Origin of the sequence: Castellaniella sp., assembly GCF_049673105.1 — a bacterium.
Taxonomy (GTDB): Bacteria; Pseudomonadota; Gammaproteobacteria; order Burkholderiales; family Burkholderiaceae_B; genus Castellaniella.
In genome coordinates this window covers 1-55991 of record NZ_JBATXG010000018.1, presented here as the reverse complement: position 1 = coordinate 55991, position 55991 = coordinate 1, and the positions used below count along the sequence as shown (strand labels likewise).

At 62.1% G+C, this 55991-nt stretch carries 57 protein-coding genes (1 of these 57 running past the window's edge); 27 read left to right on the top strand and 30 right to left on the bottom strand.

What is annotated here, in order from left to right; all coding sequences use genetic code 11:
* The 5 genes from cheZ to flhF all read left to right on the top strand — a co-directional run.
* A protein-coding gene (cheZ, locus tag WBF69_RS06790; protein ID WP_424262524.1) for a protein phosphatase CheZ crosses the window boundary here: on the top strand, positions 1–216 show its 3' end. The gene continues 432 nt to the left of window position 1, outside the view; the window shows 216 of its 648 coding nt (coding positions 433–648); its start codon lies beyond the left edge, outside the window; its stop codon occupies positions 214–216.
* 279 nt (positions 217–495) lie between these two features.
* Positions 496–2046: a methyl-accepting chemotaxis protein gene (locus WBF69_RS06785; protein ID WP_424262522.1), complete on the top strand. Its 1551-nt coding sequence runs from the start codon at positions 496–498 to the stop codon at positions 2044–2046.
* 94 nt (positions 2047–2140) lie between these two features.
* Positions 2141–3304, top strand: coding sequence for a flagellar biosynthesis protein FlhB (flhB, locus tag WBF69_RS06780; RefSeq protein WP_424262520.1), 1164 nt, complete (start codon positions 2141–2143; stop codon positions 3302–3304).
* Positions 3301–5415, top strand: a complete 2115-nt coding sequence (gene flhA / locus WBF69_RS06775; RefSeq protein ID WP_424262518.1) for a flagellar biosynthesis protein FlhA — start codon at positions 3301–3303, stop codon at positions 5413–5415. Before flhB ends, flhA begins: the two co-directional genes overlap by 4 nt.
* Positions 5412–7751 carry a flagellar biosynthesis protein FlhF gene (gene flhF, locus WBF69_RS06770; RefSeq protein ID WP_424262516.1) on the top strand — a complete coding sequence of 780 codons (2340 nt, stop codon included), beginning with the start codon at positions 5412–5414 and terminating at the stop codon, positions 7749–7751. Before flhA ends, flhF begins: the two co-directional genes overlap by 4 nt.
* A gap of 54 nt (positions 7752–7805) precedes the next feature.
* On the opposite strand, the gene WBF69_RS06765 is transcribed toward flhF, so the two are convergent.
* From WBF69_RS06765 to flgA, 3 genes are all read right to left on the bottom strand, one after another.
* Positions 7806–8243 carry a flagella synthesis protein FlgN gene (locus WBF69_RS06765; RefSeq protein WP_424262514.1) on the bottom strand — a complete coding sequence of 146 codons (438 nt, stop codon included), beginning with the start codon at positions 8241–8243 and terminating at the stop codon, positions 7806–7808.
* A 43-nt stretch (positions 8244–8286) separates the two neighbouring features.
* Complete coding sequence (gene flgM / locus WBF69_RS06760; RefSeq protein WP_424262512.1) at positions 8287–8571, bottom strand: flagellar biosynthesis anti-sigma factor FlgM; 285 nt, start codon at positions 8569–8571, stop codon at positions 8287–8289.
* Positions 8572–8672: 101 nt separating this feature from the next.
* Positions 8673–9425 (bottom strand): flagellar basal body P-ring formation chaperone FlgA, encoded by a 753-nt coding sequence (gene flgA, locus WBF69_RS06755; RefSeq protein WP_424262510.1) that lies wholly within the window; start codon positions 9423–9425, stop codon positions 8673–8675.
* Positions 9426–9610: 185 nt separating this feature from the next.
* On the opposite strand from flgA, the gene flgB reads away from it, so the two are divergent.
* The 13 genes from flgB (at position 9611) to WBF69_RS06690 (ending at position 22638) form a co-directional block, all read left to right on the top strand.
* A complete protein-coding gene (gene flgB / locus WBF69_RS06750; RefSeq protein ID WP_424262508.1) occupies positions 9611–10027 on the top strand; it encodes a flagellar basal body rod protein FlgB in 417 nt (138 codons plus the stop codon).
* A 27-nt stretch (positions 10028–10054) separates the two neighbouring features.
* Positions 10055–10462: a flagellar basal body rod protein FlgC gene (gene flgC / locus WBF69_RS06745; protein WP_424262506.1), complete on the top strand. Its 408-nt coding sequence runs from the start codon at positions 10055–10057 to the stop codon at positions 10460–10462.
* Between the two features lie 11 nt (positions 10463–10473).
* Entirely contained in the window at positions 10474–11145 is a 672-nt protein-coding gene (locus WBF69_RS06740; RefSeq protein ID WP_424262504.1) for a flagellar hook capping FlgD N-terminal domain-containing protein, read from the top strand.
* Between the two features lie 78 nt (positions 11146–11223).
* Positions 11224–12435, top strand: coding sequence for a flagellar hook protein FlgE (gene flgE / locus WBF69_RS06735; RefSeq protein WP_424262502.1), 1212 nt, complete (start codon positions 11224–11226; stop codon positions 12433–12435).
* Between the two features lie 15 nt (positions 12436–12450).
* Positions 12451–13203, top strand: coding sequence for a flagellar basal-body rod protein FlgF (flgF, locus tag WBF69_RS06730; RefSeq protein WP_424262500.1), 753 nt, complete (start codon positions 12451–12453; stop codon positions 13201–13203).
* Positions 13204–13233: 30 nt separating this feature from the next.
* Positions 13234–14019: a flagellar basal-body rod protein FlgG gene (gene flgG, locus WBF69_RS06725; RefSeq protein WP_424262498.1), complete on the top strand. Its 786-nt coding sequence runs from the start codon at positions 13234–13236 to the stop codon at positions 14017–14019.
* 11 nt (positions 14020–14030) lie between these two features.
* On the top strand, positions 14031–14723 hold the full coding sequence (locus WBF69_RS06720) for a flagellar basal body L-ring protein FlgH (protein WP_424262496.1): 693 nt from the start codon (positions 14031–14033) through the stop codon (positions 14721–14723).
* A gap of 85 nt (positions 14724–14808) precedes the next feature.
* Complete coding sequence (locus WBF69_RS06715; protein WP_424262540.1) at positions 14809–15897, top strand: flagellar basal body P-ring protein FlgI; 1089 nt, start codon at positions 14809–14811, stop codon at positions 15895–15897.
* Positions 15898–15900: 3 nt separating this feature from the next.
* A complete protein-coding gene (flgJ, locus tag WBF69_RS06710; RefSeq protein WP_424262494.1) occupies positions 15901–16869 on the top strand; it encodes a flagellar assembly peptidoglycan hydrolase FlgJ in 969 nt (322 codons plus the stop codon).
* Between the two features lie 119 nt (positions 16870–16988).
* The gene (gene flgK / locus WBF69_RS06705; protein WP_424262492.1) at positions 16989–18695 is read left to right on the top strand and encodes a flagellar hook-associated protein FlgK; all 1707 of its coding nucleotides are present in this window, start codon (positions 16989–16991) and stop codon (positions 18693–18695) included.
* A 28-nt stretch (positions 18696–18723) separates the two neighbouring features.
* Positions 18724–19947: a flagellar hook-associated protein FlgL gene (gene flgL, locus WBF69_RS06700; RefSeq protein WP_424262490.1), complete on the top strand. Its 1224-nt coding sequence runs from the start codon at positions 18724–18726 to the stop codon at positions 19945–19947.
* 145 nt (positions 19948–20092) lie between these two features.
* Positions 20093–21949, top strand: coding sequence for a methyl-accepting chemotaxis protein (locus WBF69_RS06695; RefSeq protein ID WP_424262488.1), 1857 nt, complete (start codon positions 20093–20095; stop codon positions 21947–21949).
* 89 nt (positions 21950–22038) lie between these two features.
* Complete coding sequence (locus WBF69_RS06690; RefSeq protein WP_424262486.1) at positions 22039–22638, top strand: hypothetical protein; 600 nt, start codon at positions 22039–22041, stop codon at positions 22636–22638.
* Between the two features lie 43 nt (positions 22639–22681).
* On the opposite strand, the gene fliR is transcribed toward WBF69_RS06690, so the two are convergent.
* The 13 genes from fliR to fliF all read right to left on the bottom strand — a co-directional run bounded on the left by fliR (position 22682) and on the right by fliF (position 33547).
* Positions 22682–23467, bottom strand: a complete 786-nt coding sequence (fliR, locus tag WBF69_RS06685; RefSeq protein WP_424262484.1) for a flagellar biosynthetic protein FliR — start codon at positions 23465–23467, stop codon at positions 22682–22684.
* 11 nt (positions 23468–23478) lie between these two features.
* Positions 23479–23748 (bottom strand): flagellar biosynthesis protein FliQ, encoded by a 270-nt coding sequence (gene fliQ / locus WBF69_RS06680; RefSeq protein WP_424262482.1) that lies wholly within the window; start codon positions 23746–23748, stop codon positions 23479–23481.
* Positions 23749–23761: 13 nt separating this feature from the next.
* Positions 23762–24556, bottom strand: coding sequence for a flagellar type III secretion system pore protein FliP (gene fliP / locus WBF69_RS06675; protein ID WP_424262480.1), 795 nt, complete (start codon positions 24554–24556; stop codon positions 23762–23764).
* Positions 24556–24873, bottom strand: coding sequence for a flagellar biosynthetic protein FliO (gene fliO / locus WBF69_RS06670; RefSeq protein ID WP_424262478.1), 318 nt, complete (start codon positions 24871–24873; stop codon positions 24556–24558). The genes fliP and fliO overlap by 1 nt, the downstream gene beginning before the upstream one ends.
* Positions 24874–24879: 6 nt before the next feature.
* Positions 24880–25419: a flagellar motor switch protein FliN gene (gene fliN / locus WBF69_RS06665; RefSeq protein WP_424262476.1), complete on the bottom strand. Its 540-nt coding sequence runs from the start codon at positions 25417–25419 to the stop codon at positions 24880–24882.
* Positions 25416–26432, bottom strand: coding sequence for a flagellar motor switch protein FliM (gene fliM, locus WBF69_RS06660; protein ID WP_424262474.1), 1017 nt, complete (start codon positions 26430–26432; stop codon positions 25416–25418). Before fliM ends, fliN begins: the two co-directional genes overlap by 4 nt.
* Positions 26432–26824 carry a flagellar basal body-associated FliL family protein gene (locus tag WBF69_RS06655; protein WP_424262472.1) on the bottom strand — a complete coding sequence of 131 codons (393 nt, stop codon included), beginning with the start codon at positions 26822–26824 and terminating at the stop codon, positions 26432–26434. The genes fliM and WBF69_RS06655 overlap by 1 nt, the downstream gene beginning before the upstream one ends.
* 151 nt (positions 26825–26975) lie before the next feature.
* Positions 26976–28193: a flagellar hook-length control protein FliK gene (locus tag WBF69_RS06650; protein WP_424262470.1), complete on the bottom strand. Its 1218-nt coding sequence runs from the start codon at positions 28191–28193 to the stop codon at positions 26976–26978.
* A 19-nt stretch (positions 28194–28212) separates the two neighbouring features.
* The gene (gene fliJ, locus WBF69_RS06645; protein WP_424262468.1) at positions 28213–28662 is read right to left on the bottom strand and encodes a flagellar export protein FliJ; all 450 of its coding nucleotides are present in this window, start codon (positions 28660–28662) and stop codon (positions 28213–28215) included.
* Positions 28652–30121 (bottom strand): flagellar protein export ATPase FliI, encoded by a 1470-nt coding sequence (gene fliI, locus WBF69_RS06640; protein ID WP_424262466.1) that lies wholly within the window; start codon positions 30119–30121, stop codon positions 28652–28654. The genes fliJ and fliI overlap by 11 nt, the downstream gene beginning before the upstream one ends.
* Positions 30108–30890, bottom strand: a complete 783-nt coding sequence (locus WBF69_RS06635; RefSeq protein WP_424262464.1) for a flagellar assembly protein FliH — start codon at positions 30888–30890, stop codon at positions 30108–30110. The genes fliI and WBF69_RS06635 overlap by 14 nt, the downstream gene beginning before the upstream one ends.
* The gene (fliG, locus tag WBF69_RS06630; RefSeq protein WP_424262462.1) at positions 30883–31884 is read right to left on the bottom strand and encodes a flagellar motor switch protein FliG; all 1002 of its coding nucleotides are present in this window, start codon (positions 31882–31884) and stop codon (positions 30883–30885) included. Before fliG ends, WBF69_RS06635 begins: the two co-directional genes overlap by 8 nt.
* Positions 31871–33547 carry a flagellar basal-body MS-ring/collar protein FliF gene (gene fliF / locus WBF69_RS06625; RefSeq protein WP_424262460.1) on the bottom strand — a complete coding sequence of 559 codons (1677 nt, stop codon included), beginning with the start codon at positions 33545–33547 and terminating at the stop codon, positions 31871–31873. The genes fliG and fliF overlap by 14 nt, the downstream gene beginning before the upstream one ends.
* Positions 33548–33860: 313 nt before the next feature.
* On the opposite strand from fliF, the gene fliE reads away from it, so the two are divergent.
* Positions 33861–34196, top strand: coding sequence for a flagellar hook-basal body complex protein FliE (gene fliE / locus WBF69_RS06620; protein ID WP_424262538.1), 336 nt, complete (start codon positions 33861–33863; stop codon positions 34194–34196).
* On the opposite strand, the gene WBF69_RS06615 is transcribed toward fliE, so the two are convergent.
* The 6 genes from WBF69_RS06615 to WBF69_RS06590 form a co-directional block, all read right to left on the bottom strand.
* Entirely contained in the window at positions 34193–34510 is a 318-nt protein-coding gene (locus WBF69_RS06615) for an EscU/YscU/HrcU family type III secretion system export apparatus switch protein (RefSeq protein WP_424262458.1), read from the bottom strand. The genes fliE and WBF69_RS06615 overlap by 4 nt on opposite strands.
* Entirely contained in the window at positions 34491–35780 is a 1290-nt protein-coding gene (locus WBF69_RS06610) for a flagellar hook-length control protein FliK (RefSeq protein WP_424262456.1), read from the bottom strand. Before WBF69_RS06610 ends, WBF69_RS06615 begins: the two co-directional genes overlap by 20 nt.
* A 3-nt stretch (positions 35781–35783) precedes the next feature.
* Complete coding sequence (locus tag WBF69_RS06605) at positions 35784–36047, bottom strand: flagellar protein FliT (RefSeq protein ID WP_424262454.1); 264 nt, start codon at positions 36045–36047, stop codon at positions 35784–35786.
* Positions 36048–36136: 89 nt separating this feature from the next.
* Positions 36137–36571, bottom strand: coding sequence for a flagellar export chaperone FliS (fliS, locus tag WBF69_RS06600; protein ID WP_424262452.1), 435 nt, complete (start codon positions 36569–36571; stop codon positions 36137–36139).
* Between the two features lie 6 nt (positions 36572–36577).
* Positions 36578–37948: a flagellar filament capping protein FliD gene (gene fliD / locus WBF69_RS06595; protein ID WP_424262450.1), complete on the bottom strand. Its 1371-nt coding sequence runs from the start codon at positions 37946–37948 to the stop codon at positions 36578–36580.
* Positions 37949–38041: 93 nt separating this feature from the next.
* Positions 38042–38449: a flagellar protein FlaG gene (locus WBF69_RS06590; protein WP_424262448.1), complete on the bottom strand. Its 408-nt coding sequence runs from the start codon at positions 38447–38449 to the stop codon at positions 38042–38044.
* A 251-nt stretch (positions 38450–38700) separates the two neighbouring features.
* On the opposite strand from WBF69_RS06590, the gene WBF69_RS06585 reads away from it, so the two are divergent.
* The 7 genes from WBF69_RS06585 (at position 38701) to trmD (ending at position 44980) form a co-directional block, all read left to right on the top strand.
* Positions 38701–39453: an RNA polymerase sigma factor FliA gene (locus tag WBF69_RS06585; protein ID WP_424262446.1), complete on the top strand. Its 753-nt coding sequence runs from the start codon at positions 38701–38703 to the stop codon at positions 39451–39453.
* A 105-nt stretch (positions 39454–39558) separates the two neighbouring features.
* Positions 39559–39987 (top strand): hemerythrin domain-containing protein, encoded by a 429-nt coding sequence (locus WBF69_RS06580; protein WP_424262444.1) that lies wholly within the window; start codon positions 39559–39561, stop codon positions 39985–39987.
* Positions 39988–40160: 173 nt separating this feature from the next.
* Positions 40161–42785: an alanine--tRNA ligase gene (alaS, locus tag WBF69_RS06575; RefSeq protein ID WP_424262442.1), complete on the top strand. Its 2625-nt coding sequence runs from the start codon at positions 40161–40163 to the stop codon at positions 42783–42785.
* Positions 42782–43030, top strand: coding sequence for a sulfurtransferase TusA family protein (locus WBF69_RS06570; RefSeq protein WP_424262440.1), 249 nt, complete (start codon positions 42782–42784; stop codon positions 43028–43030). Before alaS ends, WBF69_RS06570 begins: the two co-directional genes overlap by 4 nt.
* Before the next feature lie 184 nt (positions 43031–43214).
* Entirely contained in the window at positions 43215–43475 is a 261-nt protein-coding gene (gene rpsP, locus WBF69_RS06565; protein WP_424262438.1) for a 30S ribosomal protein S16, read from the top strand.
* 20 nt (positions 43476–43495) lie between these two features.
* Positions 43496–44119 (top strand): ribosome maturation factor RimM, encoded by a 624-nt coding sequence (gene rimM / locus WBF69_RS06560; RefSeq protein ID WP_424262436.1) that lies wholly within the window; start codon positions 43496–43498, stop codon positions 44117–44119.
* 69 nt (positions 44120–44188) lie between these two features.
* Positions 44189–44980, top strand: coding sequence for a tRNA (guanosine(37)-N1)-methyltransferase TrmD (trmD, locus tag WBF69_RS06555; protein ID WP_424262434.1), 792 nt, complete (start codon positions 44189–44191; stop codon positions 44978–44980).
* 54 nt (positions 44981–45034) lie between these two features.
* On the opposite strand, the gene WBF69_RS06550 is transcribed toward trmD, so the two are convergent.
* The 4 genes from WBF69_RS06550 to WBF69_RS06535 all read right to left on the bottom strand — a co-directional run bounded on the left by WBF69_RS06550 (position 45035) and on the right by WBF69_RS06535 (position 51457).
* On the bottom strand, positions 45035–45988 hold the full coding sequence (locus WBF69_RS06550) for a PIG-L family deacetylase (protein ID WP_424262432.1): 954 nt from the start codon (positions 45986–45988) through the stop codon (positions 45035–45037).
* Positions 45989–46109: 121 nt separating this feature from the next.
* Entirely contained in the window at positions 46110–47522 is a 1413-nt protein-coding gene (locus tag WBF69_RS06545) for a methyl-accepting chemotaxis protein (protein WP_424262430.1), read from the bottom strand.
* A gap of 206 nt (positions 47523–47728) precedes the next feature.
* Positions 47729–49789, bottom strand: a complete 2061-nt coding sequence (locus WBF69_RS06540; protein WP_424262428.1) for a methyl-accepting chemotaxis protein — start codon at positions 49787–49789, stop codon at positions 47729–47731.
* Positions 49790–49894: 105 nt separating this feature from the next.
* Positions 49895–51457 (bottom strand): methyl-accepting chemotaxis protein, encoded by a 1563-nt coding sequence (locus WBF69_RS06535; protein WP_424262426.1) that lies wholly within the window; start codon positions 51455–51457, stop codon positions 49895–49897.
* 248 nt (positions 51458–51705) lie between these two features.
* Here WBF69_RS06535 and WBF69_RS06530 point away from each other — a divergent pair, with 248 nt between their 5' ends.
* Entirely contained in the window at positions 51706–52137 is a 432-nt protein-coding gene (locus WBF69_RS06530) for a universal stress protein (RefSeq protein ID WP_424262424.1), read from the top strand.
* On the opposite strand, the gene WBF69_RS06525 is transcribed toward WBF69_RS06530, so the two are convergent.
* From WBF69_RS06525 to WBF69_RS06510, 4 genes are all read right to left on the bottom strand, one after another.
* Entirely contained in the window at positions 52121–53758 is a 1638-nt protein-coding gene (locus WBF69_RS06525; protein ID WP_424262422.1) for a GMC family oxidoreductase, read from the bottom strand. The genes WBF69_RS06530 and WBF69_RS06525 overlap by 17 nt on opposite strands.
* Before the next feature lie 39 nt (positions 53759–53797).
* Positions 53798–54229, bottom strand: a complete 432-nt coding sequence (locus tag WBF69_RS06520) for a hypothetical protein (RefSeq protein ID WP_424262420.1) — start codon at positions 54227–54229, stop codon at positions 53798–53800.
* 131 nt (positions 54230–54360) lie between these two features.
* Complete coding sequence (locus WBF69_RS06515; protein ID WP_424262418.1) at positions 54361–54588, bottom strand: hypothetical protein; 228 nt, start codon at positions 54586–54588, stop codon at positions 54361–54363.
* A 36-nt stretch (positions 54589–54624) separates the two neighbouring features.
* Positions 54625–55746, bottom strand: coding sequence for a sensor domain-containing diguanylate cyclase (locus tag WBF69_RS06510; RefSeq protein ID WP_424262416.1), 1122 nt, complete (start codon positions 55744–55746; stop codon positions 54625–54627).
* Positions 55747–55991: the final 245 nt, after the last annotated feature.

Here is a 55991-nt window from a genome sequence, read left to right as displayed (position 1 = left end):
CAGGATTTGACCGGGCAGGTCATCATGAAAATGCTGGGCGTGATCGGCGCCATCGAAAGCGAATTGGTGCAGGTGCTGATCGACAATGCGCCGCTTGAAAAACGCGAAGAAACCAAGACGCTGCTCAATGGGCCGGTGGTCAATGCCCAGGGCAAGAACGACGTCGTGACCAATCAGGACCAAGTCGACGACCTCTTGTCGAGTTTAGGATTCTGATGGACTCCCAACAGTCCTTGAGGACTGTTGGGAGCCTGCAAAATCGCAGCCGCCTGCAAGCGGCGACGTGGGGAACGATCCACGGCCCCTGGGGGGCCGCCGACGCCCTGGGGTTTTCCCTGGAGAATGTCACACCGGGGCGGCGTGTAAGTTCCGCGTAAGTTCCGAAACTCAATATGCCCGAAGTCCAGGCAAGAAACCGATGTCCCGTCGGCCCTAAGCCGGCACAATCCGATCATCATGACAGCCGGTCAACAGGCTGCTTGGGCAGGAGGCGACATGAACCAGAGGCGAATGCGGGTTTTTGGATTGGGGCGCCTGTTGCGGCAATTGCGTCGAGGGCGGGCCACCCTGAATGACAGGGCCTGGACCCTGAATCCGCTGTCTTGGTCGGTCGATTCTTTTCTGACCACCTTGCGCAAGCGTCTGGTGGTGATGCGTCAGTCCAGCATCCGGATCGCGATCAATGCCGCCCGCTTGCAGGCGCATACCCAGGCCTGCGAAACCATGGCCCAGGCCCAGGCCAGCGAGGCCGAAAGCCTGTCCGCACAGGGAGTGCAGATTGCCAGCCTGTCGCAGCAGACCAGCGATACCGTCATGCAGGCCACCCAAGTCTTTCGCACTCAGTTGACCGGGCTGCAGACTACCCAGAATCAACTGGCGGATCTGCAGCAGCGCGTGGCCAGGGTCACGTCCCAGATGCAGAGCTTTTCCCAGGTCATCGCGCAGCTCAGCGTCGGCGCGCGATCCGTCGAAGACACGACCCGTCTGATCAAGGATATCGCCTTGCAGACCCATCTGCTGGCGCTCAATGCCGGTGTAGAGGCCGCCAGGGCGGGCAATGCCGGGCAGGGCTTTGCCGTGGTCGCCACCGAAGTCGGAAAATTGGCCGAGCGTGTGAATGCCGCCACCGGCGACATCGTGCAGCACACGGGTGAAATCCTGACGCTGGTTTCCGATTCCGAAAAGCAAAGCCGTGCCATCTATACCGACATGAAAGCTTCGGATGGGCTGGTGGGCGACTTTGCAGGGCAGTTCGGCGCCTTGGTGCGCGAGCTCAGCGCCATCGGGGCGCAGATGGATGGCGTCGCCGACCAGGTAGCGCAGGTCAACGACACCAATCAGGCGATGAGCTCATCGATCGAGCTCATCGCGGATCATAGCGCCGTGCTGCGCCAGCGCATGCAGTCCATGCGCGAACAGGTGCATGGCGTGCGCGATCAGACCGAAAGCCTGCAGGAAATGCTGGCGGCCTGGCGCACGGGGGCGACGCCCTTTGATTATCTGGAATCCTGCCTTGGGCGTTTGCGCGATCAGGCGGGGGCGTTGTTGCGCCAAGGGCAGGCCGAAGGCCTGGACGTCTTCGACAAGGCCTATCGCCAGATCCCGGGCAGCCAGCCGCCGCGCTATCACGTCGCCTACGACCAAAAACTCGACCGCGCGCTGCAGCAGATTCTGGAAGACATCCTGGAGCGCATTCCACATGGCTCCTACGCGATTCTGATCGACATGAACGGCTATGCGCCGACCCATAATCGCCGGTACTCGCAGCCGCCCACCGGCGATCTGGCGCACGATACGGCGCATTGCCGCGATAAACGCCTGTTCGACGATCAGATCAGTCAGGGCGCCATCCGCAACCGGGGCGGCGTGCTGTGCCAGACCTATATGCGCGATACGGGCGAGATCATCACCGATGTGTCCGTTCCGGTGGAACTGAACGGCACGCGCTGGGGCGCGGTGCGTATCGGCCTGGATTACCAGCGTTTCGAGCAGGCCGGGCAGCCCGAACCGGTCGGCGTGGCGGTCGCTCAGCTGGCAAGCTCTTGAATTGTCGCGGGTATTGCGCTTTTATCCGCTGTTCCCATCCACGGTCCGCAGACTACAATCCAGGCTGTTTTAACATCGCCGGATAGCTGCCAGGATGGCCGAGGATAGCGATCTCGAAAAAACCGAACCAGCCTCGCCCCAGCGCCTGCAAAAGGCGCGGGACGAAGGCCAGGTTGCGCGTTCGCGGGAACTCGGTTCTTTTCTGGCGGTGATCTGCGGGATCGGGGCGCTCTGGTTTCTGGGCAGCAACCTGTTTTTCACGCTGGAAGGGGTGGTGCGCAGCGGTCTGTGGTTTGACACCCGGGTCACGCACGATACCCAGGTCATGCTGAACGTCGCGGGCGAGTCGGCCTGGCAGGGTCTGCGATTGGTGCTGCCGATTTTCGGCCTGTTGATGGTCGTGGGGGTTTTTTCAGCTGTCGCTTTGGGGGGCTTTCTGATCTCCAGCAAAGCGCTGGAACCCAAGCTGGAACGTCTCAATCCCCTGAAAGGCATGAAACGGTTTGTCCAGGCGCAGACCGCGATCGAACTGATCAAAACCCTGGCCAAGGCTGCGCTGATCGGCTTTGTCGCCGTCAAAGTCATCTGGGCGTATCTGCCCGATATGCTGTCCTTGCCACATATGTCGCTGAACGACGCGCTGGCCCGCGGGATTACGCTGGTGGCCATGTGCTGCCTGCTGATCGCCTCGACCCTGGTCATCCTGGTGCTGGTCGACGTTCCCTGGCAGCTCTGGAATCACGCCAAGCAATTGCGCATGTCCCGCCAAGATCTCAAACAGGAAAACAAGGACTCCGAAGGCGACCCCCACGTCAAGGGCCGCATTCGCCAGCAGCAGCGCAGCATGGCCAGACGGCGGATGATGACGGCGGTACCCGATGCCGACGTCGTCATCACCAACCCGACCCACTATGCCGTTGCCCTGCGCTATGACGAAGGGCGGGGAGGGGCTCCGGTGCTGGTGGCCAAGGGCGCCGGCCTGATCGCCGCGCAGATCCGTCAACTGGCGCAGGACCATCGGGTGGCCCAACTGGAAGCCCCGCCGCTGGCCCGCGCTTTATATCATCACGTCGACCTGGACCAGGAAATCCCCGCCGCCCTGTATTCTGCCGTGGCGGAAGTCCTGGCCTGGGTGTATCAGGTCCGTACCTGGGAGCAAGGCTCGGGTACACTGCCGCAGGCGCCGCAAGCTCTGCCGGTCCCGCCCGAACTCGATCCGCAACATCGCTCTGAACCGGCTCACGTCTTCTCCTCATGAATAGTTTCCTGGATTTTCTTAAGAACCAAGGCTTTGGGCATGCCCGTCTGCTGGCTGGGCCTGTCCTGATCCTCATGGTCTTGGCCATGATGATTCTGCCCTTGCCGCCGTTCATCCTGGATCTGCTGTTCACCTTCAATATTTCCCTGTCGGTCATGATCCTGCTGGTGGCGATGTTCACCCGCAAACCCCTGGATTTCGCCGCCTTCCCGTCCGTCCTGCTGTTCGCGACCTTGTTGCGTCTGTCGCTGAACGTCGCCTCCACTCGTGTCGTGCTGTTGAATGGCCACAAAGGCCCGGATGCCGCCGGTCAGGTGATCGAGGCATTCGGGCATTTCCTGGTCGGCGGAAATTTTGCGGTCGGGATCGTGGTCTTCATCATCCTGGTGATCATCAACTTCATCGTGATCACCAAGGGCGCCGGGCGGATCGCCGAGGTCGGCGCGCGCTTCACGCTGGATGCCATGCCGGGTAAGCAGATGGCCATCGATGCCGATCTGAACGCCGGCCTGATCGGCGAGGACGAAGCTCGCAAGCGGCGCGCGGAAGTCAGCCAGGAAGCCGAATTCTACGGCGCCATGGACGGCGCCAGTAAATTCGTGCGGGGGGATGCGGTCGCCGGTCTGCTGATCATGGTGATCAACATCATCGGCGGCCTGATCGTCGGCGTCGCGCAGCACGATATGTCGGTGGGCGACGCCGGCACGGTCTACACCTTGCTGACCATCGGCGACGGTCTGGTGGCGCAGATCCCGGCGCTGGTGATTTCCACCGCCGCCGGTGTCGTGGTGTCGCGCGTGGCGACCGACGAAGACGTCGGCCAGCAGATGCTGGGACAGCTGTTCTCCAATCCTAATGTGATGTTCATCACGGCAGGCATCCTGACCCTGATGGGCCTGATCCCCAACATGCCGCACGTGGCCTTTCTGTTGTTGGCGGCCATCATTGGCGGCGGCGGCTGGGCCTTGTTGAAACGCCAGCAGCGTGATCTGCAGTTGGCGGCCAGCCGTCCCGATCAGGAACAGTCCGCCGCGGTGGCGGCTGCAGCCGAGGCCAGCTGGGATGATGTCTCGCCCGTCGACCCGCTGGGCCTGGAGGTCGGCTACCGCCTGATTTCTCTGGTCGATCACCAGCAAAGCGGCGAACTGCTGCATCGCATCCGCAGCCTGCGGAAAAAATTCGCCCAGGAAATGGGCTTTCTGCCGCCCGTGGTGCATATCCGCGACAATCTAGAGATCAAACCCACCGACTATCGCATCCTGCTATTCGGGGTGGAAATCGGCAAGGGCGTCGCGCAGGTCGGGCAGTGGCTGGCGATCAATCCGGGCGGCGTCACCAGTCCGCTGCCGGGCACGACCACTCAGGACCCGGCCTTTGGTCTGCCTGCGGTCTGGATTGATCCTTCTTTGCGCGAACAGGCGCAGATCGCCGGCTATACCGTGGTGGACACGGCCACGGTGGTGGCGACGCACCTCAATCATCTGATGCACCGCTACGGGGCGAAACTGCTGGGCCGGCAGGAAACCCAGCAACTGCTGGATCATGTCTCTCGCGATGTGCCCAAGCTCATCGAAGACCTGGTGCCCAAGACCATCACCTTGCCGCAGCTGCAGACCCTGCTGCGCAGCCTGCTGGACGAGGATGTGCCTATCCGCGACATGCGCACCATCCTGGAAGTCATCACCGACCATGCGCCGCGCCTGGCCGGCCTCAATCCCGCCGGCACCGGCCCCAACCAGGACGAACTGCTGGCGCAGGTGCGGGTGGGATTGGGCCGCGCGATTGTTCAGCATTGGTTCGCAGGCGAAGAAGAACTGCGCGTCATCGGTCTGGATGCCCGTCTGGAACGGGTGCTGATGCAGGCCTTGGGCGCCAATGGGGCGCTGGAACCCGGCCTGGCGGACAATCTATTGAGCGAAGCCCAGCGTCTGGCGCAGGAACAGGAAGACCGGGGCAATGCGCCGGTACTGGTCGTGCCGCCCGTGCTGCGGGCCTCTTTGTCACGTTTCCTGCGTCATCACCTGCCGCATATGGCCGTGTTGTCCAGCGCCGAAATTCCTGAAGATCGTATGATCAAGATTACATCGGTCATCGGCGGGAGTCCTGCGTGAGAATCAGTCGCTTCTTTGGCGCCACAAACCGGGAGGCCATGCGTCAGGTTCGCTTGGCGCTGGGTTCCGAAGCGCTCATCATTTCCAGTAAACGGGTCAATGGCGGGGTAGAAATCCTGGCCACGGACCAGACCTCGCTGCCCGAAGACGCCCAGGCCGCCGTCGATGCCGCCGATGCGCCGCAGACCGCCCGCTTGCCGCAGCATGCACCCGCAGCGCCGACATCCGTCGCGCCGCCGCCAGCGGCGGCACCCAGCGGGGATGCGCTGGCCGGTGCGCTCGACGAACTGAAGGGATCTCTGGAAAGCCGTATCGACGAACTGCTGTGGGGCAACCAGCTGCGCCGTTCCCCCCAGGCCGTCGCGCTGTTCCAGAATCTGCTGCGCTTTGGCTTTAGCACCACCTTGCTGCGGGCCATGCTCAAGACGCTGCCGGAACTTTCCGGTACCCGTTCAGCCATTCAATGGGCGCGCAACGAGCTGATCACGCATCTGCCCGTGCTGGCGTCAGAAGACGAATTATGGCAACCGGGGCTGGCGCTGGCCTTGGTCGGCCCCACCGGGGTGGGCAAGACCACGACCATCGCCAAGTTGGCGGCGCGCTGCGTGCGGCGCAGCGGCCCCGGCAGCCTGGTGCTGCTGACCACCGATACCTACCGGATCGGGGCGCATGAACAACTGAAGATCTACGGCCAGATGATGCGGGTGCCGGTGCACGTGGTGCAGGACATCCATGAATTGCGCCGCATTCTACAGACGGTGCGCCCGGATCAGACGGTGCTGATCGACAACGTCGGCATCAGCCAGCGGGACCGCTATGTGACGGATCAGGCAGCGCTGTTGGCGGGCGCCGGTCGCCGGGTGGAACGTCTGCTGGCCCTGAATGCATCCAGTCACGGCGACACGTTGGACGAAGTCGCGCGTTCCTATGCACGGGATGGCGGCACGCCGCTGCGCGGCTGCATCATCACCAAGATCGACGAGGCCGCCTGTCTGGGCGCGTCGCTGGATACGGCGATTCGCTACCGCTTGCCGATTCATTATGTGTCCAATGGGCAGAAAGTCCCTGAAAACCTGCTGTTTCTGACCCCCACCGAACTGGTGGATCGTGCGCTGGCGCCTTTGCAATCCGCCCAGCCGCAGTTCGCCCCTACCGAGGCGGACCTGGCTGCCTTGCTGTCGATCACGCAGCCGGAACCCAGCGCCGAATCTGCCGCCCAGCGCCGTCGCCAGCAAGTGCTGTTGCCGCAGCTGTTGACGCAATCCGCCCAGGGCGATTCCCTGGGGCTGGATGCCTTGCAGGCAGCCGTGACCCTGCTGGATGAAGACCCGGTGCTGTCGGAAGCCTACGATCTGTGGCATAGCCGTGCCGCGGGCGATCTGCCTGCCGCAGCCGACGCCGTCGACCATCTGCGCCGGGTGGCGCAAGCGGGTCTGGGGGAATCCAGTCCGGCCCTGATTGTCCATGACCGCCAGCTGCTTTCCTGGCAGGGGCGGCGCGGCGCCTGGGCTGGGGCGGCGTGGTTTGACGACCATTGCCGACCTTTGGCGGCGGCCACCCAGCAGGCCGGTCTGGCGGATGGCTGGTATGCGCCGCAGGGCGCTTCATCCGTGGCGCCATCGCCCGCCGACGCGCTGCTGGCGCAGATTCAACTCGAATCCGATGGCAGCAAGCCCGCGCCTTGGCATGTTTTCGACGGTGGCAGTCAAACTCTGCTGCGCGCGCTCAGCAGTCAGGGGTATCGTTGGATTTCCAATTGCGGCGCCCGTACCCGGATTTACCAGGATGGCGAAGCCTGCGTGGTGTCCGCTGCCGCCCAGCGGCTGCTGCTGCAGCCGCTGCCCGCGCATCTGTTTGCCGATCTGCTGGCCCCTGCCGGCCTGAACGCCGTGCCGCTGGCCTGGTGGGCCGGCATGGGGCCTGCTCAGTTGCAGACGCGGGGGGAAGCCCCGCTACCCGTTCATGTCTATTGCGTGAGGGCGGTAGACCCGCTGGATGGTCGCGTCTTACGGGTCTGGCATGCCTTGCTGGTCGAGGGGGTGGATGCCGATCCCGCGCAGGTGGCTGCCGCGTTGGTGCTGCGTCAGGAATGTCATGCTGCTTGGCGTTTGGCGACTCCCTGGCTGGCGGATGCCCAGGGCCGTGAACCGTTGCTCGATCGCGCGGTGCTGGCCGCTCAGATGGGCCTGGCCGCCTGGCGTTTGGTGCAGGACCCCGCGTTGGCCCCTGCCGCGCAGGTCGTGGCCCGCATGCTGGGCGCAGACCAGCTATCGGCCCGGCAGTCGCCTGCGGGCTTGTTGAAACTGTATGCGCTGAAGGAATTGCTGGCGGCTTAAGCCTGCGGCGATGCTGCTTGCTGCCGAAACTGGCCGTCTGCAGCAGGCGGCTGCCTATTTATTGGACAGGCGCCCGCGGGCGTCGTACAGGTCCTGGCCCATCAGGCTGCGCAGAGTATCCAGCGCCTGCTGATTATGATCGATGAACGTTTGCAGGATCTGGCCATTGCTTTGGTTCAAGGCGCTGGCCTGAGCCGCCTGTTCGAACAACATGTCAAAAGCAGGCCGCAAATCCGGGTGCATGGCGCAAACCGTGTCGATGCCGGCGCGGTCGGCGGGTTGTTCCATCGCGGTCAGCAGGTCGGATCGAGCCTGATCCAGTTCGCCCAGCCGGCGGGCATAATCGTTTTTGCGGGTAGTCAGTGAACCCAGCGCCTCGTTGGAGGGCGTTTCCAGCAGCAGGGCGTTTTCCGCTTCCAGGAGCTGGATGAAATCGTTCAGCAGGGCGGATTGTTCGTCCACGCATTGCAGCAGCGCGTCGATGTGGCTCATGGTGGAATAGATGGGGTCGAGACAGGCGATCAGTGTACCGGATTTATTTCAGCAGTTCGCGCACGCTGCTGAGCAAGCGGTCGGCGATGCGACCGGCGTCGATTTTCAATTCACCCGATGCCAGCGCATCGCGGATCTGTTGAACGCGGGCGGTGTGCACGTCGGCGTCGCTGTTGTTCAGGGCTGCCAACTGACGGGCCGCCGGGCTGAGATCGACTTCGGACCGGCTGCTGCCAGTGGCGCTGCCGGCCTGACTGCCGCTGTCGGTACGCGTGTTCCCGGACACCCCGTTCAGCAGGGGGTTGGACGATGTGGAATTGACTTTCAAGGCTCGTCTCCGGGAAAGGGTTGGGATCAATTGGTGCATCCCTTATTACGGCAGCAGAAAGCGGAACTTTAGCGCCGCATCTTGGGGCCGTTTCTTTGACCCTACATCATAACCTGAACTGTATGGGCATCTAGCACCGTGCCGGTGATGATCTGCCCGTTGGGCGTGCGCACCTGGATCTGCGTGCCGGGATTGCCGGAATCCAGCGCCTGCCCCTCGCCAGAGACCACAAAGCCCGGGCCGCGCGCTATCGTGCGGACCTGCTGGCCGCGTTCGATGGAATTGGGATCGCGCAAGGCGTTGCCTTCGATCGGGCCGCCGGAGCGGATGCGGCGAGTGGTGATCCAGCCCACGATGTGCGCAGGGTCACTGATCACCCGGCGCAGGCGCAGCAGGTCGCCTTCGCGGGTATCCAGGTCATCCATGCTGATGACCGTGCCGCGGTCCAATATGCGGTTGGCGACGAAGTAAGGGCCGGTGATCTGCACGCTGGCCTGCACGTACAGGGTCCAGGGCTGGGGCGCCAGGCAACGCACACCCACGGATGTGCGTGACTGCAGGCCGCCGGATCCGGCCAGAAAGGTGTCCATCCGGCTACAGGCCGATTGGTTGGTGATTCTGGGGATATCCACCGCGATCGTCGCCGTGCCGGGATAGGATGCTGCGCGATCTTTCAGCAGGGTTTCGACCTGCTCGACGATCGCGGTCGGGTCCTGGGTGATCGTGGCGGGGCTGCCGCCTTGCGCCAGCGCAGCCATGACGGGCAAGGCGGTGATCAGCAGGCAGAGCCAGCTCGACAGCAGGCGATGGCTTGGCGGTCGGGGCAGCGGCGGCGGAGCGGGGCGGATGGGCATGCTTGCATTGTAAAAGAGATGCCTTGCCACATTGCTCGAATAGCCCTTCAAACCCTGCTTTGTTCCGGCCTTTATGGGTTTTGCCGCCGCCTTACTATGCCACTGTGCGCTAAAACCGCGAATGGTCAGGGATCATTTGGTGCCCGGTGGGTGCGCGCTTCATTCACTTGATTGCATTGCACGCTATGATTGATCGAATCGGCAAGGACCTCGAGTTCTACCAGAAAGCCCTGGCTCTGCGTCAGCAGCGGCAGGAAATTCTCGCGACCAACATCGCCAATTCCGACACGCCCAACTACAAGGCGCGTGACATCGATTTCAGCGCCACGCTGCGCGAAGCGATGGGGCAGGGCAATGGTTTGCCGCGTCTGCCCGACACGTCGTTGACGCTGACCTCGTCGCGCCACATTCCGGCGCAGGCCCATAGCAGCGGACCGGCGCAGGAACTCTATCGCACGCCCCTGCAGCCCAGCCTGGATGGCAATACCGTCGACATGAACGTCGAACGGGTACAGTTCGCCGACAATACGGCCAAATACCAGACCGATCTGCAGGTGCTCAACGGGCGCATCAAATCCCTGTTGACCGCCATGCAGCAGTAATCACCGGATTTCAGGGAAACCAGGCTTATGTCCACCTTCAGCATTTTCCAGATTGCCGGTTCTGCTTTGACCGCCCAGTCCGAACGCATGAACGTCTCGGCCAGCAATATCGCCAATGCCGATAGCGCCGTCGGCCCCGATGGGCAGCCCTACCGCGCCCGCCAGGTGGTGTTCCAGATGACGCCGTCCGCTCAGTCCGACGCCGTCGGCGGGGTGCGCGTGTCCTCCGTTCAGGAAAGCAGCGCGCCGCCGCGCATGCAGTACGACCCCGAAAATCCCCTGGCCGATGCCCGCGGCTACGTGACGATGCCCAATGTCAACGTCGTGGCCGAAACCGTCAATATGATCTCGGCGTCGCGTTCTTATCAGGCCAACATCGAAGTCATCAACACCGCTAAATCGCTGATGGCTAGAACATTGACCATCGGTCAATAAGGAATCCGATCATGACAACCGTCAATGACGTATATGGCGCCAACGCCGCCGGCGCACTGGCCAATGCCCAGACCAAGTCCCTGATGGGGGACACCCAGGATCGCTTCCTGACCCTGCTGGTCACGCAGCTGCAAAATCAGGATCCGCTCAACCCCATGGACAACGCCGAGGTCACCTCGCAGATCGCCCAGCTGTCCATGGTCAACGGCATCCAAAGCCTCAACAACACCCTGCTGGCCCTCTCGGGCCAGATGGACATGTCCCAGTCGCTGCAGGCAGCCGGTCTGATCGGTAAAAGCGTCCTGTATCCGGGCGAAAAGATCAAAGTCGGCGAAGCCGGCGCCGCCACGACCTTCGGCATCGATCTCATGTCATCGGCGGCCAAGGTCACGGTCACGATTCGCGACAACGCCGGCAAGGTCGTCTATTCCAAAGAAATGGAAGCCCAGAAAGCCGGTGTCTATCCCCTGGAATGGGACGGCAAGGACACGGCGGGCGTGGTCGTTCCGGCAGGCGCCTATGCGGTGTCCGTCGAGGCATCCGATGCCAATGGCAAGCCGGTGTCGGCGGAAACCCTGACGTCCGGCCACATCAACAGTATTGCTTACACCACCGAAGGCCTGAAGCTCAACCTGGCCCTGGGTGAAAAGATTTCCCTGCTGGATATCCGGCAGGTCATGTAATTCCAATGGGGGCCGCCATCTGCCGCCCCCGGTTCCATATCAACGCAGCAACGCAATACGTACTGAAAGAGGTCAATCATGGGTTTCGGTCAAGGTCTTAGCGGTCTGAACGCCGCCTCGCAGAACCTGGATGTCATCGGCAACAACATCGCCAACTCCGGCACTGTGGGGTTCAAGGCCGGCTCGGCCACCTTCGCCGACGTCTACGCCAGCTCCCGCGTGGGTCTGGGTGTGCAGGTGGCGTCCATCAATCAGCGCTTTACGACCGGCATTGTGTCCACAACCGGCAATCAGTTCGATATGGCAATTGACGGGGCAAAGGGTTTGTTTGTCGTGCAGCAACCTAACGGTGGCGCGACGCTTTATACCCGGAATGGTCAATTCTTTGCCGATAAAAGCGGCAATATTGTGAATGCTCAAGGCCAACAATTGATGGGGTACAGTGCTGACGTTTCCGTTACGCCGGCCAAGCCCATCATGGGCACTTTGCTCGGCTTGACCGTGCCTTCCGGAAACATCGATCCCAAGGCAACTACCACGATCACGGACAAGCTGAACCTGGATTCAGGTTCTCCGATTCTCGCCGGACCTCCCGCGCCTGACCTGACCGATCCAACAACCTATTCAACCTCTTTCCCGACGACGGTCTTCGATTCCCTCGGTAATGAGCATCGCATTGATCAGGTTTATCAAAAGACAGGTGTTAATACGTGGACGGCTACGTATATTTGGAATAATGCCGGCACACCAACGCCAGTCGGCACTGCAACCTTGAACTTCAATACCGCTGGTGCGCTTCCTACACCTGCTCCAACAGGCGCGATCGCCTTTAATCCTCCGGGGGCGGACCCCATCGCTACCACAGTAAGGTATGACGGTACGACGCAGTTTGCCGGTGGGTTCACGACCGACTTCATTCAGGACGGTTATGGCACAGGTGAATATGCCAGCATGTCTATTGGCACCGATGGTTCGGTGGTGGCCAACTACACCAACGGCGCCAAGCAGGTCATGGGGTTTGTCGCGATGGCAGACTTCAAGAACCTGCAAGGGCTTCAGCCTGTTGGCGGCAACGCCTGGGCCGAGACAGCCAATTCGGGTCAACCGATTCCTGGTACTCCGGGCGTAAACGGGATGGCCACCATCAAGGGTCAGGCCGTCGAAGAATCCAACGTGGACATGAGCCAGGAGCTGGTCAATATGATCATCGCCCAGCGCACCTACCAGGCCAACGCCCAGACCATCAAGACGCAGGATCAGATCCTGCAGACCTTGATCACCATGCGCTAAGCGCGGTAGGACGGCATGGATCGCATCCTGTATACGGCGTCCAACGGCGCCACCCGCATCCTGGAACAGCAGTCGGCCATTTCCAACAATATGGCCAATGTCTCCACGACGGGTTTTCGTGAACAGCTGGCTGTCTACCGGTCTGTGCCGGTGGTGCCGCAGGCGGGCGAACTGCCTACTCGCGTCAGCACCGTCGCCTCCACGCCCGGCAGCCGCTTCGGGCAGGGCGCCATGCTGGAAACCGGGCACGCCCTGGATGCCGCCATCGCCGGTCAGGGCTGGTTCGCCGTGCAGGCTCCGGATGGCACCGAGGCCTACACGCGGGCGGGCGAATTTGCCGTCAATCAGGAAAACCAACTGGTGACGCACACCGGCTTGCCGGTGCTGTCCAATGACGGGCGTCCCATCGAGATCCCCGAACGCGGCAGTGTCACGTTCGCCACCGACGGGCAGATCAGCGCCCTGGGTGCGGGCGACAATCCGCGCGACATCCAAATGCTGGCCCAATTGAAGCTGGTCAATCCGCCGACAGAGCAGATGCTGCGCGGCGACGACGGCCTGTTCCGTCTGGCTGGCGGCCAGCCTGCGCAGGCGGACGAATCCATGCGGATCGCCCCTGGCTTCATCGAAAAAAGCAACGTCAATCCGGCAGAAGCCATGGTTGCCATGATTTCCAATGCCCGCCAGTTCGAATTGCAGATGCAGGTGATCAAAAACGCCAGCACCAACGAAGAACGCGGCAATTCCATACTTTCTGCAGTGGGCTGACGCCCTGCGCCCTGAACAGGATTTTTCAAGATGATACGTTCTCTGTGGATCGCCAAGACCGGTCTGGAAACCCAGCAGACCAGCATGGACGTGATTTCCAACAACCTGGCCAACGTCAACACCACCGGCTTCAAGCGCAGCCGCGCAGTGTTTACCGATCTGATGTACCAGACCATGCGCCAGCCCGGCGCCACCGTCGGGGCCGCCAACCAACTGCCGTCCGGCTTGCAACTGGGCACGGGCGCTCGTGTCGTGGCGACCGAACGCATCCAGACCCAGGGCAACCTGAAAGAAACCGGCAATACGCTGGACGTCGCCATCCAGGGCAACGGCTTTCTGCAAGTGGAAATGCCTGACGGCTCGTTTGCCTATACGCGCGACGGCAGCATCCAGCGCGACCAGAACGGCATGCTGGTAACCGCTGGCGGCTATACCATCCAGCCGGGCATCAACATCCCCGACAATGCGCTGTCGATCTCGATTTCCCGCGACGGCACCGTGTCCGTGACGCAGCCCGGCGCCGCCGGCACCAACGTCGAAGTCGGCCAGTTGCAGTTGTCTACCTTCATCAACCCCACCGGCCTGCAAAGCCTGGGCGAAAATCTGTACGCGGAAACCGACGCGTCGGGGCCGGCCAATCAGTTGCAACCGGGGCTGGATGGCGCGGGCATTCTGCTGCAGAATTACGTGGAAACCTCCAACGTCAATGTGGCCGAGGAACTGGTCAATATGATCACCACGCAGCGCGCCTTCGAAATGAACAGCAAGGCCGTGCAGACGTCGGATCAGATGCTTGCCCGTTTGACACAGCTGTAATCAGGATGTCCATGAAGGGTTTGCGCCGTTTTGCTGGATCGTGGGTGGCTGTCGCCGTCCTGTTGCTCTCCGGGTGCGCCCTGGTGCCGCCGGAGCCTATCGTCACCGGCCCGCTGACGGCGCCCCCGCCGCCGCCCCTGGCGCCGGCTGCCCTGGCCAATGGGTCTATCTATCAGCCCACGGCCTACGGCAATTACCCTCTGTTCGAAGACCGCCGCCCGCGCAACATCGGCGACATCGTCACCATTGTCATCCAGGAAAAAACCAACGCTGCCAAAAGCGTGGATACCAGCACCAATCGCAACGGCAGCGCCAGCATGAACATCGGCATTGAACCTGCCATCCTGCCGACCGATCTGGGGGCCAAGCAGAATTTCGAAGCAGGCGGCGGCAACCAGTCTCAGGGCAAGGGTTCCAGCAGCGCCACCAATATTTTCAGCGGCACCCTGACCACCACGGTGATTGGCGTGCTGCCCAACGGCAATCTGCAGATCGCCGGTGAAAAGCAGATCGCCATCAATCGCGGCAGCGAATATGTGCGCTTTTCCGGTGTGGTAGACCCGCGTTCCATCACCGGCAGCAATACGGTGTCGTCCACTCAGGTGGCCGATGCTCGCATCGAATACCGTAGCAAAGGCGTGATGGACGAGGTCCAGACCATGGGCTGGCTGCAGCGCTTCTTCCTGAATATCGCCCCGTTCTGATCTCATGATGAATAAGATTGCCGTGTACGCTCATCCCCAGAATCCCCCGCCGCGCGGCAGCCGTGTGCGCGCCGGGCTGGCCGCGATGTTGCTGGTCTGTCTGGGGGGCCTGATGCCTTTGGCCGCCCAGGCCGAACGCATCAAGGATCTGGCATCCTTTACCGGCGTGCGTGAAAACCAGTTGATCGGCTATGGCCTGGTGGTGGGTTTGGACGGCAGCGGCGATCAGGTGCGCCAGACGCCGTTCACCCAGCAAAGCCTGACCAATATGTTGTCTCAGTTGGGGGTCACCGTGCCCCAGGGCACCAATATGCAGGTCAAAAACGTGGCGGCGGTGATGGTCACCACCCGCTTGCCCGCCTTTGCTCAGCCGGGCCAGAGCCTGGACGTGGTAGTGTCGTCAATGGGCAACGCCAAGAGCCTGCGCGGCGGCACCTTGTTGATGACCCCCCTGAAGGGCGCCAACGGCCAGGTGTATGCCCTGGCCCAGGGCAATCTGCTGGTGGGCGGTGCAGGGGCTTCGCAGGGCGGGGCCAGCGTGCAGGTCAATCAGTTGAATGGCGGCATCATTCCCGACGGCGCCATTGTCGAGCGCGGCGTGCCGACGACGTATGTGCAGGACGGGGTTGTGCGGCTGGAATTGAATTCCAGCGATTTCGCCGTGGCGCAGAATGTCGTGACGGCCTTGAATCGCAAGTTCGGCGGGCAGACCGCCACGGCGATCACGGGCCGTACCATCGAATTGCGGGCGCCGATGGACCCGAAATCGCAGCTGGCCTTCTTGTCCCAGGTTGAAAATCTGCAGGTGTCGTTGCCGCCGGCCCGCGCCCGCGTCGTGATCAATGCCCGCACCGGGTCGGTGGTGATGAACCGCACCGTCATGATCGACGAGGCCGCCATCGCCTACGGCAATCTGTCCGTCACCATCAGTCCGCAGCAGCAGGTCAGCCAGCCGACGACTCCGTTTGGCGGCGGCGAAACCGTGGTCACCAACAACACCCAGATCGAGATGCGCAGCGACAATGGTTCTTTGCAGCGCGTGAACACCAGCGCCAACTTGGCCGACGTCGTGCGGGCGCTGAATGCCTTGGGCGCTACGCCGCAGGATCTGCTGTCGATCCTGCAGAATCTGAAAAGCGCCGGCGCCCTGCGGGCCGATCTGGACGTCATCTGACATATGGCTTTCACGACCCACACCCCTCTGCCCAGTTCGGACGCGACGCCCTCGGCGCTGGATTTCAGCGGTCTGAATACGCTCAAGCGTGGCGTGCAGACGAATCCCGCGTCGGCGGACAAGCAGCGCGAGATCGCTCGTCAGTTCGAGGCCATGTTCATCCAGATGTTGATGAAGCAGGCCCGCCAGACATCTACCCAGATGCCGTCCCTGTTTGATTCCCAGGCCACGCGCATGGCGCAAAGCCTGGGCGATGAGCAGGCGTCCCTGGCCCTGTCCAACCCCGGCATTGGCCTGGCGGATGCGCTGATGGCGCAGATGCAGGGCGGAGTGCTGAACAAGCCCCTGGATCCCCTGGCCAATCCGCCCGAAGCCGCCCGTTCCCGCCTGCCGGGTTTGCAGTCGCGCATCGGCGAAGGCCGACAGCAGGCGGCGGATTCGATTTCCTCGCTGATCGATATGCTGGCCCAGCGCAATCTGGGGCAAAAGGTGCGCAGCGCCATCCAGGGGGCGCCCGAACACATCCGCAGCTTTGTGGATCAGATGGCGGTGGCGGCTGGTGCCGCGGCTCGCGATAGCGGCATCCCGGCCAAACTGATCCTGAGCCAGGCGGCGCTGGAATCCGGTTGGGGGCAGCGTGAAATCATGCGCCCGGACGGCAGCACCAGCCATAACCTGTTTGGCATCAAGGCCGGCGGAAGTTGGCGCGGCGACGTGGTGCACGTGATGACAACGGAATACGTCGACGGCCAGCCGCGCAAAATGTCGCAGCCGTTCCGGGCTTACGATTCCTACGCGGATTCCTTCAGGGATTACGCCAAACTGATCAGCCAGAGCGACCGCTATAGCGACGTGATGAAGGCCCGCAGCGCCGAGGACGCCGCCCGCAAGGTGCAGGCCGCCGGCTATGCCACCGATCCGTCCTACGCCGACAAGCTGATCAGCATCATGGGCTATTTCAACGCCCGTTGACGGGTGCGGGGCGGCGGCCAGTCCACCGCTAAATTATTCCGCTCTGCTGCCGTTATCAGGTAAGACGAATTTTCGTGGATGCCGATCAGGCATCCGCATCATGGATAGGATTGCAGCATATGAATCTGGCGAATCTGGGTAAAGCCGGCCTGCTGGTCGCACAAAACCGGCTGGCGACTGCCGGGCACAATATCAACAACGCCGCTACGGCAGGCTTTAGCCGCCAGACCGTGCTGTCCCAGACTGCCGGCGCCACGCCGACGGCGGGTGGCTGGATCGGTCGCGGGGTGCAGGCCGTCAGCGTGATGCGCTCCTACGACAATTTCCTGTACAACCAGTTCACCACGTCTTTGACAAAGGGCGCGGCGCTGAAAACCTACGGTGATCAGGTCAGCCAGGTCAATAATCTGGTGGCGGATCGCACGGTGGGTATTTCGCCCAATATCCAACAGTTTTTCAATGGCCTGGATGCGCTGGCGACGGCGCCCGCCGACGTGGCCGCCCGTCAGGAACTGCTGGGTCGCGCCAATAGTCTGGCCACACAGATTCGCGACGCCAATGCCTTTCTGGATGACCAGCGGCAGAACGTCAATACGCAGATCGACACGACTGTTACCCAGGTCAATAGCTACCTGGATCGCATCAACGACCTGAACCGCCAGATCACCACGGCCAAGGCCACCAATCCCGGCCAGCCGCCCAACGACCTGTTGGATCAGCGCGATCAGTTGGCAGCCGATTTGGGGCAACTGGTCAACATCAAGGTCTACGAACAAGACGACCGCTTTAGCATCACCATCGGCAATGGGCAGACCGTGCTGGGCGGCAATTCAGTCTATCACTTACAGGTGAAACCGTCTGCTGCCGATCCTAGCCGCATGGCGGTGCACTATACTGTGCAAGGCCCGGGAGGCGTACTGCAGCCAGTCGAGATGAAGGACAGCCTGATCGCCGGCGGCAAGCTGGGTGGCCTGCTGACTTTTCGGGCGGACGTGCTGGACGTCACGCAGAATGATCTGGGACGTTTGGCGCTGGGTATTTCAATGTCCATCAATGCACAGCATGTGCAGGGCTATGATCCTTCTGGTGCTCCGGGTACGAATTTCTTCAATGTGTCCACCCCAAAGATCATCATGAATGCTGGCAATGCCGCTACGGCAGATCCAACGGCTAGCATCGCAGATGTCTCCAAGCTGACCAACCAGGATTACCGCCTGGATTTCGACGGCGCCAATTACACGGTGACGCGCGTCCCCGACGGTACGGTTCTGGGCCCGGTGCCGGTGGGGGGCAACGCAACCTATGATGGCGTGACCTTCGACCTGGCGTCGGTGGCCGGCGCTGCGGCAGGGGATTCCTGGCTGATCCAGCCCACTCGCGACGCTGCGGGCGGCATGGACGTGGCGCTGACCGATCCGTCCAAGATCGCAGCAGCCGGCTGGGACCCGGACGCCAATGGCGGGGCGGGCGGTCCGGCTGGTTCCGCCAATGGCGACAATGCCTTGCTGCTGGCGCAATTGCGGGACAAAAAAATCCTGGGTGGTTTGCCGGGTTCGCCTGCGGGCCAGGGCACCATGGGCCTGAACGAAGCCTATTCCCAGTTGGTCAACGGCGTGGCGGTCAAGACGCAGACCAACACCACGTCGCAAAAGGCGCAAGAAACCCTGATTCAGCAGAATTACGCCGCCCAACAGGCCGTATCCGGTGTCAATATGGACGAGGAATACATCAACATCCAGCGATACCAGGAACAGTACCGCGCCGCCGCGCGACTGATTGACACCGCATCGACCATGTTCGATACCCTGCTCAGCCTGCGCAGCTGATTGGCGCTGCTTTCACTAGGAAACCATCATGCGTATCAGCTCCAGCCTCATGTTCCAGACGGGCCTGAACACCATCAATCTTCAGCAGTCCGATCTGATGCACTTGTATCAACAGATCGGCACTGGACAGCGGATGGTGACGCCGGCTGATGACCCTTTGGCAGCTGCACAGACCATCAACCTGTCGCAATCCCAGGCGCAGAATGTGCGCTATGGTGAAAATAGAGCGGTCGCCACCCGCAATCTAAGTACCGAAGAAGACGCGCTGAATTCGTTGACTCTGTTGCTGCAGGACGTGCGCACCCGTCTCGTCGAGGCGGGCAACGGCACGATGTCGGACGCTGACCGTCAGACCTTGGCCAATGTGCTGCAGCGTGCACGTGATACGGCTCTGGGCATTGCCAATACGACCGACGGCAACGGGCAGTATGTGTTTTCCGGATCTTTGGGTAGCACGCCCGCCTTTGCCGATAATGGCAGTTATAACGGCGACAGGCTGCAGCGTCTGATCCAGGCAGATGCTACCCGCCAGATCGCAGGCAGCGATATCGGGTCGGATATTTTTTTGCGATCGCAGCCAGGCACGTTGGCGTATGCCAGTGCTGCTGGCGTCGGCAATAGCGGGTCAGCGGTCATGACGGGGCCGTATGTTTCGGATCGCGCACAGAATCCGGATGCTCGTTATTCCTACGAAATCAGCTTTACTAGCCCGACGAACTACACCGTCGTGGTCACGGACGAATCAACAGGAGTGCCGGCAGCGCCGGTCGGCTACACGCTAGCTCCTGGGGCGACGGAAATGGATCTGGGTAATGGCACCAAGGTGCAGTTCACTGGCGCCCCGGTTGCTGGTGACACCTTCAGTGTCGATCCTTTGCGGCACAAAGATGCTGACGTCTTCCAGGCTCTCGATCAGTTGATCGTGGCTCTGAACGATCCGTCTCAGGGCAGCGAAGCGGCCACCGCCAATTTGCACAATATCCTGAACAATAGCATGCAGCAACTGGCTTCCAGCTACGACAATATCCTGACGGTGCGTTCGTCCATCGGCGCCCGGATGAATGAGCTGGATGCCTTGAATGACAGCGGCGCCCAGCGCAATCTAGGCTTCAGGAAGGCGCTGTCCGGTCTGGAAGACCTGGACTACTACCAAGCCACGACGCAACTCAGCCTGCGCAAGATCGCCCTGGAAGGCGCGGGCTTGGCATTTCAGACGATTCAAGGCCTCAGCTTGTTCAATCTGGGCCGCTGATTGATAGCCAGCAGTGATCAATTCGGGTTTGCTCATCGCGAACCCGATGCAGTTCCAGCGAATAGGGCCTACAAGGCCCTATTTTCTTAGGAAGACAAGCAGCATGCGTATGGCATGCTGACAATAATCACAAAGGTGAGGTGACATGAAATTTCGGTTCTGGAAGGGGCGTGGCGTCGCCTTGTCCTTGCGCGCCCGATTGACATGGGTGGTGGGGCTGTTGTCCCTGCTGACGTTCGCTGCCGTAGGCAGCGCCTGGTTCGTGCAGCAGCAAAGCCAGCGCACCATTGCTCAGCTGTCGGTCGTGGGGGTGCAGGCCAATTCAGATGTAAAAAACGCGCTGATCTATGCCCAGCAGGCGACCACCCAGATCGAAGGCGCTCTGGGGATATCGAATGAAAAACAGCGCGTGTGGGAACTGGGGCAGGCCGATCAACTGCTGAAACGGTCCCGTGACCATATGCAGTCCTTGGTGGATTCCCAGGCTTTGACGGGGGCTCAGGGTGAATCGCTGCAGCATATTCTGGACACGACCTTCAAAGACTACTGGGCGCAGGTCGACCAATTGCGCGATTTCGCCGCCAAGCAGGATGCCAAGGCTTTCGAAGCCCTGAAGCGTGGCCGCTTGCGGGGTGCCGCGCGGGGGATGGATCGGGCCTTCGGGCAATTCGATCAGTACATCCAGAACAGCAGCGCCGAATCGCGCCGGGCCCTGGCGCAGCAGTTCGAGTGGGCCAATTACGGCTTCATAGCGCTGCTGGCCGTGGCGGTTGTGCTGGCTCTGCTGGCGTACCGCACCCTGATCCGTACGGTCCTGCGGCCACTGCAGGGGGTGGGCCGGCATTTGCAAAAAATGGCGGGCGGCAATCTGGACCTGGCGATCTACCCCAAATCCCGAGACGAGATCGGGCAGCTGCTGTTTGGTCTGAAAGACATGCGCGAAGGTCTCGAATCCCTGATCCTGGGGGTGCGTACCCGCATGGGCCGGATGACCGACAGCGCCCGGCGCATCGCCAGCGGCAATCTGGATCTCAGCAGCCGCACCGACCAGCAGGCCGCCGCTTTGCAGCAGACAGCCGCCAGCATGGAAGAACTGGCCAGCACCGTCAAACAGAATGCCGATCATGCCCGGCAGGCCAATCAGCTGGCCGGCACCGCATCCCAAGTGGCGTCGCGAGGCGGTCAGGTGGTGGGCGAAGCCGTGCAGACCATGCAGGGTATTTCGGGCAGCTCGCAGAAAATTGCCGACATCGTCGGTGTGATCGACAGCATCGCCTTTCAGACCAACATTCTGGCGCTGAATGCGGCGGTGGAAGCCGCCCGCGCCGGTGAGCAGGGCAGGGGCTTTGCCGTGGTCGCCGCCGAAGTCCGCGCCCTGGCTCAGCGCAGCGCCGGCGCCGCCAAGGAAATCAAGGAACTGATCGAGGATTCCGTCGGTCGGGTTCAGGCAGGCTCGGAACAGGTCAATCGCGCGGGTGAGACCATGCAGGAAATCGTTCAGGCCGTGACCAGGGTGTCCGACATCATGAGCGAGATCACGGCGGCCACGGTGGAACAGTCCTCGGGTATCGACCAGGTCAATCTGGCCATCGCCCAGATGGATGCGGTTACGCAGCAAAACGCCGCGCTGGTGCAGCAGGCGGCAGTGTCCGCCGGGTCTTTGGAAACGCTGGCAGCCGAAATCAGCCAGTCGCTGGCGGTCTTCCAGCTCAGCGAACAGGCCATGAGCACCGTCGATCCGGAAGATGCCGATCAGGCGACACAAGAAACCGCGGTCTTGGCGGCGGCGCCCGCCTTGCCGGTGTCGCAGACGGTTGCCCGCACAACGTCCTCGACATCTGCCGGCCCGGCGTCCAGGCCGGCGCCTGCCCGTCATGCATCGTCTGCTGCACGCCCTGCGTCGACCAAGCCACGCCTGGCAGCGCCTGCCGCAGCAGCACGGACGTCACAACATACGGCAGCGCAGGCTGCCTCGGATACGGAAGAATGGGAGAATTTCTGAATATGAAGCATCGTAGGCAAGGGCTTTCCAGTGGGGCGCAGGATCAGGCGCTGAGGCCGGTTTCTTTTTTATCGGAACCGCTCAGGCGCATGCGCGGGGCGGTTGTGCTGACCGCCGCTGCGTTGATGCTGACCGGGTGTGCTTTCAGCGGCAATGGCCTGAATACGGCGGGGCTGGATCGCATCGTGGTGGGGCGCACGACGCTGGACCAAGCCTCTCAAGATCTGGGCGCTCAGCCTACGGATGTCTGGCAGCAGGGCGATACCGTGCTGGCTCGTTGGGCCTACAAGGCCACGCTGGCGACCGATGCCGTGTATGCCCGTCAGGAAGTCTGGCTGCGTTTCGGGCCGGACGGTACATTCCAGCGGATGGAAAACAGCATCAATGTGCCGGCGTTGCGCCACCCCAGGACGGCTGCCGAAGCCGATCGCGAAGCCGCCCAGGAGCGCGCCAAGGCCCAGTCCGCGGCAAAGGCTGCGGATACTCAGCCGACGGCGGACGATGGCATGATCGTGATCCCCGGTAATGGCGAACCCGGCACACAGCCGGCAGCAGTAGACCCGATACCGGTGCCTCCGCCGCCGCCGGTATCGGGTAGTTCGACTGTCGATCCTGCGGGCACGCAGCCGCTGCTGCCGAGGGGGTCCAAGGTGGTGCCGGGCGTGACCTATCCCTTGTCTTCTTCATAGGGCCGCGGTCGCGCCGTCCGGTGTGATGTGCTGGCGGGCGCCTTTACAGGCCCGCCAGCCCGCGGGCGATCTGCGCCATCGCCTGATATCCGTCCTGGAACAATTTCATCAGGAACTCGCTGCTGCGAGGCAGTACGATCGCCAGCATGATCAGGCCGGTCGTCAGGGTGATCGGGAAACCCACTGCAAATACCGATAGCTGTTGCGCCGTGCGGTTCAGAATCCCCAGCGAGAGATTGATGGTCTGCAGCACGATGATGATGGGCAGCGCCAGCAGCATGCCGGAAATCCAGATCTGGCCGCTCCAGTCGATGACGGCTGCCCAGCCGTCCGTGTGCAAAGGGGCGCCGATCGGCAGGATTTCGAAGGTGCGCATCAGGCCATCCAGCATTAATAGATGGCCGTCGACTGCCAGAAAAAGCAGCATGGCGACGATATTGATCAGGCGCGAGAGCACGGCGGTATTCGCGCCGGTGGCGGGGTCGAAAAAGGATGCAAAGGCCAGCCCCATCGGCAGGCCGACGAACTCGCCCGCCATCATCGCTGCCGTGAAGATCAAGCGCATGCAAAAGCCTAGCGCCATGCCGATCAGCACCTGTTGCGCGGCGATCAGCAGGCCGGCATATGAGCTGGGAGGGATGGTCGGGACAGGGCCGATCAGGGGTGCCGCCACCAGGGTCAGAACCACCGAAACCCCCACCTTGATGCGGATGGGAACCGACGATTCGCCCAGGATGGGCGCCATCATGACCAGACCGCCTATCCGGAACAGGGGCCACAGCAGGCCGGTGATCCAGGCGTACAGTTGGTCGAGCTGGACGTCGATCATGTCCAGTCCGGCTAGACGGCCAGACCGGGAATGGATTCCAACAGGGCCCGGATATAGTCAACCATGGTGGACAGCAGCCAGGGCCCCAGCAAGACCAGCGTCGCCCCCACCGCCAGCAGCTTGGGGATGAAGGACAGGGTCATTTCATTGATCTGGGTGGCCGCCTGGAAAATACTGATCAGCAAGCCCACCAGCAAGGTGACCAACAAGAGGGGGCCGGCGATAGACAGGGCGACTCGCAAGGCCTGGTAGGTCAGAGACATGACGGCTTCGGGTGTCATGGGCGGTACCCCCTTATTGATAGAAGCTGCGGGCCAGGGACCCCAGCAACAGGTGCCAGCCGTCGGCCAGCACGAACAGCATCAGCTTGAAAGGCAGGGAAATGCTGACAGGCGGCACCATCATCATCCCCAGCGCCATCAGCAGGCTGGCGACGACCAGGTCGATGATCAGAAAAGGAATGAAGATCGTAAAGCCGATCTGGAAGGCGGTTTTCAGTTCGCTGGTGACGTAGGCGGGGACCAGCACCCGCAGCGGCGTGGCATCGGGGGTTTCCAGCGGGCCGATGGCGGCCATATCGGCGAACATGCTGAGATCCGCTTCGCGGGTCTGGTGCAGCATGAAGGTCTTGAGTGGTTGAGCGCCCCGATTCAGGGCTTCTTCAAAGCTGATCTGATCACTGGCCAGGGGCTGGTAGGCCTGGGTGTAGATCTGGTCGAAGACCGGTGACATGGTGAACAGCGTCAGAAACAAGGCCAGGCCCACCAGGATGGTGTTGGGGGGCGATACGCCGGTGCCCAGGGCGTTGCGCAGCAGGCCCAGCACGATGATGATGCGGGTGAAGCTGGTCATCATCAGCAATGCCGCCGGCAGGAATGACAACATGGTCAGCATGACCAGCGTCTGCACGCTGAGTGACCAGGTTTCGGTGCCGTTGGGGCCTGGGGTGGTGGTCAGGGCTGGCAGGGTGGCCTGAGCCAGCGTATTGCCCGGCCAGATCAGCAGCAGCAACAGACCTGCGGACAGGCAGCGCAGCGCCAGGGCGCCGGCGGGGGAAAGGGCGTATGAAAAGGCTGGCCAGCGGAACATCAGGATCTCGACAGGGTTTTGCCCAGGGATTCGGCAAAATCGGGCTGTGCAGCCTGGGTGTCGGGTGAGGCGGGCAGTGTGTGCAGCAAGGTGATCTGCTGGGGAGTCACACCCAGTAGCAGGCGGGTGTCGTCGATCTGGACGAGAGACAGGGAGCAGCGTGCGCCCAGGCTGTGGCTGCCCAGCACGCGCAGATTGGCCGTGCGGTTGCCGTGGCGCGCCCATCCGCCCCGGCGGGCCAACCAGGCCAAGGCCAACAGCAGGACCAGGACGAACAGCAGCGCCAAAATGACGCGCAGAGTCTGAGCCTGGTCCATCAGCGATCAGCGGCGGTTGTTCAGCCGGGCGATCCGGTCTGAGGGCGTGATGATGTCGGTGATGCGGATGCCGTATTTTTCATCCACGACCACGACTTCGCCCTGGGCGATCAGGTAGCCGTTCACGTAAATATCCATGGGCTCGCCTGCCAGGCCGTCGAGCTCGACGACCGAACCCTGCCCAAGCTGCAGGATATTCTTGATCGTCAGGCGGGTGCGGCCCAGTTCAACCGACAGCTGGACCGGGATGTCCATGATCATGTCGATGTCACTGTCGGCGCCGCTGGCCTGGCCCACCAGGGGCTGGAAGACCTGCGAGGCAGCCGGGGCTTGCGCCGGCGCGGCGGGCGGCGTGGCGGCGGTTTGTTCCGCCAAGGCAGAGGCCCAATCGTCCTCGGCGCCCAGGCCGGCTGCCTGGGTCGGCTGGTCGTGGGCGGTAGCCTGCTGGTCTGCCAGAGCGGCAGCCCAGTCGTCCTCTAGTTTGTTGGTAGAGGCGGGATCCGGCTGGCTGGGATCCTGGGTGTCGTCGTCTTTGATGTCGCTCATTTCTTCGTGCGGGCTAGCAGTTGGTCGGAATCGCCGGGCGAGGCAAGAATTTTATGCACGCGCAGGGCATAACGGCCGTTGAAGGTCCCGTAGCTGCAATCCAGCACAGGGACGCCTCCGACGCGCGCCGTCACATTGGGTTGGACGTCGACGGGCAATACGTCGCCGACGGCCAGATGCAACAGTTCGGCAATCGATGTTTCGATGCGGGCGAATTCGACGCCGAGTTCGACTTCGGCGCTGCGGACTTCGCGCGATAGCTGCTGGGTCCAGCGCTGGTCGATGGAATCGGCGGCGGATTGCTGCAGCGGTTGTGTCAGGATGTCGCGGATGGGTTCCAGCATGGAATAGGGCAGGCAGACGTTCAGTTTGCCGCCCGAGGCACCCAGTTCGATGTTGAAGGTGGTCAGCACCACCACGTCGTTGCCCGAACCGATATTGGCGAATTTGGTGTGCATTTCCGATCGCATGTATTCGAATTCGATCGGATAAATATTGTCCCAAGCCTGCCCGTAGCATTCCAGCGTCAGGTTCAGGAGGCGGCGGATGATGCGCTGTTCGGTGTTGGTGAAATCGCGCCCTTCGATGCGAGTATTGTAGCGGCCATGGCCGCCAAACAGGCTGTCGATGACCAGGAAGACCAGGTTGGGGTCGAAGGTGAACAGACCCGTGCCGCGCAGTGGCTTCAGAGCAACCATGTTCAGATTGCTGGGGACGGGCAGATTGCGTTCAAAGTCCGAGTATTTCTGGATTTTGATGGCGTTGACCGTGATGTCTGCGTTGCGCCGCATGAAACCGAAGAACATCGAGCGCAGGCGTCGGGCGAAGCGTTCGTTGATCAGTTCCAGCGTTTGCATGCGATGACGCACGACCCGGTCGGGAGAGCCCAGGTCGTAAGGCCGCACGCCGTCCTGAGGGACTTCGGCCGCCGTTTGCGTCGAGGATTCTTCGCCGGTGACCCCTGCCAGCAGGGCATCGACTTCATCCTGGGAAAGCATGCTTTGATAGGGCATTACTGAACCACGAAAGCGGTGAACAACACGTCAGCCACATGGGGGCCGGGCAATTGCGCCGCAAAGGGGCGGGAAAGATCGGCCTTGATGATGGTGCCAAGCGATAGACGGCCTTCTGGCGTCTGGATGGTGGCGAGTTCCTGGGAAGACAGAACTTTCAGGATGCGATCGCGGACTTCGGGCATGTAGTCCTGGATTTGCTTGCGTGAGCCTTCGTCGCCCAGGCGCAGCGTGATGGCGGTGTAGAGAATACGATTGCGAATCTCACCGTAGAGAGTGACGGTGAAGGGTTCGAGATCAGCAAAGATGGGCGCCGGCACGACAGGGACCGCGACAGGGGCGGCATTCTCTGCCTGGCTAAGCGCGGGGCTGGGCATGCTGGTCCTGTCCATGAATAGCATCGTGCCTCCCACGGAGGCGCCGATGATCACGATGAGCAGAAGAATGAATTTAAGTAGCCTGAGCATGGTTCCGGTTCAAGGTGTCACTGGGATCGGGAGGCAGCATTGTAATGCCTGGGAGACCCGACATAGAGCAATGGGGTCATACGAAGGTATCCACCAGGGCGTCCGGGCGGATAAGCGGGCGAGGAGCCGAGGCAGCGGGGTTGGCATCGCTGGCGACCGTGTTCGTGCCGCCATCCAGGCTGAATGTCGCGCCATCGGATGAGCCGGACCCCTGGGCAGACTGGCCGAATGCCTGCTGACCGGGCTGCTGGTCGCTGACGTTTGCCTGGCCCAGCGATAGACCCGCCTGGGCCAGTTGCTGTTCCAGGTGCGGTAGCGCGTTTTCCAGCGCTTGGCGCACATTGGCATGCGGCGAAATGAAGGATGCCTGGGCCAGCGTGTCGCCCAAGTGCAGCGTGATGTGGATCGGGCCCAGTTCGGGCGGATTGACGCGCATCTGGACGGTGTGCCCAGAGGCGCCGGCTTGTGTCAGATTCAGTATCTGGCGGCTGAAGTCCTGCGGCCATTGGGGGCTGTTCAGCGGTGTGGGGACGGCAAGCTGGATCGCGGGCTGGATGCTGCTGCTTGTCGCGGCAGGCAACAGGCTCGCGCCCAGTGCCGCGACCGGCGTATCTGTCAGGAGGGCCGGCGCGCTGCTCAGTTGGGTGGCTACCGCGGTGTGGGTCGCCGTAGCGGATGCCAGGCTGGCTGGTGATGTCACCGTGGTGTCCGCTGACGCTGACAAGGCTGTGACGGGACGATTGGTCACGGGCGTGCGTTTATCGGCCTGCGGCAGATCGACGGCGGCGGCCTGAAGGCGGGTCGGTGCAGTAGGCGTCAGGATCGGTTGAGTGGCGCGGACGGTCAGAGGCGCTGTGTCGCCCTGTGCTTTCTGGCCGGGCTGCGGCGTGTCGGCGGCAGCGCTATCGTCTGCCAGCAGTGCAGCGACAGCCTGTCCGCGCTGCGGGGCAGGTTGATCGCCGGTGATGGCGTCGGTCTTGGGTGAGGCAGCACCGGTTTGATGGCGCAGCGTGGCCGGAGTCTGGACGAGCGGCTGCATCAGCGGCAGGGCGGCACTGTCCAGGATCAGTGCCAGGGTTTCATCCGGCCCGAGCGGGTCCTGTTTTTTGGCGGCATCGGAGGATGGGACATCGACCCGACGCGTCGGGGATTGGTCGTCAGCCGTCGTATTGCGCTGGCCGGACAGCACATTTGAAAATGCGGGAGAGCTGTCCTGAGCGGCGCCAGCATCCGCCGGTCGCGTCGTGTTGTCGACCGAGGGTTGGCTGGTGTGGACTACAGGAAGAACGGGCATGTTCATGGCTAGGGCAGATTCAGTGTGACTGTCTCAGTCGCCGGTACAGTCCGGCAGCGGCTTCGTCGCTGGCGCGCTGTTCGCGGCGTTGTTCATGAGTTCTCAGCTGATGAAGCTGGCGGGTTTTCAGAGTTTCGTACGAATTCAGGCGGCGCTTTTCATCGTGCCACTGTTGGCGTCCGGTCTCGATTTTGATGTCGATCTGGGCGATGATTCTATTTTGCTGGGAAATGGCCTCGTCCAATGTGGCAATAAAGTGCCTAAAGTTATGGTAATTCGAGGCGGTTACCCCGCTTTCGGTGGTGTCCTGAAGTTTCTGGGTATAGTCGCTGCGGTAGTGGTCCAGGGTGTTGAGCTGGCCCTGGGCTTCACGTCGCTGAGTACTGAGTTCGGCCAGCACTCGCCCGGCTTCGTCGAGTTTGTCCTGAGTCAAGTTGATCAGGACGTCAAGCGAAGTATTAGGGTTCATGAGTGATCTCCTGACCCAGCACGCTTGCCAGAGCAGCCGTGGCAGCCGGGTAGTCAACCTGCACGTCGATACCTTGTTGCAAATACCCCTCGAGCCAAGGATAACGTTCGATCGCTTGGTCAATTTCCGGGTCGTTTCCTGCAGTATAGGCCCCGACAGCGATCAGGTCCCGATTGCGCTGGTAACGGGACACCATGCGCTTGAACTGATGCACGCAGTGGAACTGGCTGGCGGGCACGATCGCCGACATGACCCGCGAGATCGACGCTTCGATGTCGATGGCCGGATAGTGACCGGATTCGGCCAGCGTGCGCGACAGCACGATGTGGCCGTCCAGAATGGCACGGGCCGAATCCGCAATCGGATCCTGCTGGTCGTCGCCTTCGGTCAGCACCGTATAAAAGGCAGTGATCGAGCCGGCGGCCTGGTCGCCTCTGGGCGCACCATTGCCGGCCCGTTCGACCAGCGTGGGCAGTTTGGCGAACACGGACGGGGGGTAGCCTTTGGTGGCCGGCGGTTCGCCGATGGCCAGGGCGATTTCGCGCTGCGCCATGGCGTAGCGGGTCAGGGAATCCATGATCAGCAGCACGTGTTTGCCCTGGTCGCGGAAAAATTCCGCCAGCCGCGTGGCGTAGACAGCCCCCTGCAGGCGCAGCAGGGGCGAGACGTCCGCCGGGGCGGCTACCACCACCGAGCGCGCCAGACCGTCTGCTCCCAGGTTCAGTTCGATGAATTCCTTGACTTCCCGGCCCCGTTCGCCAATCAGGCCGACCACGATGACATCGGCCTGGGTGTAGCGGGCCATCATGCCCAGCAGCACGCTTTTGCCGACGCCTGAACCCGCGAACAGACCCATGCGCTGGCCTCGCCCCACCGTGAGCAAGCCATTGATGGCTCGCACACCCACGTCCAGCACCGTATCGACCGGGGCGCGGGTGAGGGGGTTGATCGGTGTGGCCGTCAGCGGCGCCATATCCAGATCCGTGGGCAGCGGCTTGCCGTCCAGCGGCCTGCCGGCGCCATCCAGTACCCGGCCCAGTAGAGCCTGGCCAACCGGGAGATGGCGGGCCTGATCGATATTGGACGGTGCGATGGTTTCCAGGCGTTGCGTGGTGGGCAGGGGGACGGGGTCCAGCAGCAGGGTTTCCGATGGCACCACGCGTGCCCCTGGGCGCAGGCCGGTGATGTCGCTTTGCGGCATCAGATACAGCGTATCGGCGTGAAAGCCGACGACCTCGGCATCGGCCCAGAGATCGCGGCCCGGCGAGACTTGCACCTGGCAAGCGGCGCCTACGGGCAGCTGAAGGCCAGTGGCTTCCAGGACCAGGCCGGTAGCGCGGGTGACGCGGCCCTGACGGCGCGTGGCCTGACGGGCTTCGATGCGCTGTTCGCAGAATTCCAGCTGGGCCCGCCAGCGGTCGCCAGCGGTGTCCAGGGAAGGAAAATCAGGGGCCGTCATGTCGGGCCGGGGGATTCCCGGGTTTTTGGCCCAGTACCGAGACGATGCGCTGCCAGCGTGTTTCCAGCGTGGCGTCTACGGATCCCAGGGCGGTTTCTGCAATGCAACCGCCTCGTGTGATGCGCTCGTCGGCGATCAGGCGGTAGCTGCTGATATCGGGGTTCTGCTGCAGGAAGGTATTGACCAGGCCCAGGTCTTCAGGGTGCAGGCGCAGATTAAGCGGTGCGCCGGGTTCGGGTCGGGATTGCAGCACATCCTGGACCAGGGACAGCACATAGCCTGGATGGTCGCGCAGTTGTTCGCCCAGCACTTGTTCGGCGATCCGGGTGGCCAGGCTGATCAGGGATTGGCCGATTTCGGATTCCAGATCGTTGATGGCGGCCGCGCAGGCCTGGGCCAGGGCGTTCAGGCGGGCAGCCTGTTCCTGAGACTGGGCCAGGCCTTCGGTGTAGCCGGATTCCATGCCCTGGGCATGGCCTTCGGCGCGACCGGCGGCCAGACCCTGGGCATGGCCTTCGGCGCGGCCCGCTTCCAGGCCCTGGGCATGGCCTTCGGCTTGACCTTTGTCGTAGCCTTCCTGGTAGCCTTTGTCCAGACCTTCCTGGCGCGCCTGGGCCAACGCCTGGGCGCGGCGGCGCAGCAGATCGGCCTTTTGCGGCTCTGCGTCGGTAGCGCGCCGTTGCTGTTGTTGCTGGGCCCTGAGAGATTCCATTTCCCAGCGCTGCCAGCGGGCACGCATCTGGAGATCGATGGAAGGCTTGTCAGACATACTGATCGTTGCCCATGCTCAGGTTGATCTGGCCGGCATCGGCCAGTTTGCGCGCCACCAACAGGATGGCCTTTTGTTCGGTTTCGACGCGGGACATGCGTACCGGTCCCTGCGCTTCGAGGTCGTCGCGCAGGATCTCGGCGGCGCGGTTGGACATGTTCTTGAAGAATTTGGCGCTGAGTTCTTCGCTGGCGCCCTTCAGGGCGATGGTCAGCGAGGCCGTATCGATTTCCTTCAGGATGAGCTGGATGGCCGCGTCTTCCACATCCGCCAGGTTGTCGAAGACGAACATTTCGTCGACGATGCGCTGCGCCAGATCGGCGTCGATTTCGCGCAGGCTGCTGACCACGGCTTCTTCTTCCGTGGTGTTCATGAAGTTCAGAATCTCGGCTGCGGTACGCACGCCGCCCATCTTCGAGCGCTTGGCGCCCTGGCCGGACAGGACTTCGTTCAGGACGTCGGTCAGTTCATGCAGGGCTGCAGGCTGGACGCCGCCGAAGGTGGCGATACGCATCATCACGTCGTTGCGCGAACGCTCGTTGAGCAGCGCCAGCACAGCCGATGCCCGATCGCGTTCCAGGTGGACCAGGATCGTGGCGATGATCTGCGGGTGTTCGTCGGCGATCAGTTCGGCGACGTTGGCGGGTTCCAGCCAGTTCAGGGCGTCGATACCTGATCCTGTGCCATCGCCTGCATCGAGAATGTCTTCGATCAGGCTGGCGGCGCGGTCGGTGCCCAAGGCCTTGGTCAGCACGGAGCGGATGTAGTCGTCCGAACCCAGCGTGACGGCCATGAACTGGTCGGCTTCGCGGCGGAAGTCTTCGAGGACACTGTCGACGTCGGCGCGCGTGACTTGTTTCAGATTGGCCATGGCGGAGCCGATCTGCTGCACTTCGCGCGACGACAGGTATTTGAAGACTTCGGCGGCGGCATCCTCACCCAGAGACATCATGAGGATGGCGCAGCGGTTCAGATCGGGTTCAGGATTTGGCATTTTTGGGGTCCATCCAGGATCGCAGCACCATGGCGACGGCACGCGGGTCGCGCTGGGCCAATTCGCGGGCGGTGTCCAGGTTTTCCTCGTAGCGGTTCATCTCGGAGGCCCGCAGCTCGTCCTGGCGGCGCTGTTCGCGCATGGTTTCCAGGTGGGCTTCGTTCTTGACGCGTTCGACCTGGGCATTGGCAAAGCCCTGGACAATGGGGCGAATGACCGAGCGCCACAGGAAGAATAGTACTGCCAGGATCAGCAGAACTTTAGCGATCTGCAGGGCCAGATTTTGGTAAGCCGGGTTGTCCCAAGGCTTGACGGAGGGTTCCTGGTCGGTGAATTCACTATTCACCACGCTCAGGGTGTCTCCCCGATCCATGGAATAGCCCATCGCCTGCTTCACCAGGGCATTGATGTTGTCCATGTCGGACTGTTCCAGCGGGGCAGGCTCACCGTCCTTGTTGCGATAGTTGACGACCACGGCCACGGACAGGCGTTGGATCGTGCCCATCTCGTGTTTGACGTGGCTGATGGTGCGGTCGACTTCGTAATTGACGGTGGCGTCATTGCGCGCCGATCCCCGATTGGCCGGTTGTGCGGCGGCGGGTACGCCATTGATGGTGCCTTGCTGGGTTTGGGCAGCGGCGCCCTGGGCCGGATTCTGCGGATTGCCTGCCTGGGCAGCCGGCGCGGTCTGGATGGGCGCGGTGGCATTGGCCGGAGGTTCGTTGGTCAGCGCGCCTGGCACGCCTTCGGGCGATGTGATGCCGTTTTGCACGGAATCGCTGGTTTGTTTGCTGCGCACCGCAGCCGTACCGGGCGTTTCATTGGGCCGGTAGACCTCGGAGGTTTGTTCGCGCTGGGAAAAATCGACGCTGGCGCTGACCTGGGCGCGGACGTTGCCGGGGCCGACCATGGGGGTCAACAGGGTCAGGATGCGCTGGGTGGTGCGCTGTTCGATGTCGGTGATGAAATTGCGGCGAGTGCTGTCCATGGCGGCTTCGCCGCTGGGCTTGGAGAGCAGGTGACCATCCTGGTCGACGATGGAGACGTCTTCGGCATTGAGCTTCGGCACGCTGGAAGAGACCAGCCAGGTGATCGCCGATACCTGGGCTTCGCTGAGGCTGCGGGCAGGGTACAGCGTGATCAGCACCGAGGCGGTGGGGGCCTCGCGGTCGCGCACGAACAGGGATTGCCGGGGAATGGCCAGATGCACCCGGGCGGATTTGACGGGGTGCATGGCTTCGATGGAGCGGGCCAATTCGCCTTCCAGGGCGCGTTGGTAGGTGATCTGCTCGGTGAACTGGCTGGCCCCGAACTGGGGCTTGTCCAGCAATTCGAAACCTACGCTGCCGCCGCGCGGCAGGCCTTGTTCGGCGAGCTGCAGGCGCAGAGCATAGACCTGGTCCGCCGGCACCATGATGGTGGCGCCGTTGTCGGCGAATTTATAGGGGACGTTGCGCTGATTCAGTACCGAGACGATGGCTCCGCCGTCGCGGGCCTCGATGTTGGAAAACAGCGTTTTATAGTCGGGTTCGCGCATCCACATGGATGCGACGACCAGCAGCGCGATCACGGCAGCGCCCAGGCCAAGCAGCAAGGGGCGAGGCAGGGCTGCCAGGCGCGCGAGGACAGGGTTCTTGTTCATCCAGTCGGCAATCGGATTCATCGAGCGGGAGATGCAGAAGAGGCCGTCAGGCTGCGCCCGGGCCAGTAACCGTCGGTCTGGATGATATGCATGCTGATGCGGCAGTATGGAAGATGGATGGCGGCCATTATGGCGGGATTTGCGATTTGGGCAAGCCCTGAAAAGCCCGGTTTTTGGGGCTTAGTTAGGGTGATATCGCGAATTGCTTAAATAGTCGGGACTTGTTCCTGCTATTGCCGGTCTAGCGGCGGGCACAAGCCGCGTATAGTACAACGCTGGCCCACCCCTGTATGGGTCAAACCCGATCAGCAACCTTTTCAATAGCCCCGACATGATCAATTCCCAAGCCTTGGCCAGTGTTGAAAATCTGCTTGCCCAGATGCGGGCGGTCACACGTGCGTCTCAGGGCTTGACGGCTGAATCAGCCACTGCGCAGGTCGGCAAAACAGGGGGGTTCGCATCGGAACTTGCCCGTACGTTGAATCGGGTATCAGAGGCCCAGAACAGCGCCAATGCTCAGGCGCGCGCCTTCGAGATGGGCGATCCCAATGTATCGCTCAGCAATGTCATGATCGATTTGCAAAAGGCCGGTTTGTCGTTCCAGGCTACCGTTCAGGTGCGCAACCGTCTGGTCGAGGCCTATAAGGAAATCGCCAATATGGCGGTCTAAGCCGGAAGGTTCGGCGCGGTTTTCTTCACCACGCCGTCTTTGCCGCCGGTATCCAGATCGTACAGCCACGCCAGCAGTTCGGCGATGGCGATGTACAGTTTCGGCGGGATATGGGCATCCAGATCCACCTGCATCAGCAGGCTGACCAATTCCGGAGATTCATGAATGTACAGATCGTGTTCGCGCGCTGTACGAATAATGGTTTCCGCCAGATTGCCATAGCCTTTGGCGACCACCCGGGGGGCCTGATCCGAAGGGTCGTAGGTGATCGCTACTGCGCTGGAGCGATGGGGGTCAAGGGGTGGCGACTTCATGCTCTATAGGGTCCGGGTCAGGAACGTCTGGAGCCTGGTCCAGCACCGACAGCTGGCTGGCCTGCAGTCCTTGGGCCAGCAGGCGTGAACGCAAGGGCTCGATGGACTGGCTCAGGCGCTCAGCCGATTGAGGCGCGGTCAAGCGCATGACCAACTGATCACCCGACAGGCTGAGTCGGGCTTCGACCTGGCCCAGCGTGGGGAGTTGCAGATTCAGATGGGTGGACCAGTGCTCTTCGGATGCGGCAGGATGCTGGCCGTCGTCGGGCTGGCGCCGACGGACTTCCATGTGCATGTCCGCGCCCGACCAGGCTTCTCCCTGCCAGATGAAACCCTGATTGGCCAGCACTTCCAGTTGCTGGCGCACCATCAACTGGGTTTGGGGATCAATGCCGGGGATGGGCGCCTGCGGTGCGGAATGCTGGGCGGTGGCAGTCTGGGCTGTATTGCTTTGGGTGCTTGCCGTGTTGTTGGTTTGCTGCCCGGGGTCTTGGGGGGCGGCGGCCTGGGCTTGCTGGATGATCGACGTCAGGGACGTGGGCTGACCCGCCGGATTGGCGGGCGTACCGGGGAGCTGAGACTGCTGCCCCAGCAGTAGTTGGCCTTGGGGTTCCTGGCGCAGGGCATGCGCAGAGGTCTTGCCTGCCGCCAATTGAGCGACATGGGATTCGTAGAACAGGCCGCTGCTTTGGATGGACTGCGACAGGGCATGGGCAAAGCGGGCCGCCAGAGCGCCTGGCTGATTCAGGTTCGTCGCCAGCTGCGCCCAGACCTGAGTGGTGCTGGCTGCCTGGTTCGAGGCGCCTGGAGCCGGCGCTGAGCCACCGGTCGGAGCATTGCCGCCGGCGGGCCCTGGGGGGGGCGGCAGCAGCGGGGCGCGTCCTTGGATGGTCTGGTTGGCCTGGGGGAATTGGTTCAGCAGGGCCAGGATGATGCGCGCCGCATAACCCAGCGTCGTGGGCGCGGATTGCGTCGCGCCCCGAAAGGTGCTGGCTCGCCCGAGCAGATTGTCCAGCTGCATTTCCCGGCTGGCTTTGCCCACGGCAGCTCGGCGCTGACCTTCGGCGTTGGCCTGGTCGACCGCTTGGCGGGTGTCGCGCTGGGTTGGGTTTTGCAGCGCCTGGGGGTTTTCGGCATTGCCCGGCTGCGGGACCGCCTGAGGGCCGGCCCCGGATGCCACATTGGCTTGTTGCCCCAGCGTGACGCCCAGCGCGGTATCGAGGCGCTGGATGAGGGTTGTGCCGAGGTTGGATGGGGCCCCGATGCTCATGGCTTATTGGGGGCGTACAGTGCTGTAATACGCTTGCAGGACGGTGCGTTGGCGTCTGATGGTGCCCAGCAGATGGCTGAGGCGGTCCAGTTCCGGGGAAATCAGCTGACGGATCTGGGCGTCGTCATCCAGAATCCGGGCCAGCAGTTCCTGCCGGGCCGCTCTTTGGTCGTCGTCCAGAGGGTCAAGCTGCTTCAGTCGTTCGACTGCCTGGTGGTATTCCGAACCCAGAGCGACCAGGTTGTCCCATTGCTGCAGCTGGGCCATGGTTCGCATGCGCGAAGAGATATCTGCGATAGCCTGATAGTGCTGCAGGAGAGAGTCTTTGGGAGTGCTCAATTGCCGGGCCCTCGCATTCAGCCGTTGGACGACGGCGTCTTGAATTGCGGGTCGACCGCCGTGTACCAAGCATCCGCCAAGTCGCCGAGCTGTTTTTCGGTTGCCGCGAGCTTTTCCGCGTCGCTATGCAGATTGGCCAGCATCAGGTCGCGGATGATGAGCTCGTAGGATCCGATCAGCAGGCGGGCGACTTCGCCGCCCCGTTCGGTATCGACCCCGGCCTTCAGGCCGGAATCCACGATGTCGATGGCTTTGGAGATCGCCTTGCCGCGTTCCGCGATATTGTTGTTGTCCAGATGATGACGCGCCTGCGCCAGAGACGTCAGCGCACCCCGGAACAGCAGGGAAATCAGGCGTTCCGGGGAAGCGCTGAGAACCTCTGTTTCGAGCCCTATGGTGGCATAGGATCCGGTGGCCCTGGCGGACCGGGAGCGGGGCACGTAAGTCGTCATAAGGCCTTATTTCTTGGCGCCGTTCAGAGCGCTGAGTTGCTGCGACAGATAGCTGCTGAGCGAGTTCATCTGGCTGACCATGACATCCAGTTGAGTAAACTGGTTGCGGTAGGTGTCCATGCGCTCAGCAATGCGGTCGGAAGTCGCGTCGAACTGTTTTTTGATGTCGGCGACGGTTTTCGTCATGCCGGTTTCGGCAGAGCTGAGCGCGCCTTCGAATTTGGTGAAGCTCTCTGCCGTGTCGGTAACGCGCTTGCCTAAACCGGTGTCGCTGGTGAACAGGGATTTCACGGCTTCACCGTTGTCAGTCAGGGCCTTGCCTAGCTTTGCACTGTCGATCAGCAGTTCGCCTGTTTTTGGATCGGTGGTGATGCCGATTTGGGATAGGTTGATACCACCATCGCCCTTGCTGCCAGAGATCGCATCGCGCATGCGGTTCTGGACGGAGCGCGTGACCGAGTCACCCATGAGCGGTTGACCTTTTTGGCTCTCAGCATCATAGGCGGTGAGGCCTTTGATGGAGCCCAGCAGGTTGTTATAGGATTTGACGAAATCCTCAACAGCCTTTTTGGCGACCGATGTGTCTTGGGTGAGGCTGAGGCTGGTGGCAGATGCGGTGGTCTGATTGAGCGTCAACGTGACACCATCGATCACATTGCTGATGGTGTTGGACTGGCTGGTGATGGCGATGCCATTGATGCTGAACGAGGCGTTGGCGGCGGCGGAAACCGTGATGCCGGTATTTGTTCCTGTGCTGTCGTAGCCCAGAAAGGCTTGCAAGTCCGCATTGCCGTCGACCTGGATTTTCGAGACGGCGGCTTCGGTGCCGGTATCGCGATTGGTCAGCAGCAACTGGTACTGCGAACCGGACGTGCCGTTGTTCACAATCGTGGCATTGATGCCCAGATCGGGGTTGCTGTTGATGGCTTGTACCAAGCTATCGAGCGAGGTGCCCTTGCCCGTGAGATCCAGGGTTTTTTCTTCGCCGTTGACGGTGAAGGTGATCGTGCCGCCAGTGCCGATATCGGCGCCACGATCAGCGCGGCCACCATACACCAGCGTCTGCGCAGCAGCCAGCGAGTCGATCTGTACAGAATACTGGCCAGGGATGGCTTGGTTGGTCGTGGTGACGGAAATGGCATCCGAGCCGGTTTTGGCTGCGAGAGCGCCAAAGGAGTCAGTGTTGCCGGCGACTTCGGCGGTTTTCTGGAAGGCGGTAATGGCTTCTTTGAGTTTGCCGTAAGCTGTCAGCTTGGCTTCGGCGGCTGTATGCCGATCCTTGATGACGAGCAGAACCTGGTTTTCATTTTTTTCCAGATTCTGGAGCAGATCAGCCAGTGGTAAGCCGGAAATGCCGATGGAAGAGACGGTTGCCATGATGAGGACTCCTTTAAACCATTATGCACTGGTTTGACAATCGGTAAAACCAGCAGCAGGGGTCGTATTCAGTTTCAGTTCAGTATTTGGTGATCAGGCCTGGGTGTCCACGCCCGAGCCTTGCAGTTGCGTAATCATCTTGGCGATCCGCAGCATGGCTTCGGAGGGGATGGTCTTGATGACATCGCCAGTGGCGCTGTCCACGATGGAGATCACCAGTTTCTGGGTGTCTTTGTCCATGTCGAAGCGCACGCCGGTGGACCAGGCCTGGAGATTGCCGTTGACGGCTTCCAGCGCTTTTTCCAGAGAGGATTTAGGCTGTTCGGGGTAGTCTTTCAGCATGGAATGCTGCTGACCTGCCTGTTTGGACGTGCCGGACTGGGTTTTGTCGCCAGAGGCGACTTCAGTGACGGGTTCAGGCTTGCCGGCGGGTCGTTCGGAGACCACGGGGGTCAGACCCAGACTGGCAGAGGTCAATTGGTTGCCGATTGGGTGAATCATGTGCGTTCCTTTGCGGAAATCATCCTCGTGTTCCGAAAAACAACGACCGGGCATCGCCCAGCGTCGTTCGACTAGGTCTTCTCTGTCGGCATAACGGCAGGTAACGGGAAAAGTTTAGGAAAGGCGGGTTTTGGCGGGGCGTAGCAGGGTGGCTGGCGGAAATCCTGGGGGAAATACGGGATGATCCGCTCATTGTCCATCAGCCACTTAGTGCATACTTGCGTTTTATTATGTGGATTACGGATTGCGCGATGCCTCTGTCAGAGGACCAGTTGATTGCTCAATATGCGCCGCTCGTGCGTCGGCAGGCGCTTATTCTGATCGGTCGCCTGCCTGCCAGTGTCGAACTCGATGATCTGATGCAAGCCGGCATGATGGGCCTGCTGGATGCCGTGCGCCGCTATCAGCAGCAGGCGGATGCGCAATTTGAGACCTATGCCGTCACCCGGATCCGGGGCGCCATGCTGGATGAACTGCGCAGCCAGGATTGGCTGCCGCGCAGTGTGCGCAGCAAGGCTCGTACCATCGAAGAGGCCGTCCAAGCGCTGCACCATCGGCTGCTGCGCGCGCCCACTGAAGCAGAAATCGCCGATGAAATGGGCCTGGCGCTGACCGATTATCAGACTTTGCTGGAAGAAGCCCGAGGGGTGCAGGTGTTGATGGTCGAAGACCTGGTGCAGCATCGTGAAAATTCTGATGGTGTCGGGGTGCTGGATGCCATCACCGACCCGGTGAACGCCAGCCCGCTGGATTGGCTGCTGCGCGATGGGCTGCGCAATGCCCTGATTGAAGCGATCCGCAATCTGCCTGAGCGCGAGCAGCTGCTGCTGTCCCTGCAGTTCGAGCAGGATTTGAATCAGAAGGAAATCGCCGCTGTGCTGCAGGTGACGGAAGGGCGCGTCTCCCAGCTGCGATCCCAGGCGGTGGCGCGTATCCGGGCCTGGCTGTCCAGTCATTCCTGGGCGCCGGATGACGACGAAATAGATTTCGAGAATTTGTTGTAAGGCGCGGGCGCTCTGGTCGGTGGGTCGTTGTGCGGTGCAAAAGATTCATATAATATATATCTTATCCGGCTGAAACAGCCGTTTCACGAGAGAGGAAGGTCCGTCATGAATATTGATCGTTTCAAGCACCACCATGTAGAAATCCTGAGCGGTATTGCGACACTGCGTAAATTGTCCCATCAAGGCGTAGCTGATCATGCGGTCGATCTCGCGCACGAACTGAAGGCCCTGTCGCAGGTGGTGACGCAGCATCTGGCTATCGAGGACCGTATCTTGTATCCCTCGCTGGAACGCAGCGGGGATGAACGCATGGCTGCCATGAGCCGCATGTATCAGAACGACATGCAGGGTATTGCCAGCGCTTTCATCAATTTTGCCCGTCGCTGGAGCAACGCGACTTTGCTGATGAAAGACCCCGAGGGTTTTCGCGCCGAGGCCAACACCGTGTTGAAAAGCGTCCACACGCGGATGGTTCGTGAAAATCACGAGTTCTACCCCGCTATCGAGACCCTGGCAGAAAACGCCTACGCTTAGGGTGCCAGGGTCCGGCGGCGGGGTCATGCCCGCATCCAGTCCCTTTCCGGCCACTGCCCCGTCCTGCTGGATGGGGCTTTGTGCGTCAGGGCCGCGCGGCGGATACCGAGTGCGCAGCAGCCCTCGGAAAGCCATTTATAATCCCCGCTTGGTTTCCCCTTGCGGTCATACGAATGAAAACCTCCGAAATCCGTCAGAAATTCCTGTCCTTTTTTGAATCCAAAGGACACCAGATCGTGTCGTCTTCGCCCCTGGTGCCGGGCAACGACCCGACGCTGCTGTTCACCAACGCCGGCATGGTCCAGTTCAAGGACGTGTTCACCGGCAAGGACACCCGGCCCTATCACCGGGCGACGACTGCCCAGCGCTGCGTGCGGGCCGGGGGCAAGCACAATGACCTGGAAAACGTCGGCTACACCGCGCGCCACCACACTTTCTTTGAAATGCTGGGCAATTTCAGCTTTGGCGACTATTTCAAGCGCGATGCCATCATCTACGCCTGGACGCTGCTGACGGAAGTCTATGGCCTGCCCAGGGAAAAGCTGTGGGTCACGGTCTATCAGGACGACGACGAGGCCCATGACATCTGGGCGCAGCAGGTGGGCGTGCCGGTCGAGCGCATCATCCGCATCGGCGACAACAAGGGCGGTCGCTATGCGTCCGACAATTTCTGGCAGATGGCCGACACCGGCCCCTGCGGCCCCTGTTCCGAAATCTTCTATGACCACGGCCCCGAGATCTGGGGTGGTCCCCCGGGATCTCCCGAGGAAGACGGCGACCGCTACATCGAGATCTGGAACCTGGTGTTCATGCAGTTCGAGCGCGATGCTCAGGGCAATATGAACCCCTTGCCCAAGCCCTGCGTCGATACCGGCATGGGGCTGGAGCGCATCGCTGCCGTGCTGCAGCATGTGCATTCCAACTATGAAATCGATCTGTTCCAGCACCTGATTCGCGCGGCAGCGCGCGAAACCGGCACAACGGACCTGAGCGACAATTCCCTGAAGGTCATCGCCGACCATATTCGCGCCTGCAGCTTCCTGATCGTCGACGGCGTCATTCCCGGCAACGAGGGGCGTGGCTACGTGCTGCGTCGCATCATCCGGCGCGCCCTGCGTCATGGGCACAAGCTGGGGCAAAAGGGCGTGTTCTTTCACCGCCTGGTGGCGGATCTGGTTCAGCAGATGGGCGCGGCCTATCCCGAACTGGCTGCTCAGCAGGCGCGGGTCGAGCAAGTGCTGCGCCAGGAAGAAGAACGTTTCGGCGAAACCCTGGAAAACGGCATGCGGATCCTGGAATCCGCCCTGGCCGATCTGCCGGCGGGGCAGCCGCTGGATGGTCAGACGCTGTTCACCCTGTACGACACCTATGGCTTTCCGGTCGACCTGACCGCCGACATCTGCCGCGAACGCAAGATCCAGGTGGACCTGGACGGCTTCGAGGTCGCCATGGCGCATCAGCGCGAACAGGCGCGTGCGGCGGGCAAATTCAAGGCGGCGGCGGATCTCAGCTACGACGGCGTGGATACCCGCTTTGACGGCTACGAACACCTGGAAGGCCAGGGCGCGGTGACGGCACTGTATGTGGATGGCGTGTCGGTCCCGTCGATCGCTCAGGGACAAGAGGCCGTGATCGTGCTGGATGCCACCCCCTTCTATGCGGAATCCGGCGGCCAGGTGGGCGACACCGGGCAGATCAGCAGTGCGGCGGCCCGTTTCCAGGTCGCCGATACTCAGAAGATCCAGAGTGCGGTCTTCGGTCATCACGGCAGCCTGGTCGAAGGCGCGTTGTCGGTGGGCGATACGGTGCAGGCCCGGGTGGATGGCCAGCGCCGGGCGGACACCATGCGCAATCACTCGGCCACCCACCTGATGCACAAGGCCTTGCGCCAGGTGTTGGGCGAGCACGTGCAGCAGCGCGGTTCGCTGGTGGATCCGGACAAGACCCGGTTCGACTTCGCGCACGATGCGCCCGTGACCGCGGAACAGATCGCGCAGGTGGAATCCATCGTCAACAACGAAATTCTGCTCAATCAGGCGGTGCACACCCAGCATCTCAGTTATGACGAGGCGGTGGCGGGCGGCGCAATGGCCTTGTTCGGTGAAAAATACGGCGACGTGGTGCGTGTGCTGGATATCGGCTTTTCTCGTGAACTGTGCGGCGGCACCCACGTGGCCCGCACGGGTGATATCGGCCTGTTCAAGATCATTGCTGAAGGCGGTGTGGCGGCGGGCATTCGCCGGGTCGAGGCCATGACCGGGCACGGCGCCCTGGCCTGGGTCCGGCAAACTCAGGATGTGTTGGTTCACGCCGCCGCGTTGCTGAAAACCCAGCCGGTCGATGTGCCGGAACGCGTCCAGGCCCTGCAGCACCAGGCTCGCCAGATCGAACGCGAACTGGAACGCCTGCAGGACAAACTGGCTGCGGCTGCCGGGTCGGATCTGGCGGGGCAGGCCGTGGATGTGGCCGGCGTCAAACTGTTGGCCACGCGCCTGAATGGTGTGGATCCCAAAGCCTTGCGCGGCATGGTTGATCAACTGAAGTCCAAATTGTCGAATGCCGTGATCCTGCTGGCTGCCGTCACCGATGGCAAGATCAGCCTGGTGGCGGGTGTCAGCCCCGAACTGACCGCTCGCGTCAAGGCAGGAGATCTGGTCGGCGCGATTGCCGCCCAGGTGGGCGGCAAGGGCGGCGGACGCCCCGATATGGCCATGGGCGGCGGGTCCGATATCGCCGCGCTGGATGGCGCCGTGGCCGGGGCGGCTGATTGGCTGGCGGCTCGTCTGGGGGCCTCGTGACGGATGCAACCCTGCCGGCGGCGGACCGGGAAATCGATGCGCGGGGCCTGAACTGCCCCCTGCCGATCCTGCGCACCAAAAAGGCGTTGGCGCAGTTGAACAGCGGGCAGGTGCTGTCCGTCCTGACGACCGACCCGCATGCGGGGCGTGATTTTCAGGCGTTTTGCCAGCAGACCGGCAATGCCTTGCTGGCGCAGCAGGCGCGGGATGATGCTGTCATGGTCCATTACGTCCGCCGGCGTTAGCGCGGCGCCGTTGGCCCGCCGGGCCCAGGTTTGCCGGGCCGGACGTTCCGGTGGCCAAGCGCGGTTTTTGCATCTGTGTTGTTTTTCGTGGTCTGGCATCATTTATTCTGGGTATCCATTGCGGAACCTGGATGCCAGATGCTAGAATTTTGTGTTTTACACCGGTTTATCAAAGGATTATTCAATGGTTGTGATTCGTCTGGCCCGCGGCGGCTCGAAGAAGCGTCCCTTCTACAATGTCGTTGCTGCTGATTCGCGCAATCGCCGCGATGGCCGTTTCATCGAACGAGTGGGTTTCTACAATCCGCTCGGGGGCGAAGGTCAGGAAAATCTGCGCCTGTCCCTGGATCGTGTTCAGCACTGGGTTTCCAATGGCGCCCAGCTGTCCGGTACGGTCGATCGTCTGGTCAAGGAATACTCCGCCAAAGTCGCAGCCGCCGCCTGATCGCGGGCGCTTCGCTTGTGATGGTGGACACTCGCCCAGGTGATGCCGTTCCCGACGATCTGGTCGAAGTAGGCCGGGTAGCGGCGGCGCACGGGGTGCGTGGCTGGCTGAAAGTCCAGCCGTATTCCCCCCAGGCCGAAGCCCTGTCGAATGCGCCGGTATGGTGGTTGAAGGCGCCGGATTCCGTTCTGGAACCCGGCGCTTTGTCGCGTCTGCGGCATATGCAGGTGCAGGCCTGCCGTCGGCAGGCAGGGCAAGGGTTGCTGGCCCAACTGGCCGGCATCGATGATCGGGACACCGCTGAATCCCTGCGCGCCTATACCGTTTGGGTGCCGCGTGCGGCCTTTCCCGCAGCGGATGCTGATGAGTATTATTGGGTGGACCTGATCGGCTGCGACTTCTACGGGCAGTCCGAATCCGGCGCATCCGTGCTGTTGGGGCAGGTGGATCAGGTGCTGGATAATGGCGCCCATGCAGTGCTGCAGATAGCCTGCGGCGAACGCGATCCCGCGGGGATATTCCAGGCACGGCGGGATGCCAAAAACCGCCCGGTGCAGGTGTTGGTCCCCTTTGTGGCTGCGCATGTGCAGCAGGTGGATCTGCCCGGTCGCCGCATTGACAGCGACTGGCCCGCCGAGTTCTGACGCCGGGTCGTTTGAATACCAGGCGCGCTCCATGCGCCGTTCACCTCGCCGCATGCAAGCGGCTCGGCTATGCGTTTTGATCTGATTACCTTATTTCCCGAGATGTTTGCCGCTATCCGTGACCAAGGGGTCAGCGGACGGGCGCATCAGCGTGGCCTGTGGTCTTTGCATGCCTGGAATCCTCGTGATTTCACCCAGGACGTGCACCGCACGGTGGACGACCGACCCTTTGGCGGCGGACCAGGCATGGTCATGATGGCGGAACCGCTGGCGCAAGCCGTTCAGGCCGTGCGTCTATCCCGCCGGGAGGCGGGCGCCGATGAGGCGGATCAGCCGGCTCCTGTTGTGTTGCTGTCCCCTGCAGGGCGGACCCACCGCCAGGCCCAGGCCCGCCGCTGGGCGGCCAGCACCGGGGCGATCCTGGTGTGCGGGCGCTACGAAGGCATTGATCAGCGCTTTATCGACCGGTATGTCGACCTGGAGGTTTCTCTGGGGGATTTCGTCTTGTCCGGCGGAGAGCTGGGAGCCATGGTGTTGATCGACAGCATTGTGCGTTTGTTGCCCGGCGTACTGCATGATGCGGAATCGGCGGAACAGGACTCCTTCAACCCCGCGCTGACAGGGCTGTTGGACAGCCCTCATTACACGCGCCCTGAAACCTGGAACGGCACGTCGGCGCCCGATATCCTGTTGTCCGGCCACCATAGCCGGATTGCCGCCTGGCGGCGTCAGCAGTCCCTGACCTTGACCGCGACGCGGCGTCCCGATCTGATCGAACAGGCTCGCCGCAGCGGCGACCTGAGCGTCCAGGACGAGTCGATCTTGAAGGCTGTGCCGCCCTCGGCAGGCGAGGGTGAGTAGGCAGCAGCCGAGCGGCTCGGGCGCCCAGCCTGTCTGGGCGAGCGATTGCGGTCTTTAGTGACGCGCCTGCTGCACCGCGGTCAGCGGCTGACCGTCCGGCCCGATCCGGTATTGTCGCCAGACCCAGGCCGTTTCCGGGCCTTTGGGCCGCGAGCACGGCGCTTGTGGCCGGCAATAGTGCGGATCATTGGCCATATAGCGCAGGAACGTTGTCGTCTTCAGCGCGGTTTCTGTCGTGCTCAGATTGGCCGGCCTTTCCTGGCTGGGGTAGCCCAGATAGGCTTGGACCAGATAGGACCCGGACGCGATCTGCATGGCTTCGCGGACCAGTTTGGCGCCAGCGATGTGATCAGGATGATCATGCCCCGGACAGTGCCAGCATAGTTTGGTGTAGGGGATGGCGATGGACGAGTCCATCAGACGGATGGTGCTGGGTTGAACCGCCTGAATCAGGCGCGACAGCCAGCTCACCAAGCCATCGCGGGTATAGGTTTCGCGGTAAGGGGCATAAGACTGGGCATCGGTGAGCGGGATGGACTCCAGGCGGCTCAGGGGCGTGAGGCTGCCCCAGCCCGGACCTAGCCAGGGATCGGGAATGCGCAGCATGATCAGCTGCACCTGGGGCGCCGTCAGCAGGGTATGTCTGACAATGATGCGCCCGCCGACCGGCCAGCCGTCATCGCGCCAGCGATTGGCCGTCCTGGCCATGCGGGCGTAGGCCGCCATGATGCCGCGTTCCCTGGCTTGCAGATAAGGCTGACCCTCGCCGCGATCCCCTGCCGTCAGGTACACCACCCGCATGCATTGTCCTTGGCGGATGGCATTGTATTGGTCGGGGTTCATGAACAGCAGATCGTCGTCCGGATGCGCGACGAAGGCCAGCACCGTGCCGCGCCAACAACTCGGCAGGGGGACTGCATGATGTTCTGCAATCGGCGGTGTGGCGGGGGTGGATGCAGCCAGGGCGGCCTGGCCGACCAGCAGCCCGCAGCAGATGAGCAGCAGCATTCCCCATCCGCAGGGATCATTTTGTCGCATCCGGAAGGAAAATGACAGAGTCATAGCGCCGCTATTCTACGCTCACGGCGTTGGATACGGCACTGCTGCGTGCGCCTGTGTCGGGCGGATGCTACACCGTGATCAGGTCCACGGCATGATTCAGTTGCTGCGCGCCTTTTCCTAGATTCTGCACCAGTACCTCGGTGCCCTGGGCGCGTTGTAGCGTCGTATCGGCGATGCTCTGGACCTGCGCCATGGATCGTTCCAGTTCGGCGATCTGTCCCGCCTGAGCGCGGTTGGCTTGCAGAAATCGTGTCAGCGTCTGGGAGAGCGTCTGCACGCCAGCCGTCAGCCGGTCCATCTTGATGCCGCTGTGCTCGATCAGTGTAGTGCCCGCAGCGACTTGCTGAGCCGAGGCCTGGGTCAGTTCGCGGATCTGGCGAGAGGCGTCGGCACTGCGCTGCGCCAGAGTGCGGACTTCGCCGGCCACCACCGCGAAACCTCGACCGTGTTCACCGGCCCGCGCCGCCTCGACCGAGGCGTTCAGGGCCAGGATGTTGGTCTGAAAGGCAATGCCGTCGATCAGGGTCGTGATGTCGGAAATCCGCTGAGACAGTTCGCTCATTTCGCGCATGTTCTGCACGGACTGGCTCATGGCCTGGCTGCCTTCTTGCGCCAGTCCGGTGGTTTGCCGGGCATGCTGCTCGGCGGTCTGGGCCTGCTGCAGATCTTCGTTCAGCGAGTCGGACAGCGTCTGCAGCGCCAGGACGGACTGGCCGATGGCTTCGGCCTGGTGCCGTGCGCCGGAGCTGACGGTTTCATTGTCGTTGCGCAGGTGTTCCAGCACCTGATCGATCGTGACGGCATGCCCGTGCACCTGGGAGACGGCCCCGGCGATGGCCTGCAGCACCTGATGCAAGGTCGTCGCTGCCGGGCTGTCCGGGCGGGTGTCGCTGACATCCAGGTGGATGCGGCCATCGCGGGTGATGTTGCTGACCAGTTGCGTCAGTTCGATAGCCTGTCGGGCGTCGCGCTGCATCCAGTGGGCGATGTAGCAGAGAAAGATCGATTCGACGACGACGTAGGCGGCATGCGCGATCACCCGGCCCAGGCTGGGATCGGCGAAGCAGTAGGTGGGATAACCCATTTCCTGCAGCGTATTGAAGCTGAGATGGTGCAGGGCGACGACCGCGGCGGCGATCAGGATCACGGTCCAGTCGCGGTAACACAGCAGCACGGCCAGCAGGACGAAAATACCGAAATGCAGTTCAATCGTCCCCATGGCCTGGTGGATATGCAGAGCGCAGAACAGCATAAACACCACGGCGACCGTGATGCGGGTGATGCGCTGCCCAGGCAGACAGAGGATCAGGGCTGTGGGAATAGCGGCCAGCGGCAGGCCGATTCCCAGCGCAAGCCCCCACGTGTCATGCCAGTTGGCCAGGCCCAATGCGGTTGCGAACAGCACCCAGATCAGGGGCAGCATGATGCGGTCGGCATGGCGCGTGCTGGTGTTGGAAGTGCGGGTCGAGGTCTGGTGCATGGCGGGGCTAGAGTCGAGAAATGGCGGCGGAATCCTGGTATATGAAAAGTCCGTCCGGCCCCAGGTTGGCCGGACGGACTCTTTTCAAACTATTGTTTGATTTATTACCAGTGTACTAAATTAAGGGTAAACCCGTAAACTCAGTAGGGGCTATCGCTAGCCAAGATGGCAAATACACAACAGATGCGGGCATCTTGTTGGCTTGGTCATGCCGGCTTGGCCTGAAAGCCCAGGGCTGGCGCCGCTCGCCCCGACGTTGGCTGCTGGGCCGGGTTGTGGTCGGTATCCAGCTGGAAGACGGCGACGATCTTGGCGAGTGTGTCTGCCTGATCTTTCAGGCTGCTGGCGGCTGCGACGGATTCTTCCACCAGACTGGCGTTTTGCTGCGTGACGTCGTCCATCTGCGTGATGGCAATGTTGATTTCCTCGATGCCGGTCGCTTGTTCACGACTGGCTTCGCTGATTTCACCCATGATGTCGGTCACGCGTTGGACGCCCTCGACAATTTCCTGCATGGTGGCGCCCGCCAGGGCTGCCTGCTCGTTGCCTCGCGCGGTGGCCTGGACGGATGTATCAATCAGATTTTTGATTTCCTTGGCGGCGCCGGCGCTGCGCTGCGCCAGGGCGCGGACCTCGGAGGCTACCACGGCAAAGCCGCGGCCCTGTTCGCCCGCCCGTGCGGCTTCCACCGCCGCATTCAGGGCCAGGATATTGGTCTGGAAGGCAATGGAATCGATCACGCTGATGATGTCGACCACCTGGGTGGATCGCTGATTGATGTCCTGCATGGTGTCCACCAGCTGTGCGACCAGCGCGCCGCCGTTACCGGCCGTATGGGCAGCCGAGGCGGCCAGCGTGTTGGCTTGCTGGGCATTGTCCGCATTTTGGCGGACGGTGGCGGTGATCTGCTCCGTGGTGGCGGCGGTTTCCGTCAGCGAGCTGGCCTGCTGCTCGGTCCGGGAAGACAGGTCCAGGTTGCCGGCGGAAATCTGGGCGGATGCGGTGGCAATGGCGTTGGCGCCGCTACGCACATTGCCGACGATGGCAGCCAGTTGGGTGCGCATGTCGTGCATGGCGAACAGCAGGCTGGACTGATCATTGGCGCGCAACCGGATCGGCACCGCCAGATCGCCCGAGGCGATGCGCTGCAGGATGGATGTGGCGTAATCGGGCTCGCCTCCCAGCTGATTCAGCAGTGCCCGGGTGATGCGCCAATTGATCCAGGCGGCGATCAGGCACAGCAGCAGGATGCCGCCGCCCAGCAGATAGCGGGTATGGACCAGACGCTCGGCGCGGGCGGTCAGCAGCTGGTCGAGTTGAACCAGGGCGACTTCGTTCAGTTGAAATTGCGCGTCCACCGCAGCGGTAAACGTCGAAAAGTAGTCAGCCGCCGGATAGTCCAGCGTCTGGGCCTTGATCAGGCGGTCCTGGGCCAGCGCTATGGCCTTTCCTGTGGTATCCAGGGCGGTCTTTCCGGCGGCGTCCAGCGCGTCTCTGAGGCGTGGGTTCAGGCGGGCCGCGTTATCCAGCGCGATGTTCAGACTGTCGTAGTGCTCCTGGGCGCGGTCCAGCAGGACGCGGATGCCGATGCGCTCTTCGGCGTTGGCAGTGCGTCGGGTCAGCAGGCTTGCGCCCAGCGCGCGCGACTGGCCTAAGAGTTCGGTCAGGATGGGCGTTTGTTCTAGTGCGGCGTCGATCAGGTAGTAGCCTTCGGCGTCGGGGTCGAAGCGCAGTCCATAGTGCTGCAGCAGCAAGGATTCCAGGCGCAGCAGCTGGGTATTCAGGTGCGTGTGGGTGGCAAAGCTGTCACTGGCGGACAGTTTGCCCTGGGTGAGGCCGGCCTTCAGGCGTTCCCAGGTGTTCTGGGTATCCTGCCATAGGGTCGCCACGGTGGGGTCCTGGGTGCTGCTGTGTTGCAGCGCCTGATCCAGGGCGACCAGGGCCTGATCGGCTTCTTCCTGCTTTGCCCTGCGCTTTGTCTGCGATGCCGTGTCGCCGTTCAGAACCAGTGCGGACAGGCCCCGGTGTTGCTGGGTCAGTCGCAGGGTTTGCAGGTTCTGGCGCAAAGGAACCAGGCCATCGGTTTCGAGTTCTGTGGCTTGGATGATCCTGCCCGATTCGTACAGGTACAACATCAGCGGCAGGGATACGAGCACGACCCCAAGGACAGCGAGGATAGAGAATTTCTGCCAGAGACGCAGCCGGTTCAGATAGGCGTCGATCAGGCTGATCTTGGGGGCGTGAGGCAATGCGGGGGACGTCATCATTCCGGTTCCGAGAGATTGATGGCAAAGACGGTAGGCCCGCCTCGGTGTTCGGGGCGGGCCTACCGATATCGTACGGGAATCAGAGCAGCACAGGCTTGCTTTAGATCAAGTCGAGAGAGCGAGGACGGTATTATCCAGTTTGAAGGTCGAGACCTGGCGGGCCAGCGTATCGGCCTGGTCGCGCAGGCTGGTCGCGGCGGCGGCGGATTCTTCGACCAGGCTGGCGTTTTGGCGGGTGACGTCGTCCATTTGCGTGATGGCGGAATTGATTTCCTCGATGCCGCTGGTCTGTTCCCGGTTGGCGGCGCTGATCTCGTTCATGATGTCGGTGACGCGGACGATGGCGCTGATGATGTCCTGCATGGACGCCCCGGCGTTATGGGCCTGCTGATTGCCAATGGTGATGGCGGCAACCGAAGCGTCGATCAGGGCCTTGATTTCTCGTGCGGCGGATGCCGATCGCTGCGCCAGCGCCCGGACTTCCGCTGCCACGACGGCGAATCCGCGACCTTGTTCCCCGGCGCGGGCGGCTTCCACCGCTGCGTTCAGGGCCAGGATGTTGGTCTGAAAGGCGATGGAGTCGATCACGCCGATGATGTCCGCGACCTGCTGGGACTGGGTGTGGATGGCACCCATGGTGTTGACCAGTTCGGCGACCAAAGCGCCGCCGTTGTTGGCGGTCTGCGTGGCGGATGCGGCCAGGTGGTTGGCCTGCTGGGTGTTGTCGGCATTCTGGCGCACGGTGGCGGTGATCTGTTCCATGGTGGCGGCGGTTTCGGTCAGGGAGCTGGCCTGTTCTTCGGTGCGCGACGCCAGGTCCAGGTTGCCGCTGGTGATCTGGGCGGCGGCCGTGGCGATGGAGGTGGCGCCATGGCGCAATTCGCTGACCGTATGTTTCAGGCCTTGCGACATTTGTTCCAGGGCCTGTTCCAGCGCGGTGATTTCGTCCTTGCCCTGAGGCAGGATCTGCTGGCTGAGGTCGCGGTCGGCAACGGATCGGGCCAGGGCGACAGTGGCCCGCAGCGGTCGGGTGATGGACCGTGTGACCTGCCAGGCGAACAGCAGTCCCAGCAGCAGGGCCAGCGACGTCGCGAGCGCCACCAGCAGCATGCCGGTGCGGTTGTTGTCGTGCAGGTCCTGAGTGTTGCGGTCGATCAGGTCCTTTTGGTAGGTCAGCAGATCGCCGACGCTGCCAACGTAGGCACTGAGGTAGCCGGCCATGTCCCGATCATAGAACTGCTTGGCGGCGGCCAGATTGCCTGATTCCTGGCTCTTGATGGCGGCGGCTCGCGCGCCGGTGTATTCAGACCGTTTCTGCTGCACGACATCGAATAGCTTGCGCGCTTCCGGATCCTGGATGCTGGCGTCGACCTGCTTTTGCAGTTCTGAAATGCGCGCGCTGGTGGCCGTCATGTCTTTCTTGATCTGGTCGCTGAGTTCAGTGTTGTCGGTCTTGGCTACCGTCGTGGTGCGCAGCGCGTTCATGGCGGTGTTCTTTTCCCATTCGGCGATCAGTCGCTCGGATTTCAGCAGCGAATCGGTGATGTCTGTCGTGAGGACGCTGCTGCCTTGCATGCGCCAGATGCTGATGGAGGCGGTGACGAGCAACAGCAGGATGATCAGGCTGAAGCCAAGCGTCAGACGGGTAGCGATAGTCAGCGTGCGCATGGAAGACCTTTGATGTCGAAGAGTGCAGCGGAGGGTTCTGCTGACATTCTGTCTTAAAAGATAACCTTCGCCAATACACATGCGGGAAAGTAGGGTAAATATTGATCCGGGGCGCGGCGGCTGTGATTTCATCGCCTCATGATTTTCATCAAGAGGACGCGCGCCAGTGCGGCGGCATCACTGCCGGCGCGCCGCTTTCAACGCTATGATGGCGCATCGTGCAAGCAGTCTTTCCCCAGGAGATCTCTGTGAATATCAACGCCATTCTCGTGCCGGTCGACGGCTCCGCCCCTTCGCTGCGCGCGGTCGAGTTCGCCATTCAGGCGGTGCGCGGGCGCGACGACATCGTTCTGCATGTCCTGGCGGTCCAGGCGCCGATCATCTCGGGTAACGTCAAGCGATTCATTTCCGCCGACGTCATCGACGACTATTATCAGGACGAAGGCCGTCAGGCGCTGCAGGCCGCCACGGCCCTGCTGGATGCGGCAGGCGTGACCTACCAGGCGCACGTGCAGGTGGGCCCGATTGCGGAAACCATCCATCGTTTCGCCGGCGAGCAGGGCTGCGGCCTGATCGCCATGGGCACGCGGGGCCTGGGTTCCGTCGCCGGGCTGCTGATGGGATCGATCGCCACCAAGGTCCTGAGCCTGGTCGACGTCCCGGTCACTTTGGTGAAATAAGCCCTGTCCGGAATTGCCGTTCGACGGCATCCGCCGCTCGTAGGCTCAGGGCGGCAATGGTCAGGGTGGGGTTGGCGGTTCCTCCGGTGGGAAACACGCTGGACCCCAGGATGAACAGATTCTGGTGATCGTGGCTGCGCAGTTGCGCATCCACCACCGAATCGCGGGGGTCTGCGCCCATGCGACACGTGCCCATGATGTGTCCTGCACCGAAGAAATCCGCCGCGTGCTGGATGGCGCTGGCCTGCAATCGCCCAAAGATTTCAGCATGGTCCTTTCTGGCTTGTTGCATGCCTTGCTGGACGTAATCGTCGATGCGGTAGTGGATGCGCGGCAGGGGAATCCCATAGTGATCCTTCTTGGCGGGATCCAGCGTCACCCGGTTGTCGGCTTCGGGCAGTTGCTCGGTCAGGGCGGTCAGGCGCAGGTGGCGGGATGTCTCGTGGGCCAGGGCCTGATCCAGATCAACCGCCGGCAGGCCACGACTAGCCAGTTGAGCCGCTAATGTGAGGGGCGCCCCCGTCGGCCAGTTCCAGCCGTCATTGCCGATTTCGATACGATAGGCGCTGCGGCTGTCGCGAAAGCCGCCATCGCGCAGGTTTTCGATGCCCGACGTGGATAAGGGGCCTCGGTAGGGATAGACCGGATCCTGGCTGAGCGCCCACGAAAGCTGCACAGGGTGATCCATCAGGTTTCTGCCCACCTGGTCTGAACGGTTGGCCAGTCCGCTGGGCCAGGCCTCGGTGCGTGAGGCCAGCAGCAAGCGTGGCGTTTCAATCGCATGGCAGGCCAGAATGAATATCGTCGCCTGGATCTGTCCTTCGGACTGGTCCCATCGGCGGAATCGGGCCGAACGGATCCGACCCTGCTCATCAGGGGTCAGTTGCACCACTGTGCTTTGGTCCAGCAGCGTGGCCCCGGCGGCCTGAGCCTGTTTGAGATGAACGGTGGCGTCGTATTTGGCTTGCACCGGACAGACCGGGATGCAACTGGAGCTGCCGCAACACGGCGGTCTTTGGTCATGCACGACCGAATTGCGCGCCTGCGGGGTGGCCTGAACCTGGAATCGCGTGTCCCGCAGTGCCTGCGTCAGGGTGCGATCCAGATAGGTTTGCGGGATGGGGGGGAGCAGAAACGGCCCGCTGCGCGGCGAGCCCAGATCATGATCCGGGTCCCCGGAAACCCCCAGCGCATGCTCGGCCTGTAGGTAGTAAGGTTCCAGGTCGGCATAGCTGATGGGCCAGTCCACGCCTCGGCCATGCAGGGTCTGCATCTGGAAGTCGGAAGGCAGCAGGCGCAGACAGGTGCCCAGCCAGTGCCAAGTGGTGCCTCCGACTACTTTCAGGTAGGTGCTCTTGAAGAAATCCGGGCCTTTCTGTTGGTACCAGTCGCCCAGGCGGTCCGTGGTGGGGTGCACGGCCTCAGGCTGGATGGGGTAGGCGCATTCAGGGACCTTGATGGCGGCGTTCCAGAAATTTTGCACTGCCTGGGCGCGGTCCACGGGCTTGCCCGCCTCGAGAATGATGACTTTCAGGCCTGCCTTGGCCAGGCGAGCGGCTGTCAGGGCGCCGGCGACGCCGGAACCGACAACGACGACGTCGGCTTGCAAGGATTGGGTCATGAGATTCCTGTGGGTGTGTGGCAGAGTGGGGCGGCGGGTTCAAGCGGGGTGCGCAGGCGGCGGGTCCGACCAGTAGCCGGTGGGGCCCCCGCAACTGCCCGGTGCGTGCAGAAAGGGGGCGCTGCCCCAGGTCAGGGCTTGCGTGAATCCTACGACGATGGCGCCTGCCCCGGTATCCATCAGGCCGGAGAGCCAGATTGAGCGCAATTCGCTGGCCAGCGGGGCGTCGGCCTGAGCATCCTGCTGCAGCGCCGGCAGTCGGGAAGATTTCCCCTGGGCCTGGAGCGCCTGCAAAATGCGTTGCGCCATGCCGCGGTCCAGTGTCGCGGCGGGGCGATTACACAGTGTGGCGCTGAGCTGAATGAAGGCGTCGAGCGAGACAGGGGGGCTCTGCGCCCAGCCCGGCGCAGGCAGACCGAGGGCCAGAGTGGAAACGGCGCCCAGCATCAGGGAACGGCGTTGAGTGTCCATGCAAGTCTCCTGGGCGGGGCGGTGAGCGATTCCAGCCGGGGCTGATGCCTAAAGACGCCGACCGCATACTGTAATTATTAGCAGAGTCTAGCAGATCGGTTTTCCCGCAACATGCTGGTCGACAAGCCGTCCTAACGGCGCTTGAGCCAGCCTGCCAATCCGCCCAGGACCAGAATGGCGCCTACCACGATGCCGGCAATCCCCAGCCATTGGGGGATGGCCTTGTCGTGTGTAGCTTTCAAGGCGGTCGACCCGATTTTCACGATGGTTTCGGTGTCCTGGTAGCTGCCATTTCCCGCCACTATCCAAATTCCTGCGGCAAGCAGCACGAGTCCGACGATAATCAGGATCTGGCGCATGTTTGGCTCTCCAAATGTTGGCACGATGGAACCGGCTCATGCCGAGGCGGTGTTCTTTGCAATGGCTTGACGCCGACTGAGCTTTGCCTGGTACATCGCCCGGTCGGCTTGTTCCAGGGCGGTGACCGCATCCAATGTATGCGGCAGGACTGCGATCCCCCCTGCGCTGGCGCCCATGTAGTGGAGGGTCGTGCCCAGACAGTGGAATTCGCCCACTGTCGCGTGAGAGACGCGGTCGACGAAATGCTTGATGGCGGAATTCTGATCGACATCGGCAGAAGGCCCCGGCCCGATAATGGCGAATTCGTCTCCGCCGTATCGAGTGACGATGTCCTGTGATCGCATCGCCTGACGCAGCTGCGCAGCCATGCTGGCAAGAAACTGATCACCAACGGCATGTCCGTGCTGGTCGTTGATCGCTTTGAATCCGTCCAGATCCAGAAAGCAGACCAGAACCGATGTGTTCTGCCGGTTGGCCTGGTCCAACAGGCGCTGCAGCAGTTCCAGCAGCAGACGACGATTGGGAAGCTGCGTGAGTGCATCGGTGGTTGCCAGGTTAGAGAGCTGTGCGTTGGCGCTGAGCAGCTTTTCCACGAGAACTTCGCGTTCTACCTGATTACCGATCAGCTTGGCAAACAAGGACAACAGGCGTTCTGCCTGATCGCTGATCTTGTGGTTGCTCGCACTGGCCGCACACAAGGTGCCGAACAGCACGCCTTGCCCGGCGTAGATCGGTGCGCTGACATAGGTTTTGATGCCCAGTGCGCCAGCAGCCTCCGAGTCACCCCAGCAAGTTTCCACGTCGCCGGTATAGGGTCGGTGTTCGTCCAATGCGCGCTTGCAGAGCGTGTCGTTCCAGTCGACGGTGAAATTTTCTGGAATCTGCATGGCCTTTGTGTTGCGAGCGTACAGGATGCGCTGAAGACCTGCATTCAGGTCGATCGTCGTCAAATACGTGGATTCGAGGCCTGTCATTTCCCCCAGCATTTCCAGAAAAGGGCGGACCAGCGTCTCCAGGCTGCGCGCCTCGGTCACGGTTTCTGCAATGCGATCGAGCAGGTTCGCTTCCAGTGAAGTGCTTGGTCTGTGATGGGCGTGTGGAGCGTCGTTCACGACAAGGTCCTCATGATGTTCCGTGCGATGCAATGCACTTTGCATGGTACAGAGGTCTTGCAGGCATCGTCTACCTTGGACGGGGCACAGACTGTGACGGTGCGTGTTAGGCACACGCGCCAGCGTGCGAGAATTTTCAGCGTGAGCGACAGATTCGGCACCTGGGCTCTACATCATTAACGGGGGACACCGGCATTCATTAGACTTGTTTTTGCGAAGAACACGTTTAATGGAGCAATGCCGATGTCCCCAATCGATTCTATCCTAGGGATCCACGGCCTGGTGGTCCA

Bases quoted from the DNA above. Each gene is read 5' to 3' on its own strand.
- WBF69_RS06785 (WP_424262522.1), top strand. From the start codon at position 496: ATGAACCAGAGGCGAATGCGGGTTTTTGGATTGGGGCGCCTGTTGCGG.
- flhB (WP_424262520.1), top strand. From the start codon at position 2,141: ATGGCCGAGGATAGCGATCTCGAAAAAACCGAACCAGCCTCGCCCCAG.
- flhA (WP_424262518.1), top strand. From the start codon at position 3,301: ATGAATAGTTTCCTGGATTTTCTTAAGAACCAAGGCTTTGGGCATGCC.
- WBF69_RS06765 (WP_424262514.1), bottom strand. From the start codon at position 8,243: ATGAGCCACATCGACGCGCTGCTGCAATGCGTGGACGAACAATCCGCC.
- flgA (WP_424262510.1), bottom strand. From the start codon at position 9,425: ATGCCCATCCGCCCCGCTCCGCCGCCGCTGCCCCGACCGCCAAGCCAT.
- flgB (WP_424262508.1), top strand. From the start codon at position 9,611: ATGATTGATCGAATCGGCAAGGACCTCGAGTTCTACCAGAAAGCCCTG.
- flgC (WP_424262506.1), top strand. From the start codon at position 10,055: ATGTCCACCTTCAGCATTTTCCAGATTGCCGGTTCTGCTTTGACCGCC.
- WBF69_RS06740 (WP_424262504.1), top strand. From the start codon at position 10,474: ATGACAACCGTCAATGACGTATATGGCGCCAACGCCGCCGGCGCACTG.
- flgE (WP_424262502.1), top strand. From the start codon at position 11,224: ATGGGTTTCGGTCAAGGTCTTAGCGGTCTGAACGCCGCCTCGCAGAAC.
- flgF (WP_424262500.1), top strand. From the start codon at position 12,451: ATGGATCGCATCCTGTATACGGCGTCCAACGGCGCCACCCGCATCCTG.
- flgG (WP_424262498.1), top strand. From the start codon at position 13,234: ATGATACGTTCTCTGTGGATCGCCAAGACCGGTCTGGAAACCCAGCAG.
- WBF69_RS06720 (WP_424262496.1), top strand. From the start codon at position 14,031: ATGAAGGGTTTGCGCCGTTTTGCTGGATCGTGGGTGGCTGTCGCCGTC.
- WBF69_RS06715 (WP_424262540.1), top strand. From the start codon at position 14,809: ATGTTGCTGGTCTGTCTGGGGGGCCTGATGCCTTTGGCCGCCCAGGCC.
- flgJ (WP_424262494.1), top strand. From the start codon at position 15,901: ATGGCTTTCACGACCCACACCCCTCTGCCCAGTTCGGACGCGACGCCC.
- flgK (WP_424262492.1), top strand. From the start codon at position 16,989: ATGAATCTGGCGAATCTGGGTAAAGCCGGCCTGCTGGTCGCACAAAAC.
- flgL (WP_424262490.1), top strand. From the start codon at position 18,724: ATGCGTATCAGCTCCAGCCTCATGTTCCAGACGGGCCTGAACACCATC.
- WBF69_RS06695 (WP_424262488.1), top strand. From the start codon at position 20,093: ATGAAATTTCGGTTCTGGAAGGGGCGTGGCGTCGCCTTGTCCTTGCGC.
- WBF69_RS06690 (WP_424262486.1), top strand. From the start codon at position 22,039: ATGCGCGGGGCGGTTGTGCTGACCGCCGCTGCGTTGATGCTGACCGGG.
- fliR (WP_424262484.1), bottom strand. From the start codon at position 23,467: ATGATCGACGTCCAGCTCGACCAACTGTACGCCTGGATCACCGGCCTG.
- fliQ (WP_424262482.1), bottom strand. From the start codon at position 23,748: ATGACACCCGAAGCCGTCATGTCTCTGACCTACCAGGCCTTGCGAGTC.
- fliP (WP_424262480.1), bottom strand. From the start codon at position 24,556: ATGTTCCGCTGGCCAGCCTTTTCATACGCCCTTTCCCCCGCCGGCGCC.
- fliO (WP_424262478.1), bottom strand. From the start codon at position 24,873: ATGGACCAGGCTCAGACTCTGCGCGTCATTTTGGCGCTGCTGTTCGTC.
- fliN (WP_424262476.1), bottom strand. From the start codon at position 25,419: ATGAGCGACATCAAAGACGACGACACCCAGGATCCCAGCCAGCCGGAT.
- fliM (WP_424262474.1), bottom strand. From the start codon at position 26,432: ATGCCCTATCAAAGCATGCTTTCCCAGGATGAAGTCGATGCCCTGCTG.
- WBF69_RS06655 (WP_424262472.1), bottom strand. From the start codon at position 26,824: ATGGACAGGACCAGCATGCCCAGCCCCGCGCTTAGCCAGGCAGAGAAT.
- WBF69_RS06650 (WP_424262470.1), bottom strand. From the start codon at position 28,193: ATGCCCGTTCTTCCTGTAGTCCACACCAGCCAACCCTCGGTCGACAAC.
- fliJ (WP_424262468.1), bottom strand. From the start codon at position 28,662: ATGAACCCTAATACTTCGCTTGACGTCCTGATCAACTTGACTCAGGAC.
- fliI (WP_424262466.1), bottom strand. From the start codon at position 30,121: ATGACGGCCCCTGATTTTCCTTCCCTGGACACCGCTGGCGACCGCTGG.
- WBF69_RS06635 (WP_424262464.1), bottom strand. From the start codon at position 30,890: ATGTCTGACAAGCCTTCCATCGATCTCCAGATGCGTGCCCGCTGGCAG.
- fliG (WP_424262462.1), bottom strand. From the start codon at position 31,884: ATGCCAAATCCTGAACCCGATCTGAACCGCTGCGCCATCCTCATGATG.
- fliF (WP_424262460.1), bottom strand. From the start codon at position 33,547: ATGAATCCGATTGCCGACTGGATGAACAAGAACCCTGTCCTCGCGCGC.
- WBF69_RS06615 (WP_424262458.1), bottom strand. From the start codon at position 34,510: ATGAAGTCGCCACCCCTTGACCCCCATCGCTCCAGCGCAGTAGCGATC.
- WBF69_RS06610 (WP_424262456.1), bottom strand. From the start codon at position 35,780: ATGAGCATCGGGGCCCCATCCAACCTCGGCACAACCCTCATCCAGCGC.
- WBF69_RS06605 (WP_424262454.1), bottom strand. From the start codon at position 36,047: ATGGCCCAGCTGCAGCAATGGGACAACCTGGTCGCTCTGGGTTCGGAA.
- fliS (WP_424262452.1), bottom strand. From the start codon at position 36,571: ATGACGACTTACGTGCCCCGCTCCCGGTCCGCCAGGGCCACCGGATCC.
- fliD (WP_424262450.1), bottom strand. From the start codon at position 37,948: ATGGCAACCGTCTCTTCCATCGGCATTTCCGGCTTACCACTGGCTGAT.
- WBF69_RS06590 (WP_424262448.1), bottom strand. From the start codon at position 38,449: ATGATTCACCCAATCGGCAACCAATTGACCTCTGCCAGTCTGGGTCTG.
- WBF69_RS06585 (WP_424262446.1), top strand. From the start codon at position 38,701: ATGCCTCTGTCAGAGGACCAGTTGATTGCTCAATATGCGCCGCTCGTG.
- WBF69_RS06580 (WP_424262444.1), top strand. From the start codon at position 39,559: ATGAATATTGATCGTTTCAAGCACCACCATGTAGAAATCCTGAGCGGT.
- alaS (WP_424262442.1), top strand. From the start codon at position 40,161: ATGAAAACCTCCGAAATCCGTCAGAAATTCCTGTCCTTTTTTGAATCC.
- rpsP (WP_424262438.1), top strand. From the start codon at position 43,215: ATGGTTGTGATTCGTCTGGCCCGCGGCGGCTCGAAGAAGCGTCCCTTC.
- rimM (WP_424262436.1), top strand. From the start codon at position 43,496: ATGGTGGACACTCGCCCAGGTGATGCCGTTCCCGACGATCTGGTCGAA.
- trmD (WP_424262434.1), top strand. From the start codon at position 44,189: ATGCGTTTTGATCTGATTACCTTATTTCCCGAGATGTTTGCCGCTATC.
- WBF69_RS06550 (WP_424262432.1), bottom strand. From the start codon at position 45,988: ATGCTGCTGCTCATCTGCTGCGGGCTGCTGGTCGGCCAGGCCGCCCTG.
- WBF69_RS06545 (WP_424262430.1), bottom strand. From the start codon at position 47,522: ATGCACCAGACCTCGACCCGCACTTCCAACACCAGCACGCGCCATGCC.
- WBF69_RS06540 (WP_424262428.1), bottom strand. From the start codon at position 49,789: ATGATGACGTCCCCCGCATTGCCTCACGCCCCCAAGATCAGCCTGATC.
- WBF69_RS06535 (WP_424262426.1), bottom strand. From the start codon at position 51,457: ATGCGCACGCTGACTATCGCTACCCGTCTGACGCTTGGCTTCAGCCTG.
- WBF69_RS06525 (WP_424262422.1), bottom strand. From the start codon at position 53,758: ATGACCCAATCCTTGCAAGCCGACGTCGTCGTTGTCGGTTCCGGCGTC.
- WBF69_RS06520 (WP_424262420.1), bottom strand. From the start codon at position 54,229: ATGGACACTCAACGCCGTTCCCTGATGCTGGGCGCCGTTTCCACTCTG.
- WBF69_RS06515 (WP_424262418.1), bottom strand. From the start codon at position 54,588: ATGCGCCAGATCCTGATTATCGTCGGACTCGTGCTGCTTGCCGCAGGA.
- WBF69_RS06510 (WP_424262416.1), bottom strand. From the start codon at position 55,746: ATGCAAAGTGCATTGCATCGCACGGAACATCATGAGGACCTTGTCGTG.